The organism is Mobiluncus sp., assembly GCF_034180645.1.
Lineage (GTDB): Bacteria > Actinomycetota > Actinomycetes > Actinomycetales > Actinomycetaceae > Mobiluncus.
Window position 1 is genome coordinate 1 of the sequence record NZ_JAXFNY010000021.1, and the last position, 57,671, is coordinate 57,671.

Sequence of the window (57,671 nt, forward strand, 5' to 3'; positions counted from 1 at the left end):
AGCCAGAAAAACCTGACAAACACGGTCCTCATCAAATCAGAAAACCGCAAAAACACAAACAAAAGCACCCAAAAAAGGGCACCAAAAAACGCGTAAACAAAAAACAAAACGCTATCGAGATCAAAACCAACAAACCCACTCGCGCGAAGTCCCCCTCGCACCGGGGAACCCGATTTCAGAGCACAGAAATCCCTCAGCGGTTCATTCCGTAGCTTTGCCATCAGGCCCGATTTGCTACCCTACCGACTTAGTCAGTCGCAAGAGCAACGGATATATAACTTAGTAGGTTTCCTACACGGTGTCAAATCGAAGTTAAACATCCGGGGTTTCCCCCAGTTTTCAACTGTTTACGACACCGCTTCCCGACGCAAGGCATCCTTCAGTTTTATGCGTTCACCGGTGGCCAAGATTCCCCTGCGGTACAGCCGCGCTCCCAGCCATACCAAAACCGGCAAAATCGCCAAGTTTATCAACATAGAGAGCCAGGGCTCCCACCACTCCACGGTGGAGGAGGCAAGCTGACGTGCCGGCATCGCGTAGCAGTTAAGGAACGGAATTAGCGAGACCACTTTGATGAACACGCTTCCGGGAGTGAGTACCGAGAAAATGGCGGCGTAGAACCCGCCCAACTGCAGCAAACTGAGCGGAAGCGTGGACTGGCCAACATCTTCTTGACGCGATGCCAGCGCTCCCGCCCCGGCGAATAGCACCATATAGGTCGCTAAGCCCAAGATAAACCACACCAGGTACCAGCCGGAGAAACTGGCCAGGTCAATTCGGATTCCGCTGGTCAGACCCGAAATTAACAAGGCCACCAGTCCGGCTGAGCCCATGATTACGATTTGCAGAGCTCCCAATAATGTGATGCCCAGAATCTTGCCGATGAGGAGCTGCTTAGGAGTCACCGTAGAAACCAAAATTTCCACTATTCGTGAGGACTTTTCTTCGACTACCCCGTTAGCCACCAGTTGTCCCGACGCCATGACGACAATAAATAGCAAGGTAATTAGCACCATGACCACCAGGTAAGCAGCGAAGTTAAAGTCATCCCCGCTAGCCTCGGACTCTGAGATGTCTCTCACCTCGACCTGCACCTGCTGCATTTTCTGACCGATTTCCTGGAAACTACCGCCCAGATTCCCGATATACGAGCTCAACATGACGCTTTGCGCGGTGGAGTTAATCATCAACATCACCGTAGGAGAAGCCGGCCCATCGCTGAACACCACCGGTTTGTCCGCAGTGCCGCCAATCCCCAGGCTAATCTCCTTGTTTTGTACCGCCTGTTCCAATTCCTGATCGTCGGCGTATCCCTTGACCTTATACATCGGCCCCATCGGGGAAGCCGTATTCAGAAAGGGATTCGTCTCGGGTTCAAAGGCCGGTGCGTAACTTTGAGTTTGGGTGGTCACGCCGATTTGTTCGGTGTCTGCCTCGGAGAGGTGAAAGAAATTTGCCAATCCCCCTGCAATTAACACCACCAGCACCACCACGATGGTAGAGATAATGGCAGATTTGGATTTCATTCGCACCGAGAACTCACGCCCGGCGATAATCATGATTTGTTTCATTCCTGCCCCTCTTTCACGCCCTCAGTCTCGGCGCCGACCGTCGCGGTTACCTCGGATTTTGGTTCATTTTCCTCCACGGCGTTACGGAAGATTTCCGCCAGAGAAGGAATCACGGGGACGAATTCGGTAACAGCCCCTGCTTCTACCGCTGCTTGCAGTATGGCGTGAGCCGTAGGGCTGTCAGAAAGAACCGGCACCAGCAAACCGCCAGGAATAAACTGTACCGACTGGTTTAATCTGCGAGTGGCCTCCACCCCCGCCGCCACGGCAGCTTCGTCGCCGCACAGCCTGACCACTGGAGTCCCGGCCTCACGCCGCAGCTTGTGAACCTCACCCGAGGCAACTATGGAACCGCCCGAAAGAATCGATACGTGCGTACACAGCGACTCCACCAGGGACAGCTGATGCGACGAGAAAATGACCGGCACCCCTTGTACCGCGTACTCCCGCAACACCCCACTCATGACATCAACTGCCAGCGGATCCAAGCCCGAAAACGGTTCGTCGAGAATCAACATCACCGGATTGTGAACCAGCGCCGCCGCTAGCTGCACGCGCTGCTGGTTGCCGAGGGAAAGTTTTTCCACGTTATCTTTCAGCCGCTCGGACACTCCTAAACGATCAACCCAGTTGCGCGTCGATTGGCGTGCGGTACTTCGATTCTGGCCGTGCAATCTGGCGAAATATTCCAGCTGCTCGCCAACTTTCATCTTTGGATACAGGCCGCGTTCCTCCGGCATGTATCCAATGGAGGCCCGGACCGGGGCATCGATAGGTCTGTCCCCAAAGGTTACCCGTCCCCGATTCGCGCCAGTGATGCCCATCACGATGCGCATGGTTGTGGTTTTCCCAGCTCCGTTCGCCCCCACGAAACCCATGACTTGACCAGGCTCCACGCTCATGGAAACACCTCGTAAAACGTCCCGCGTTTCAAAAGATTTGTACAAGCCCTCAATGCGCAGAGTTCTACTGTTTTGTTCCAAAATTTCCCCTCACACCAGATTGTCAAGCCAAAACCAGGATACAATAATCCCCCGGGCTTCCGGTTCCGTTTGTCAAGGTTTCACGATGCGACGTATAGGATAAAACCCATGTCATGGTGGGAAGCGCTAATCCTCGGTATCGTCGAGGGCATTACAGAATACTTACCGGTCTCTTCGACAGGACACCTCACGATTACTGAATACCTGATGGGTAAACAAATCGATGACATAGGGATGGTTGCTTTTACAGCGGTCATTCAAATCGGCGCCATCGCAGCGGCAGTACTGTATTTTTGGACCGACATTTGGCGCATCATCAAGGCTTGGGTGACAGGTTTGTTTCACAAGTCCGCCCGCCGCAATCCCGATTATCGCTTCGGTTGGGCCATCATCATTGGGTCTGTACCGATTGCCGTGGTGGGCTTGCTGTTTAAGGATTTTATCGAGACTGGCTTGCGTTCCATGTGGTTCGTAGCTGCCGGATTGGTGGTGTGGTCAGCAGTGTTGTTCGCTGCCGACCACTATGCGGCGCGCTTGGCGACAAAAACTCCAGCTCCCGACTCACCGCAAGCAACGAAAACGGACAATGAAACCACTGTTATTCAGGCGCTCCTCATTGGCCTAATGCAATGTGTCTCGCTCATTCCCGGAGTTTCGAGATCCGGAGCCACGATTTCTGCGGGCCTGTTCCTGGGCTTTGACCGGGTTTTGGCGACTCGTTTATCTTTCTTCCTGGGGATTCCGGCGTTGGTTGCCGCGGGAACTCTGGAAGGAGTGAGCAACTTCGACACTATTGGCGCGACTGTAGGTTGGGTACCCACCATTTTGGGGCTGGTCATGTCGTTTGTGATCGGGTACGTATCTATCGCCTGGTTACTGAAGTTTGTCTCGAAGCACAGTTTTAACTCCTTCATCATCTATCGTCTGTGCATTGGCGGGCTCATCGCAGTGCTGCTGATTTCCGGCATTATCCCGGCAAACTGATTTCAGGTATCGTGGAGTCCATGAAAACTGAACTGGGGTTGTTTATCTCTACATTCACCACATTGTTTGTAATCATCGATCCCTTTGGGAACCTCCCCGTGTTCATGTCTCTAACCAAAAATCTCCCCAAGAAACAGCGTCAAACCGTCGCTTGGCAGGCTAACCTGTTGGCGATTATCATCCTGTTCGTATTCGGGTTCTTTGGCTTTCAGCTGTTCGGCCTGTTGGGAATCAGTCCCGCAGCTTTACAGATTTCCGGCGGACTGCTGCTGTTGATTGTGGCTCTGCAACTGTTGACCGGTGCGGAGGGAACTGTCGGCGAAGAGGGGGGCTCGTTGAATATCGCCGCCGTTCCTTTGGGTACTCCCCTGTTGGCAGGACCGGGAGCAATAGTAGCTCTGATGGTGGCCATGGGACACGCCGGACAGCATCCCCTGTCCGTTATCGCGGTGACCGGTGGAACCCTCGCTGTGATGTTCACCTCGTGGCTCGCTATGCATTTTGCTACGCCTATCATCCGATTCCTAGGCGATTCTGGCGTCGCGGTGATGACGCGATTGGCGGGCATGCTGCTCGCCGCCATCGCGGTGGAGCTGATGATTAGCGGTGTCATTTCGGTAGTACAGGACGTAGCTAAAACCCTATAGAAATCGATAAGAAATAAATTATACCTAAATTTTGTATTCTATTTTTCTGACGAATACAGGCTCTTCCCGGATTAACTCCGCGCGCTCCTTACGAAATTGAACTAAGCTGAAGCGGCTATACATCGAGGCGACGCTTCGCGATTAGGCGAAACCGCGGCTTCGCCTAAATCCGAGGAGGAGAACAATGACGCAAGTAAAAGCCTACGCGATGGACGGGCCCGATCAGCCATTTCACCCGACAATCTTGAAACGCCGTGAGCCCGGCGCTACCGAGGTGTATTTCGAAGTGAAATATGCCGGGGTCTGTCACTCCGATATCCACACGGGCCGCGGCGAATGGGGGTCAGTCATCTATCCGCTTACGCCGGGCCATGAAATTGCGGGCATTGTTACTAAGATTGGAACGAACGTTACAAAGTTTAAAGTTGGCGATCGCGTCGGCGTGGGCTGCTTCGTGGATTCCTGCGGACACTGCGAGACTTGCCAAGCTGGCAGCGAACAGTTTTGTCGCAACGACGGGGGCACCATCTGGACTTATAACTGCGTGGGCCGTGATGGACTGCCCACGGCTGGAGGCTACTCGCAGGGAATCACCGTTGAACAAGACTATATTTGCCACATTCCGGATTCCATCCCCCTGGACAAAGCCGCTCCGATTATGTGTGCGGGTATCACCTTGTACTCCCCTCTGACTCGCTGGGGCGCAGGACCCGGCAAGAAGGTTGCTATCGTGGGAATGGGCGGCCTGGGCCACATGGGGGTCCAGATTTCTGCCGCTCTGGGGGCAGAGACTCACGTCATCTCGCGCACACGCGCCAAAGAGGCTGACGCGCTCCGGTTCGGAGCTGTAGAACTTCACCCAACTTCTGAGCCGGGCACCTGGGAGTCGATGGCAGGACAGTTTGATCTGGTTGTTTCCACGCTGAGCGATGGGGTGGAACTTGACGACCTGGTTGCTTGCGTGAAACCTGAGGGTGTGGTGGCAGTGGTCGGGCTGCCCGAGCACAGGCAAGAATTCTTGATGCGCAATATCGTCAATGATCAAAAGGTTATCACCGGTTCCAACATCGGTAGCATTGGCAAGACTCAGGAAGTACTGGATTTTTGTGCCGAGCATGACATCGCTCCCCAGATTGAAATCATCAGCGGGGACAAAATCAACGAGGCCTGGGATAACGTCGTGGATGCCAAGGTGCGCTACCGCTACGTGATTGATACCTCAACTTTCTGATTCACGCGAGTCTAAAAAGATTTTCCGCGTCACAAAATTCCACACCGCGACAACCAGGGTGGCAAGGATTTTTGTGATGAGAGGGTCGATGCAAAACACGACATCGCCGACGTAGAGCATGATTTCGTTGATGCCTAAGCCGATGACGGCACCTACGAAGAAGAGGATGATTTCACGTCGGCGAGTCATGTCGCTTTTGTGTCTGAAAACATAGCGCATGGATGCTGCGTAGTTAAAGGCCAGAGACACACAAAAAGAGATAACCGCCGAGATGAGGTAATGAATTCCTACGATTTTGTACAGAAAAGCAAAAAGTGCATAGTCGATAAAGAAAGCCAATAATCCGACAATCCCGAAACCGATAATCTGTTTGCACAGATGCCGCAGCTTCTTCCAGAGATGAGACGATTGCGGTGCTGTGGCCATTTCCGTGTGCTCGACTGTTGTTTACGACAAAAAATCGGAATCGGTTTCGTCCGATTCCGATTCCTATCGTGGAGCATAGGGGATTCGAACCCCTGACCTCAACATTGCGAACGTTGCGCGCTACCAACTGCGCCAATGCCCCGGTTCGTATAGATTGTAGCGGTTGGAGGGACTAACTTCCAATTTTCCCGGCCCTTTAGACAGGCCCGCAAAAATGCGCCGGAGATTGAACGAAAATGCGCTTTAGTCTCCGCTGGCGCGACGCCGCTCCAGGATGCTCTCCAAGTCCACCGGAGCCGCACTGACGTCTTCTGCGGCCAGAGCCTCACCGGCAGGCAGAATCTGGGCTGTCTGGGGACGCATGGGTACCGGGGCATATTGCCAATCGGCACGAAAATCTTGCTCCACCACTACCTGGCGGATTGCACCAGTCTTAAGCGTGTAGGACGGGGTCGGTAAATCAGCGGGATTCCACTTTGTGGTGGTTTCCTGCACAGTTTCAACAGGATTCTCAGCGCTTTCAATACCGGGCGCGGTCTCGGATTTGGCATTTTCGCTGCGGCGGTGGTCTGGCTTTTCTGCCGGAACCTGAGCTTCAGCATTGGTGTCATTTTTTACCGGACGTTCAATATCGGTGCGGCAGTCCGCTTCTTCGACCAGGCTCACCGCCGTGGCAGGGGCGGCTTCATTAGCTATCCGGACCGCTTGAGCCAGCGTACCGGACGCCGGTTTTCCTCCCGCTAGCGAAGCCGCAGCGACCTTGGCCCACTGCTTAGCTCCGCGCATCCCGACGGACTGCAAGGCCGCGCGCCCCGCGGGGCTTTGCGCCAAACGCTTTTCGAGAACTCGAATGGACTGCTGGAATTGACGATCCTGCTCGCGACCGCGCTTTGCCGCTATCGTTCCCCAGGAAATAGTCGCGGCGATGCCCAATATGGGCGCCACCAGCACCCACCACGCCAGGAAACCAGTGGCCGCAAGGGCGCTGACTATCGCCAAAGCTAGCACCATGCCACCCAACAATCCAGCACGACGACGGGCCGAAGTAACACGATTGGAAGCTGCGGCCGCACGGTCGGCTTTCACTTCTGTGTAGGCTCTCAAATCCTGAGCCATTTTAATGGGACGAGTCGCCGCACGTCCGAGTTTACCTTGGTTTTTATGCAGAGCTACCTCGACGGAGTGCGGTTGTTTAACCTGTTGGTCCAAGTCCAAAAGGCGCACCCCGTCCGAAAAACGATCATCATTTCGGGCTTGACCCATCAGACGTCGCGATTTGGCCACCTGCGGCAATAGCACCACGGTGACCACCAGTGTCAGGCCTAAAAGAATCCATGCAGAGATACCCACAAACCCAAAATAACGACCGGGCGGTACAAAAGGGTCACGCCACTCCGTACTCCCCTCGGAATACCACAGTTTGACCAGCGACGAAAACCTCAACAGTTAACAGGCGCCACACCGCTAACACCGTTCACACCGTTTCGCTAACTATTTTTAACTGGCAACTAGCCGCGCTAACGTGCCGTCTCTAACCTGGCCACCGTGCTGCCGGGATGCCATTCTTCCGTAGTAATCGCGAAAGAACTATGATCACGCCACGCCCCATCAATGTAGAGAAAACGCTGACGCAATCCTTCATAGCGCAGACCGAGCTTTTCTACGACCCGCAACGAGGGACTATTTTCCGGCCGAATATTGACTTCCAAACGATGCAGACCGTAAGAGGCAAAGCCCCAATCGATGACCATAGCAAGAGCCAGTGGAGTCAGACCCCGACCGGCGAAGCGAGAGTTAATCCAATAGCCCAGGGCGGCACTCATCTCAGCACCACGATGCACAGAGCTGAGAGAAATTTGACCAACTAGACGCCCCTCGGCAACGATTCCGAAATACATCCCCTGCCCCAAGCGCGCGGTGCGTGCAGCATCTTTCACGAACTCATCAATACTGACCGGGTGACCCAACCCCGGCGGTGCTCCAGCTTCCCAAGGTGCCAGCCATGCCCGGTCGCCCATTCGCAACTTCTCGATAGCGATGAAGTCGCGCCCCTTTAGCTGGCGCACTTCCAACCAATCGAAATCTGTCTGTAAACCTCGTTGTTTCAGGTTTTCTTCCCGGATAATAACCCGTCGGTACGCCCCCGGATAAACGGTTTCACCTCGCAAATTACGCATTTTGTAACGCTCATTCCAAAACCATGCAGTGTAAGGTTTGCTGCGGCTGGACTTCCGTAACGTCTTCCGGAACGACCGCGAACGCATTGGCCTGGGCCAAAGCCGCCAGGCGGGCCTGTGGATGCGACCCCAACACTTCTCCGCGGTAGTCTCCAGGTTTTCCAGTCAAAGCCACGGGGACGAACTCACGACGTTCCGCGGGAGAAACCCAACCTCGTGACATTTTGGCCGGCACGGAACTACGGTACAGATTCGACCAACCTGCCATCTTTCGCAAAGCCGGACGCACAAAGGTCTCAAAAGCAACTTGGGCAGCCACCGGATTACCCGGTAAACAATAAATCGGCACCTCGCCCAGCTTGCCCACCCCCAACTGGCGACCCGGAGCAATGGCCACATTGTCAAACCGTACCGAGCCTAAAGGCGTGAGCACGTCCTTTACGGTGTCTGCCGGGCCGTAAGACAAACCTCCCGTGGTAACAATCACATCGGCACGCACCAGCTGGTCTTCAATAGTCTCACGCAACTGCGAGCGCTCATCGGTGACCATAACCCGAAAAGTTTTCGCGTCAACTTCTTCGGCAGCCGCGGCCAAGCAATGACCATTCGCATCATTAACCTGACCCGGTTCACGATGGGCTCCCGGCTCTACAAGTTCATCACCAATGCTCAAAATCACGACCCGAACTCGGGGATGGACCCGCACCCGACTCCTGCCCAGAGCAGCCAATAAGGCTATTTTCTGCGCATCCAAACGTTGGCCGGCACGCAGTACCGTAGTACCGCTGGGGACATCAATATCGCTGGGAATGACCATAGTGGCGAATCCCGGAGAAACCGGCTGATTGATAGTGACTTGGGAAATTCCCATATCTGTAGACTCCACCGGCACAACAGCATCTGCCCCCGGTGGCAGCGGAGCCCCTGAGGCAATCCGGATGGCGCTGCCCGGAACCAATCGAGTCCACACGGTGTCACCCGCTTGAATATCTGCGGTGACGGGCAAGATTGTGGGAGCGTGAGCCACGTCCTGCGCCCGAACCGCGTAACCATCCCCACCAGCCAAGTCAGTTGCAGGTAGGCTGGATTCGGCAATAATATCCGCCGATAATACACAACCCACAGCATCTTCCAGGGGTACTGCCAGTTCCGGCAGAGGCTCGGCGGCCAGCAGGCACAGATTGAGGTGTTCCCCGACAGAACGCATCAGCAAGCGCCTGCCTTTCCGCCCTGACCCGCGGCGCTTTCTGTGGAAGTGGGGGCTACTCCCGGTCCGTCAGGCGAACCGACTAAGCCCCGCATATATTCTCGAAGATGAGCACCAAAATCAGGATTTTCCAGGGAAAGTTCCATTTGCGCCTGCAGGTATCCGGACAAATTTCCGGTATCGAAGTGGCGTCCGCGCGAAACAACCCCCCAGACGCCGCCGCCTTCCTTAACCGGAGTCTCAGCAAAGGCCGCCAGCGCATCCGTAAGCTGGATTTCATTGTTGCGTCCCGGCGGGGTTTGGGCCAAAATCTCAAAAATACGAGAATCCAAAACGTAGCGTCCCATCAAGGCATAAGGCGAACGGACCTGATCCGCTTCCGGTTTCTCAATAATGTCAGCAAGCTTGAACACTCCGTGCCCCGCTGCTGCTGCACCCAATTCGACCGGCTCAACCCGTGCGGAACTGTAAAGTTTCGCCTCGTCCGCACTGACTTCCATCAGCGCCACCACGCACCCTCCGGTCACCGCGTGCACGTCCAACATAGTCTGCAACAGAGGATCTTCCGGGTGATACAAATCATCCGGAAGCTGCACCACAAAAGGCTGTTCTCCCACGTAATCACGAGCCTGCAGGACGGCGTGGCCCAATCCTCGAGCCTGTTCTTGCATGACCAAATCAACCTGGGGCAAGGGTAAATCCTGGGGATTCGACTCGCAGTCGGCGTTGGCAAAAAAATCTCTCAGAGCTGGCTTTCGAGGGCTGGTCACCACGTGAAACTGCTCAATTCCACAGCGGAGGGCTTCCTCAATCACTGTCATGATTACCGGCCGATCCACCAAGGGAAACAACTCTTTGGGAACTGATTTCGTCAGAGGATACATCCGGGTTCCCTTCCCAGCGGCGGGGATGACGGAGCACCTAACTTCTAAACTCATGAATCAAGCCTAATCTATCCCGATGTAATAACAAGATAAATAAACGTAAATAAGGCACAATGTTAAGGTGCATGAGATGGAGCTAAACTTACCGGATTTACGTGGGCAAGAGCCCGAAGACGCTAAGCAACAGTTAAGGCAACTCATTCGCAGCGCTCGGGAGCGGCTCAGTGATAGCCAAGTTTCCCAGGCTGGTCAGGAAATTAGAGATCGAGTGCTGGAGTTCGCGACAGACTTTCACACAATTGCCTGCTACGTCTCAGTTAAGAAAGAGCCTCCAACCTTGGATTTAATCGAGGCGCTGTATCAGCAAGGCAAGCGGCTGTTGGTGCCAAAGCTGGGTTCGAAGCTCAACCGTGATTGGGCTTTTTATGCGGGTCGCGATGATTTGGCCAACCGCTCACCGAACCGGCCGATGGAACCCAGTGGGGACGCTCTCGATTCCTCTGCCTTAGCAGCTGTAGACCTGGTCATCACCCCTGCTCTAGCGGTTGATCGACAAGGAAATCGCTTGGGCCAGGGTGGAGGTTGGTATGACCGCGCTCTGCCCTATGTTCAGAAACGGACCCCTATCTATGCGCTGTGCTACGCCCATGAGTTGCAGCGGGAACTGATTCTTCCCACGGACCAGTACGATATTCCGGTAACCGGGGTATTGACGCCCTCTTGCTGCTTCAAGTTGGAAGGCTCCGAGTTTCAAAAGTCGGGAATTTTGCCCGCTTAATTCCCTTCCATCGGCCCTTTGTCCTGCTGTTTTACTCGATTACAGAGGGTTTTCCACAAGGGTGGTAAAAATGGGGTTTTCCACAGGTAGATAGCCCCGATAGTGGCGCGCTGTCCGCCATCTTCCTAGCGTGGACTCATGAGCATGAATCGTTTTTGGAATTGGCGTTACCCCCTAGCCGCGGGTCTGGCTATCATGGCTGTGTTCGTTGTGGTGACGCTCTTTTTACCTGAGAAAGCTGGAGCCTCCGTGGTGGTGGTCAAACACGAAATCTGTGCGGGTTGTGAAATTACCGCAAAGGACGTGAGGCTTTCCACCCTGGCTCCTTCCGCTGTCCCCCAGGACCACTTTCAAAAAGCTGACCGTGTCATCGGGAAAACCGCGGCGGTGAACTTGAGTTCCGGGACCGTGCTGCAGCCTGCATTGCTGGTGGAAAACGCGGTGGAGGACCTGCGGACAGGAGAAGTCGCCTTCGCCATCGAAGTCAGCGACCCTGCGGTAGCAGGGTTCTCCAAGACCGGGCAACCGGTTGAAATTTGGTGTTCCGGGGGGAGCGTGGATGGGGAACTATTAGCTTCCAATGCACGGGTTGTCGGGGTAAAGGCCGTCTCCGAGAGTTTTCTGGGCACCGGGAACTCCGCCGCTATCGCTTACCTGGCGGCTCCCGAGGACGAAGCTCGTCGAGTCGTCGCCGCCAAAACAGACTACGACCTGAGTTTCGTAGTTCGGAGATAGTAAATCCCTGCTTACAGTTTCCCGAAATGCGGGGGAATGTCGGCTTTCAGCCGTTTGTCGTTGGTTTCGTCAATTTCATCTGGCGTTTCCGGAGGCGCCTCGAGGCTTCCGCCGCCGGGAACGGCAAAGGGGTTGTCTTTGCCCTCGTCTTGCCGGGAGATATAGGTGGCCCTACGGTGACGGCGAATTCGCTGGCGTTCCCGTCTCGGTTCGGGCTGAGCCTTTTGAGTGGCAAAAATGTCGCGTGGAGTAGGTTTGTTCTGTTCCATCGTTCTCCTCACAAGGCAGCGTTGCGCCGCCGTACCACGTGGCGCAGCACGGCATCGACTTGGGCACCACGGCGCGATAACTCTAAGGTCTCCCGCAGTTCCTGCACCTGCTGGTCCTCGCTGCGTGCCACCCCGTCGGATTGAATCCACTCCAGCAACTCGTCCAACTGGTCATCTCCATAAGCTGCCAGGGGCAACCCTTTAGCGACCGGGGGACGCGGGCTGCGAGTTGCGCCGACTACGCGAAGGTACGGGGCAACGGGACTTTCCGCAAAGGCCTCACCTTCAGGGGCAGTCTTGACGGAGCCCTCAGCACGAGTTTCCTCAGGTTCCTGCACCGCAGTGGCTGTCGATGAAGACATTTCTGTACCATTCAGTACAGGATTTGGACTATTCGGTTCTTCTGTAACTTCAATTTGAGGAGCCGCGATGAGAGGAACCGAAAGGGCATCTTTTCGGCTAGCCAAAGTCGTTTCCACCGCGTGACGAACTTTTGCCGCCTGTGCCGCCGGGTTGGCAAAAACTTCCATGGTGTAACAGGTAATGACTGTCCAACCGGCCGCTTCCAGGCGGGCAGGCCACAGCCTTTCCCGCCTGCGCAAGGAAGGTTCTCTCACGTAAGTATCGTCATCGGTCAGCACCGCCACCAGCAGTTCACTGGGTAGCTCGGCGGATCCGATGGCCAGGGGAATCTGAATACCGTCTTTCAATCCGAAACGAGGAACCACCGTCAGTCCCGCTCGCCACAGACGCTCCGCTAAATCCACCAGGAGACGATCCGGCTCCGATTCGAAAGATTCCGGAGTAGTTAAAGCCCGCTCCATGCCTTCGGGGTTGTCAGCGGAGTCCAGCAAATCCACCAGCATTCGAGCCCCCGGCTCGCTAAGTTTGGACGTATCGACTTCATTGGCTCTAAACGCGCTGACAATTTCGAGCCTTTGGCGCACGACTTCCAGACAGCTAACCACGTGCGCGACCCCGGAAGGACCGGAAACCGGACCAAAGTTCAACTGGACCCGTCCGTGCGGCGTCTTGGACATACCCAAACTCATAATGACCACGTCACGGCGCAGCCCGCCAGCCGTGGCAGAATCGACCACCACGAAAGGTTCCCTCCCGCTCTGGAAGAAATCCTGAGCCTGCGGCACTTTTGCCAAGGCATCGTTCAGGGCGGAACGAATCCGCGCGACGGCCCCGGGATTCAAGCAGACTACCGCCAGGGACTGAGAGGCCCGATTCAGGGCGTGATCCAAAATCAACTCCACCACGCGGGAAATTTCGACCCGAGAGATGACCGGCGACCCATCCCGCGCCAAAGGAGACTCTGAACCGGTTACCACGTGGAGTTTCACCAAAGAAGCCGGACGTGGGGACGGCACAGGCGCCACGGACTCACCGTAACCGTGACTGGCCAGGAACAACGCAACCTGCTCGGAAAGCTCACCCAAATCCGAACGCAGAGAAACGACCGGCAAAACCTTCGCTGCGACCTGGGTAAATCCAGTCCACCCTCGCCGAGAATCACCGAGTACTACCAGCTGCTTGGCTCGCGCAATGAGCGGAATCACTTGAGACAAGCTCATAAAATCCAGATGATCCAGCACCAGGACTTCAATTGTGGAATTTCCATAAATCTGGGCCAGCAGGTAGGGCGAAAGTGCCCAGACCGGGCACCGCTGACGGATGAGCGGGGCAAAACTTTGGAAGTCGGACAGCGCCCCCATATCGCCAATCTCTAACACAGATTGCAAAGCCGCGGTGGCGGGAGCCTGCCCCTGGCGCGCTTGGTTCGCTAGCTCATGCATGGCTCGCGCCACGGGGTAAGGTAGCGATTCGATTTGTGCCAAATCTAGGGAACGTAAGGTATCCGCCAACTCGTGCATGGCGGCCCCGTCAATACCGGCCAAGACCGGGTCGCTATGCATAATTTTTAGCAAAATGGCAGACCACCAGGCCAAATCCAGCTCTGCCAGAGCTAACTCAGCGGGTACTCGCCGGGCCCGCAAATCATCGAGAAGCGGACCCAACCCGGACTCTTTCAATTCCTTTAACAGCTGTACCTGCAGGGGCAGGCGTAAGGCCTGGTCAGTAGTTTCATCGAGGGACTTTACTAAATTCAAAAGGTCGGCCAGCGGCACTTCCTCTGGTTTCGTCCCTTCCGGAGTGGTGACTTGGCTAAGGATGGGGGCAACTGCCGCAACTTCGGCGAAAATTTGCGCCGAAAGCTCCTGTACCGCCTCGAATTCTTGCGGAATGCGGGGCCAGGCGCCTGGCAATGCATGACGGCGCCACAGGTCACGAAAACTTTGGACGCGCACCAGTTCATCGTGTAAATCCTGAGGCGTGATTCCCGGACGCAGAGCATCTTTGGCCTGCTTCACCAGATTGCGCTTATCCTTACCCTTAATCGGTAGGGAGCGTTCTTGTCGCCATTTGCGGCTGGCTGTAGCTATGACCATGTCCGCGGCCGAATGCTCAAAAATTTCGGGTTGGAAAATATCCAGAGATTGCGCCACCCCGGTCAGCATTCCCAGCTGTTCTTTCCAGGCGTTTAGGGTCGAGGGGAGGACCAGCCCGGTTTCTTCGCTGACCCGTTCTAATTCCTGATGCAGCCTTCCCAGGCGACCGTCTGCCAGCGCATGAATTTTTTCGATGGCATCCTGGGCATCTGATTCGGTGGACAGTACCACCCCTTTCCAGGGGGATTCTTGCAAGTCTGGTTCAAGCAGACCGGCATCTTGGGCTCGGGTCAACAGTTCACGAGCCCGTTCGCGTCCTTCTTTGCTGGAGTGTTCGTCATCGGCAAGTTCCAGTTTGACTTTTGTGCGCGGCCCCGGCTGCGCGCTGGTTAAATCTGCGAGAGCCTGCAGTGCTGCATAGGCGGAAACCCCCCACGGTTCACGCACCACGTGCAAACGTTGCGTATAAGCACTGAGTTTGTCTCGAGTTTGGCGCAGCCTCTCGTGTGCATCGCCCAATTCCGTAACCGGTACGGGCGGTTGCGGATACGCGGTGTCCCCGCTCAGCAATTGGTCTCGTAGAGCGCTGCGCCACTCACTAGCTCCGGTCAGGTCCAACACGAAACTGCCCAATCCGGCCTTTTGCAAACCTTCCACCGTCGTCTTACCAATCCGGCGCACTCCCGGTACGTAGCAAACGTGTTTCCCGCTAGCTCCGCAATCAGCCAAAATGGCCTGTACAGTAGATGAACCGGGAGCACCTGGAGGAACCTCAACAAAAATGGAACGTCCGCTGGCAATCAGCTCCACAACTCGAGCTTGGCTTACGTCCAAGTCGCCGATACCGCGTTCCAAATCCGGATCACGATCCGCCGGACTGGTCTCGGGCAGCGGCTCTAAGAGCTCTGCAGCTGCCGATTTGTCTCCCGCAAAGGCTCTGACCAGCGGATTTTCACCAGCGACCGGGAGGATGGTGTCCCAGTCTGAGCTGAGCACCGCACTGGAGACCCCTAGATTGGCAACAAGCAGGTTTTCCTTGAGGTCAAACCCCGGGATGAAGTCCTGTCCCGCCCGGCGAATCGCTTCGAGAGCCGGGGTGACGTTCAATCGGCCATCCTCTAAGCTCGAAGCGATTATGGCTTCGGGATTGCAGTCGATATGGCGATCCTTAAACGCTTTCACCAAGACCGGATTCATCACGACCGATCCGCCCATTTTCAATGTGTAGTCCCCGTCAACCGCTTCTAGTTCCAACGGACGCATCAGCACGGGCAGGTTAAATTGTTCCAGTTTGAAATGACTCAGTTCAGGGCGAGTCCCCCGTTCAGATTCTTTAAACGGCGGTAGTTGAGTCCAGTTGGCTACCCCAATCACCAGATTAGTGGGGTACAGCCCACAGCGGGACACTGAAGATTTCTTTTCCGCGTCGAGCTTCCTCATCACCGCTCGGGCGGCGCCCAAGGCAGCGCTATCGCGCAGCAAAGAAGATAACTTTGTCAGCCGGCCGCCATAGAGCTGGGCTACGCCTGCGGGATGCGCCCCGGTTAAATCAAGAAGGTTCTCCAGGGAGTCGATGTCACGTATCCCCTGGGCTCCCGGTGAGGCTGAGGCTTCGCCGGCCCATAGTGCCAGACGCTCTTGGACCGGGTCTACCTCTACAGACTGTAAAACCTCGGTGGCAGCATCATTCTGGTCAGAGGAATCGGGGTCGGAATTTTCCGCGCTCCCCCCAGGGTTTTGTACCAGCTGTTCCAAATCTTCTTCCACATATCCACGATATGTGAAATATGGCACAATTCCGCGATGGCGCGCCAAAAAGAGGCGAATCTAGGGAAGGAAATGCAGAACTTGCAGTCATGATTACCCCACGGTTTCCAGCTGCCCCAATAAACGCTGAATCACGGTTCCCAGCACTGCAATCAAGTCCTCGCGGCTCATGGAGGCGAGAGGCTCCAGCTTGACCACGTAACGGGACAGCAGAACCCCCAGCATCGCGCTCATCATCAGCTCGATGGGCAAATCCAGATCCGTCCCGATATATTCCCTGATGCTGGCCATAATCTGGTTTTCCACATAGTTCGCAAAGGTCTGTTGGGTAGCCGAATCTTGCAGCAACAGGTTAAACAGCGTCTCCAAAGTTCCCGCGGTAGCGGCTTGTTCCCAAGTATTCAGGATAGTAGCAGCCAAACGGTGTCCGGTTTCTTCCGGAGGACCATCCGTCAATGCCGCTGTCATCAACTGTTTGGGGTCTCCTGGCAAAGCCAATGATTCCCGCAGCAGCTGAGCTTTGGAACGAAAGTAATACGCGATGAGGGCCGGGTCGACTCCAGCACGACGGGCAATTTCGCGGTAGGTAGCGTGTTTATAGTCCAGCTCGGTAAATGCCTCGTTGGCTGCAGCAAGGATTCTTTCTCGGGTTTCTCCTCGCGGTCCCGTGGGTCCTCTTCGAGATGAGTTAGCATTCTTACCCATTTTAGCAAGCCTTACGTTACGTAATTATTTTTTCGAGTTTCAATAGTAATTCTCCAGGCTCTCCGGCTGCTTTCCCGGCAAGCCCAAGGATTCTGTGTTCTATATTATTCTAATTTCAACACGTTAAAATTTCTCAGTTTTCTGGATAAGTTCCTAGCAAGCACGGCAAGCAAATGAATTGAGGCCAATCGTATGAGTGTTACCCCCGCGAACATCATCCGCCTCGGAGTTGATGTGGGCTCCACCACTGTCAAAGCGGTGGCCCTCAACGCGCAAGGGCAAAAAGTCTTTGCCGACTATCGCCGTCACAAGGCCGATGTTCGTCGCGAACTCACTCAGCTTTTGGAAGATGTCCTCACCGATTTGGGCGACGTTACTGTGCAAACCGCAGTCACCGGCTCGGGCGGTCTACAGGTTGCTAACTCGATGCGGGTTCCTTTCGTCCAGGAAGTCATTGCTGAAACCGAAGCTGTGCGTAAACATAGTCCTCACACTGACGTCATCATCGAACTGGGCGGGGAGGACGCGAAACTGACCTACCTGCATCCGACTCCCGAACAACGAATGAACGGGTCTTGTGCGGGCGGGACCGGAGCTTTCATCGACCAAATGGCAACCCTGCTGGACACCGATGCCGAGGGGATGAACAGGCTTGCGGCACAATCACAAACGATTTACCCCATCGCTTCACGCTGCGGTGTTTTTGCCAAATCCGACATTCAACCGTTGCTGAACCAAGGCGCCGCTCACGCGGACATTGCGGCCTCTGTATTTATGGCAGTAGCTACGCAAACTATTGCGGGCCTCGCCAACGGCCGCCCTCTCCGCGGCAACGTCATGTTCCTGGGCGGCCCGCTGCACTTCCTGCCGGAACTGCGCCAGGCTTATGAAAAACTGCTTCCCAAAGTGGAAAACTTTTACGCACCCCCCGACGCGCAACTCTTTGTGGCCCTGGGCAGCGCCCTGCTGGCCGACGGAGGGCGTGCGGGCGGTAAAGCCGCCACCCCGGAGAGCCTGGAAGTCCTGATTGAACGCCTGAAACAGGCCGAAGTCGTCCACGAGTCCACTCGGATGCGCCCGCTGTTTAACAACGACGCGGAACTCAACGAGTTTCGTCAGCGTCACCAGCGCGATTGTATCCAGTCTCTGGACCCGACGGAAGCAAAAGGACGCTTATGGCTGGGGATTGACGCCGGCTCCACCACTATCAAAGCAGTGGTCATCGACGAGTCTGATCGCATTGTTTTCTCCCATTACGCCACGAATGAAGGCAATCCTCTCCGGGCAGCCATCGACATTGTCCGCCGGATTCGCCAGGAGCTTCCGGCAGGCACCACTATCGGGCGGGCTTGTTCTACCGGCTACGGCGAAGGCCTGATAAAGGCAGGACTGACCCTGGACGAAGGGGTCGTGGAAACTATGGCTCACTACCGGGCGGCAAACCGTATCGCTCCGGGGGTGACTTCGGTGGTGGACATCGGCGGCCAGGACATGAAATTCATCAAGATTAAGGACGGTAGCGTCGACTCGATTTCGGTCAACGAAGCATGTTCTTCCGGTTGTGGTTCGTTCCTACAAACGTTTGCCGCCACAATGAGCACCACGGTGCAGGAGTTTGCCGCTGCCGCGGTGCAGAGCCCCGATCCGATAGACCTGGGTACCCGGTGTACCGTGTTCATGAATTCCTCGGTCAAGCAAGCCCAGAAGGAAGGCGCTGATACCGGGGCTATTGCCGCGGGTCTGTCGTATTCGGTGGTGCGCAATGCCCTGTATAAAGTCATCAAACTCAAGGACCCCTCAGATTTGGGAGACAAGGTCGTGGTACAGGGAGGTACTTTCCTGAACGATGCCGTCTTGCGGGCTTTCGAGTTACTGACGAAACGCGAGGTGATTCGGCCCAATATCGCCGGTCTGATGGGAGCCTACGGGGCGGCCTTGAGTGCCAAAATGCACGACGACTCCACCACGCAGTCCACGTTAGCCAGCTTGGCGGATTTGGACGCTTTCGATGTCGAAACTAGCCACAAAACCTGCAACTTTTGCCAAAACCACTGCCAGGTAACGATTTCTACCTTTGCTAACGGCTCTCGCCACGTCACCGGCAACCGTTGCGAACGCGGCGCTAGCTTGGAAAAACGGCCTCAAAAGTCCCAGATTCCAAACCTTTATGACTGGAAATACCGCCGGTTGTTCGCTTACCGTCGTCTGACTGAGGACAAAGCCACTCGCGGGGATATCGGCATTCCTCGGGTCTTGGGGATGTATGAGGATTACCCACTGTGGTTCACAATTTTGAGCCAACTCGGTTTTCGCGTCATGATTTCGGGGCGGTCCTCCCACGAACTGTTTGAACAGGGAATGGAATCAATCCCCTCAGAAAATATCTGCTATCCGGCGAAACTGGCTCACGGACATATCGAGCAACTGCTGGAAAAAGGGGTAAAAACGATTTTCTACCCCTGCGTGAATTACAACATGCCCCGCAATCCGAAAGCGGATAATAACTACAACTGTCCGGTCGTCGCCACCTATCCCGAGGCGCTGCGTCACAACCTAGAAAGCCTCGACGCCCCCGGAGTGCGTTTCATCTCGCCGTTCTTAAACATGGCAGACCCGGATTTTGTGGCGAAACGTCTGACTGAAGTCTTTGCTGACTGGAACGTCACTATCGAGGAGGCCACCGCTGCGGTTCACGCCGGTTATGCCGAGGACGCGCGGGTCAAAAACGAGATTCGCGAGCAGGGTCGTCTGGCTCTGGAATGGATGCGCACACACGGCAAGCGCGGTGTGGTTTTGGCGGGTCGTCCCTACCACTTGGATCCGGAAATCAATCACGGGATTCCTGAGGCGATTATCAGCTTGGGCATGGCTGTGCTGACCGAGGACTCTATCGCTGACGGACGTCTGGAACGCCCCCTGCGGGTGCGTGATCAGTGGACTTACCACTCTCGCTTGTACGAGGCAGCCGCACGAGTCGCCGCGGAACCAGACTTGGAGCTGGTGCAGCTAACCTCCTTTGGCTGTGGTCTCGACGCCGTCACGGCAGAGCAGGTGCAAGAAATCCTGGAAGGCCAAAACGATATCTTTACCCAGCTAAAGATTGACGAGGTCTCGAACTTGGGGGCGGCAACCATTCGGCTGCGTTCCCTAGCCGCGGCCTCCATAGAGCGCGAGGAGCGCACCAAACGTAAGGAAAGCACCATCAACGTCGCCGGCCTGACCGGCAGCGCTAACGTTGACAACACGGGCAGTGTCAACGTAAGTTTCCTGCCCAGCACCTCGATTGAGACTGCTCAAAACGATCACAAGACCGCTGGTGAGGCTCTCACGTCGGCGACAGTGGCTACTTTCCCGGCCAGCCCCACCCGCCCGGAGGGGGTACCCAGCCCCCTATCCTCGGTCTTTGCTGCCGGCAAGAACCCTGCGGGCCATGTCTACGAGGCACATCCCTTCACGAAAGAGATGCGAGACGCGGGCTACACCATTTTGGTGCCGCAAATGGCCACCATCCAATTCCGTATCGCGGAGCCGATCCTGAAACGCAAAGGGTACAACATTCGGCTACTGGAAAATGTCGATGCTCAAACCATGGAGACCGGGCTGAAATACATCAATAATGATGCCTGCTACCCCTCGCTGGTGGTGCTGGGCCAACTCATTGACGAATTCGTCTCCGGACGGGCCGATCCGAATAGAACTGCCGTAGCCATGAGCCAGACTGGCGGTATGTGCCGGGCGACGAACTATGCTTCGCTGTTGCGCAAGGGACTGCGAGATGCCGGATATCCGCAGGTTCCGGTCATTGCCATGTCCTTGCAGGGGCTGGAGGAAAATCCCGGATTTACGTTTACGATTCCGATTTATCATCGAATTATTCAAGCCTTGGTCATCGGCGACGCCATTCAAAAGATGCTGCTGCGGGTACGGCCTTACGAGGCGGCTCCCGGTTCCGCGATGGCTCTCTATGAGCGCTGGAACGAGTTGTGGCGCGAATGGTTTGCTTCTGGCGGGAAACGGGTCGGCGGTTTTGGGCGCGTCAGCTACGCCAAGCTCACCAAGATATGCGTGCGCGAGTTCGATGCCCTCCCACTGCGGAATATCCCTCGCAAACCGCGGGTCGGGATTGTCGGAGAGATTCTGGTCAAGTTCCACCCCTACGCCAACAATCACGCGGTACAAACCATCGAGGATGAAGGCTGTGAAGCGGTCCTTCCTGGCCTGCTGCAGTTCTTTGAATACTCGCTGGCGGACGGGAAATGGGACTGGGAAAACCTGGGGATGAATCCGAAATCCCGGTTTACGAAACCGCTGGCACTGTGGGTTTTACGCCAATATACCGCAACGGTGAACAAAGCGATGTCCGCCACCAATGGCAAATTCCTGCCCGGTCGCAACATCATGGATATGTATGAGCGTTCCAAAGATATTGCGTCTATGGGTAACCAAGCTGGTGAAGGCTGGTATTTGGTTTCTGAAATGGTGGACATGATTGAAGATGGCTGCCCGAATATCATTTGCGTGCAGCCCTTCGCCTGCCTGCCTAACCACATTGTTGGCAAAGGTATGTTCCGGCCTCTGCGTAACCGTTATCCCCAGGCAAATATTGTCGGAATCGACTATGACCCCGGGGCTTCGGCCGTAAACCAGCTGAATCGGATTAAGCTCATGATTTCGACCGCAAAGATTAATGAGGGGCGCGATTTGGACTTCAGCAAGTTGGAGACGGATCTGCCCGAATTATCAACGGCTGAATCCGCCGCAGCGTGCTGTCCCGGCCCAGACGAACCGGCACTGCTGGGGATGCCGACCTTGCCCAGCCAAAAATAAACGAAAGCGCCCCCGAGCCGATTCGAACGGCCGACCTACCGCTTAGGAGGCGGTTGCTCTATCCACTGAGCTACGAGGGCAGCGTTACCAAGTCTACTGTGTTTTCAGCGTGATTTTAAACCTGACTGACAGAAGACCGACTGCGATAAAAGTGAGAGTGGAGCCGGAATACCGACTCCACTCGACTAAGTTATAAAGTTACTGGCCGATGCGCACGTATTCAGGGTTGCCGTAAACCTGTTGCACCCTCACGGATTCGCCAGGGCGCGGGGAGTGAACCATCTTGCCTTCGCCGAGGTACACGCCAACGTGGCCGCCATAGTAGACGATGTCGCCCGCTTGGGCTTCCCCAGCGGAAACATGCTTACCCGAGGCGCCTTGACCCCACGAAGTGCGGGGCAGGGCAATCCCGGCCTGGTTGTAGACGTACCCGACGAAACCGGAGCAATCAAAACCATTGGGAGAGGTTCCGCCATAAACGTAGGGCACGCCCTGGTAACGCAGGGCAATGTCCGCGATAGAACCGCCGGCAATATTGGCCGGGATGGAAATGGGAGCGGCCGAAACTGCGGCGCGACCGACGTTGCGATTAGCGGTGCCGTGATTGTTATTAGCACGCTGAGCCTGAGTCTGCGCTTGCTGCTGCTGTTGCTGAGCCGGTACCTCGACTTGGCCTTCGGTCCACGCCACGTTCTCCGGGGCGGTTACCACCGGGTTGGCGGCAACGGCTAGGTGTGCCTGCGCGACGGCATCGCCCACCTGGGCGGAAACCGGTACTTTAGCCTGGGAAGGGGTGTCTGCACCTTCTGGAGCAGCGATGGCCGAGCCGGCCCAAACGGTGCCCAACGCCAAACCGGCGGAGGCCGCGGCTACAAACCCTTTCTTTCCATCGATATTTTTCAAAGAATCTAAAGATGTAACGGGCTTTGTTGCGGCGCGATGCCGAGCCCGCGAAGTGGTGTTAGCCAACCTTGTCCCTTTCCTTGAAGGCCTGATTTCAAGTTCAGGTTCCGGACGGTTCAACCCGTCCTAAGAACGTGTTCCTAACACTACACCAAAGAAATTCAAATGTCACATTTGGATAACAATTCCCCGTGATTTTGACAAGACTTGGACAATTTTTGCCTATAGCTTTATGAAAAAATGCTTAAAAAGGTCGCGGGGAATTGCTACCGCCGGCAGGTCATTTTCGCTGGATTTCCCTGTTTTCTCAATGAAAAGTGCGGCAATCTCGGCATCGTCGTCAAACCTGAGTGTAACCTTAGAGCCAGGTAACAATTTGGCTTCACTTAATTTCTTAAGAACCCCCTCACAGGCCTGTACCGGCTCTCCGATTCTTCCAATCTGGACAGTTCCTCCGTCAGGGTGACGGCGCCAGTAAGAATCCAGGGTAGCTCCTTCAACGGCAGGGTCGAAGTTCTTATAGTTCTTGACCCGTCGGGGTATCGGATTACCGTAGGGATCTTGGTCGGGCATTTGCAGCAGTGCCAGCAGCAAGGATTCAACTTTTGCGCTCATGACATGTTCCCAACGGCAGGCTTCATCGTGAGCTTCGTCCCAGGGCAGACCAATAACATCGGTTAAGAGCCGTTCCGCCAGCCGATGTTTGCGAATGACTTCGGTAGCCTCGCGCAGTCCCTGTTCTGTCAACGTAATTTTCCGGTCGTCTTCCAAACTCAGCAGTCCGTCGCGCTCCATGCGAGAGATGGTCTGGCTGACCGTTGGCCCTGAATGGCCTAATCTCTCCACGATTCGGGCCCGCAACGGAGCCACTCCGTCTTCCATCATCTCGTAGATGACCTTGAGATACATTTCCGTGGTATCGACCAGTTCACTCATTCGCGTGGCTCTTTCTGCATCGTGACTTCTCAGCAACAATCAGGTTTTACTTTTACACCGCCAAGAACAACTCTAACTTATCAAAATTCTTAACTAGCGGGCACTTCTCCGGTCAGGTTCGTTCCTCCAGTCAGTTTTCCCGGTCCCCTTCCCTCTATTTTTCATAAGAGGCTTGGGGCTGGCATTCGCGGATTGTTCGGCCTGATGCGGGTGGTGGCATAATCGAAACGTGAGTGAATATGCGAGCCTAAAGATTCCCGCCAAACTTTTGCCGAACGACGGCCGTTTTGGCTGCGGCCCCACCCTGATTCGTCGTGAACAGTTGGATTGTTTGGGTCGTTCAACTCTCATGGGTACTTCCCACCGTCAACCCCCGGTAAAGGATTTGGTGGCCGACTGTATCTCTCGGATGCGTACCCTTTTTGAGGTTCCCGCTGATTACACGGTGGCTCTCGGCAACGGCGGAGCCACCACCTTTTGGGCTGCCGCCACCGCGTCTTTGGTTCGCCACCTTGCCGCCCATGCCGTCTTTGGTTCTTTCGGTGAAAAGTTTGCCAAAGAGACTTCGGGGGCGCCCTTCCTTGAGGAATCACTGATTACCAAGGCCGAGTTGGGAGACTCGACCCTCCCGCAGCTTAGTGAGCAGGCCGATGTTTACGCTTGGCCGCAGCAGGAAACTTCTACCGGGGCAATTGCGCCGGTGAAACGCCTGGGCCACGCGGATCAGCTGGTGTTGATTGACGCGACTTCCATCGCCGGTTCTGTACCGGTCGATTTAACCCAGGCTGATGCTTACTATTTTTCCCTGCAAAAGGCTCTGGGGTCAGATGGCGGACTATGGTTCGCTTTCCTCTCGCCCCAAGCAGTAGATCGTGCCGCTGAGATTGCCGACAAGCCCTCCGCGGGTCGCTGGATTCCCTCCATCTTGAACTTGAAAACTGCGGTGGCAAATTCCGTAAAGAACCAGACTTTGAATACGCCGGCCATCGCTACGTTGGAACTGCTGCACTCCCAACTGCAGTGGTTGGATAGCCTCGGCGGGCTTCAGGCGGCGCAACAGCGGGTTCGCGCCAGCTCGGATGCAATCTATACGTGGGCCGAATCGAAGCCGTTCGCTTCTCCCTTTGTCTCAGACCCCGCAAAGCGCTCCCCGGTCGTTTCTACTGTAGAGTTTGATGACTCTGTTGACACCGCGGCTCTGCTCCAGATTTTGCGCGCCAACGGCATCGTGGATGTCAGCCCTTACCGCGCGGTAGGACGCAACCAGTTGCGTATCGGAACTTTCCCCTCGACTGAGCCCTCCGACACGGCAGCGCTGCTGGCGTGCATCGACTACATCGTCGAACGCCTCTAGCCAGAAATAAATGTCAAAAGACCCGACCAACGTCTTGGCCGGGTCTTTTTTTGCTGCGGGATTCAGTTAGGCAAAGAGAGCCTGAATGGGTCCCAGGGCGAAGTAGATAACGAACAAGATACCTACCACCCACATCAACGGGTGAATCTCTTTGAACTTACCGCGCGCTAATTTCACGATGACGAAAGCAATGCAGCCAAAACCGATACCGGCGGTAATCGAGTACGAGAAAGGCATCATGGCGATAGACAGGAACGCCGGAATCGCGTTTTCCGCGTTCTTCCAATCTATGTCCGCCACCTGTGTCATCATCAAAAATCCCACAAAGACCAGGGCGGTTGACGCAGCTTCTGCCGGCACCAGTTCTACCAGCGGAGCAAAGAACATGGACAGCAGGAAACACACCCCGACCACGACCGAGGACAAACCGGTACGGGCTCCCGCGCCTACACCGGAGGTGGACTCCACGTAGGAGGTATTCGAGGAAACGCCGCCCAAGCCGCCGGCCATAGCAGCCAGAGAGTCAATGAGCAGAATCTGGAGGGTACGCGGCGGGTTGCCTTTCTCATCGAGCAAACCGCCGGCAGCACCGACACCGACCATCGTGCCCATGGTGTCAAAGAAGTCCGCCAGCATCAGGGAGAAAATCAGCAGCAACACGGAAATTACCGGGAGCTTCGTGAATGCCCCAAAGAAGTCAATCTGACCGAAGGTGGCAAAATCAGGAAGTTGGACGGGCGAGCCCTCCAGAGCGGGAACATTCTTGGTCCAGCCAGTCTCGTTGACGACCTTGCCAGTCTCATCAGTCATCAGCGGAATCTTGAAGATCGCTTGGAGAATGACAGCGAGAACGGAAGAGGCCACAATCCCGATGAGGATGGCCGCCTGGACCTTGCGAACGTAGAGAACCAAAATGACCACAAAACCAATGAGGAACACGACCATCGGCCAGCCGGCGAAGGATCCTCCGATACCGAGCTGAACCGGAGTGCCTCCCGGACGGACTACCCCCGCATTGATGAGGCCGACCAGCGTAATAAATAAGCCAATACCAACAGAGATAGCGACTTTCAGCTGGCTGGGTACGGCATTAAAGACGGCTTCGCGGAAACCTGTGACCACCAGCAGCGTGATGGCGACGCCCTCCCAAAAGACGAGTCCCATCGCTTCGCCGTAGGACAGTCCGAAAGGACCAAGCACCAGGGTAAATGACACCATCGCATTCAGCCCCATGCCAGCCGCCAGCGCTAGGGGGAAGTTTGCTACCAACCCCATCAGGATAGTCATCAAGCCGCCGACCAGGGCCGTTCCAGCAGCGATAGAAGCAGGGGTGACATTTTCAGCTCCACCGGCGCTGGCTGCCGCAATCAGGATGGAGGGGTTGACAACCAAGATGTAAGCCATCGCAAAGAAGGTCACCAGGCCGCCGCGGATTTCTTGCCTTACGGAAGATTTACGCTTGGAGAGTTCGAAAAAACCATCAAGTCCTCCGCTGGTGCGCGGGGAACCACTGGTGGTTTTCTTACCGGATTTGTTTGCAGTTTTCGTTGTATTATTGCTCACCGTTTAACGCTAGTCTTTTCCGTGACGATAAACCAAAACTCAACGTCACAGGCTTATGCGTCCGAGGCTTGTCCCGAGATGGTAATCTCATCCGGATTGAGTTCCTGCAAGGATTTGTCGTCCAAAAAGGTTCTCCCCACCGGCAGCGTACTCGGTGTCAGGTCCGCATCGGTTTCTGAGTGCGCCCCACAAGTGTGATCCATCGCCACCACATGTCCGTCGTCGGGACTCCAGGCGTTGGTACACAAACCAAACTCCAGCCGCAGCGAACCACTGATTTTCCACAGGTAACCGCAGGTAGAGCAGGGATTCTCCGGCGGGTTACCGTGACGATCCAGTTCGGTGCGGGAATGCACGTCACGCAGCCAGCGTTTCACCGCCGCATTGCGGCCCTCACGATTCAGGACCCGTTTGCGCCCCAGTCCCAGTTCCCACAGGGCCAGCTGGTCGGCGTCCTCGCCGGTCGCTTCATATCCTTGGTCGAGGTTCGGGTCGTCAGGATCGTAGGGGGTCTGGTCCTTGCGCCCCAGGTCGCCGGGCTCTAACCGCTGTGACCACGGTACCCACGGGGGCGCCAACAAGGCGCCTTCAGCGGGCAGCAGGTCGGTTTCACACACCGTCCCAATCCGTCCATGCGGAACTCGGGTCAGGCTGACGGCCCACACCCAGCCTTTGTATCCCGGTTTCAGGCACTCGAAAAAGTGCGTCACCAACCGTTGTCCGGTGGCTTCCACCCGCAGGTGGTTCCCTACTTCTGTGTCTTTAGTAATGGATTTTAAGGCGTCGCGGGCCAGGTCGGACTGTTTAGCCAGTACTGAGTCGGGTTCCGATGTTCCGGCTGGCTGAGTAGTTTGTGTTTGTTTTCGAGCCATCAAAAGCTCCTTCGTGTCACTTCTTGGTCTGGTTCATTCTGGAGATGCTCACGCTTCGAAAGACTGCGCCACAATTTTCAGCATCTTGGCAATCTGTTTGCCATTTTCGGGATACTTTCCCCGTCGCAGACTTCCCGAAGCATCATCAAGAATCCTGATGAGATCCTCTACGATAGGAACCATATCGGCAGCTTTTTTGCGTTGCGCTTTGGCGACGGAAGGAAGTTTTTCTACCACGGTCACGTTCATGGCTTGGCGTCCGCGTTTACCATCGACCACCGAGTATTCGACCTTGGTACCGGGATGGAGATCCACCACGTTCTCAGGCAGGGCCGAGGCATGCAGGAACACCTCTTCACCATCGGCTCCGGCTACAAACCCGAAGCCTTTGACAGCGTCGTACCATTTCACTTTCCCGCTCGGCACATGTCCTCCTCTGTAAATCTTGGTTCACTTACCGCTCAAATCTAACGATTTCGGCAAATATCTCAACCCAACCAGTCTAACTGCAAGCCCCAGCTGAGATAAAGTTATAGGTGACGTTTGTTCTGTTCGGAAGAAAGTAGCAAAGTTACTGTGTTCTCAAGAATTCGTTTCATAGCGGTAGGTTTTGTTTTACTGATGGCGGGGTTCGTTCCAGCGAACTTCGCTCAGGCTTCTCCTGTTATTCAACCCGCAGCAGATCCCCTGGATATCTCCAGCAACCAGATTTACGACCCCGACAACAAACTGGGTGATGACGGCATCTACCAGGTGAAAAGTTCCATTGAAGCCGCCAAGAATTTCAACATGTCGGTCTACATCGCCATCGTCCCCGATTTTGGTGAGCTCTCTCCCCGTGAATGGAACGAAAAAACGATGCAACTGTCGCATTTGGAAGCCAATTCTTATCTGCTTTCAATTGCCTACAACCCCAATGAGGACGGCGCGGGCGAGATTGCGGCCTCTTCCACCGCTGGTTCAGCTATCAACAGCGCCCAAGCGGGCGACCGGGCTATGCAGGTTTTGCCTTACCAGTTGAGTAACGGCGAATACGCTTCAGGCGTGAGTTCTTTCGTCCAGCAGTTAATGGATCTGGCCATGTCCGCGAGCTCTGGTGCGGCGGCTCCCGCGGATAACACCGATGTGTCAGGACGCTCCACCAATAACTGGTTTATCCTCATGCTCATTTTGGCGATGCTGGTGGCGGTGGCTCTGGCTATCGCGATTTATCGGCGGAATTCCTACAACACCGCAGCAAAGCCTAAAGATACCGTGGACTTCGACGCCGTTGAGAGCGCCGATCGCGACAGCGAATTTGAAAGCAGCGAGGTGCTTACCCCCGGAACTGCGGCAGGAACCATACCTCCAACTAATGCCGAGCAACCCTTCGTCACCCCCGATGTTGTCGAGGCTGCCCCACAGACAGTTCCGGCAGATGTCTACGCTGCGGCTCCACCGGTGGAACAGATTCAGCCGGAAGCACCGGTCTATCCAGAGCCAGAAATGCTCTTTGATGAGGCCGCCGCCGCGGAAAGCGAAGCTAACTTTGAACGTGGACTCAAGGCTTTGAAAGACTTGAACGAGTCCATTTTTGCAGCTACCGAAGATTTGCACGCTTCCGTTGAAGCCTTTGGAGAAGTGGAAACCCGTAACTTCGCCGCTACCCTGGAATTCTCTCGAGAACAAGCCAATGCTTTGTTGAACTGGCTGGCGGGAGCGGATTTAGTCAGCTCCGAGGAAGCCGGACAAGTCGAGGATTCAGCTCGGCAGGTGAAGCAGGCTCTATCCGCTGAGGTACTTGCATTCACGAAACGTCGCCATAATCCTGACCAGGTCGGGGCTTCCCTGAATCGGTTGGCAGCTTCCTGGAACCGCGCACGGAAGTCTCTGGCTCAAGTTGAAACCGTGGAGAAACAGCTGGAAATCGACTATCCGCAAGCGAATTTGGGTCATGCCAGCGCGAACCTCAGTCAATCAAAGCGGTTGTTAAAGGCGGCCTACAAAGGCATCTTGTCCGGGCAAAAGTGCCTGAAGGAGGGCGATGCCAAGACTGCAATCCGCTACACCCGCGGTTCTGAACGAGCTGTCACCCAGACCGAATTCGCTTTGGAACACATCACGAAACTCAGCGAATTCTTATCCGAAACCACAGAACACCTTTCCATCATGTTGGAAACGCTGGATGAGAACGTGCAAACCATCCGGACTTACGACCCCGATGCAAATGTCCAAGAAATCGCCATCACGGTACGAACTATGGAAAAAGCTCGCCAGGCTCTGGCTGGACAGGGAGATCCAATCGAGGCTTTGAGCAAACTCTGCGGGCTACAAGCCAACCTGTTCAATGTTTATGGCACTTCGGTTCTGGCGCAAGAATTGGCTCAGCTGCAAGCGCAATTCCCGCAGCGTCTGGCGTGGGAGCAACAGCACCTGGAACTGCTGCGCACGAATATCATGCTGCGCCGCAAGAGCATTGACCCGCAAATCGAGCTGGAATTGTCTCGCTGCGAGCAACTTATCGCCCAGGCGCGAGAGAAGCTCCCGCAAGAACCGCTCATCGGGATGACGATGCTCTCTACCAGCGCAGAAATGTTGATTCAGCTGGGCAGCGGGATTCCAGCGGCTTTCCCTACCCCGGCTAAATAGTTAGACCATTGTTTTGACCCGGTTGCGCGAGAACTGTTTTTCGGAAAAGTATCCGACTGACGCCACGGTTAAAAAAGTTGTAAACTGCTGAGGCGTTTTGAAAATTTCGGGATTTCTGTGGGAAGTCTCGGCTGTTCAATTTGTGAAAATTTAAAGAAAACACCATAAGCAAAGAAAAACTCAATGAAACTGCAAATTCCTGAAGAAAAAACGACTTACCTTCTGGTCGATGGGGAAAACATCGATGCTACCTTGGGGTTGAGCGTGTTGGGACGCCGCCCTGACCCTGACGAACGCCCCCGCTGGGATCGGGTTCGCGACTACGTTTCGGAAACTTTTCCCGGCCAGACCAAAGGGCTGTTCTTTTTGAACGCATCGGCCCATATGCCCATGACTTTTGTCCAAGCCTTGTTAGCGATGGATTATCAGCCGATTCCCCTCACCTCTGAGGGGGATGAAAAGGTCGTTGACGTTGGTATTCAGCGCACCTTAGAGGCCATCGACAAACAAGAATACGGAAATGTGGTATTAGTTTCTCACGATGGGGATTTTGAGCCTCAACTGCGCAGTTTACTGCGCAACGACCACGATGTTACGGTGGTGGGATTTGAAGAATTCCTCTCTGGCGAGTTACGTGTCCTTGAGGAGAGCGGTCTGAAAATCGTGGATTTGGAGCGTGAAATTCACGCTTTCAACGCGCCGCTGCCCCGTATCGGAGCGATTCAGCTAGACGAATTTGTCCCGGAACATTTTATTTAATCGCCGCTAGACGTTCTTGACGCAAACGCTGCAGCCCTGGGATTTCCGGTACTGCCAGCGGAAGGGTCGCCCCCATAGCGCGTGCTAGCAACAAATCCGCCAGCTGCGGGTTTCGCGCTAAACACGGTCCGTGCATATAGGTCGCAATGATAGATCCCTGCACGCACCCCTCCACCGCTTTTCCGTCCTCTGTGGCACGGTAACCATCAGGAATCTCCCGACTAACTTCACGCCCCTGCTGTACTCCGGCTTGTGCGCTGACCCCGTCAGCCAACCCGGGAGCCACCCCGGGCTGACCGTTGCCGACCCCATAGGTCACAAAGCCCAACGGTAGCGCGTCCCGACCTAAGAGGGTTGCACCCCCGTGGTTTTCAAAACCGGTCAGGGGCTCGGTCAACTCACGCTCCAACTGTAAACCGTTCGCGGAACTGACCAATTCTCCAATAGCCCGAGCCCCTTGCGGCAAGGTCACCACGTCGAGCAGCTCCGCCCCTTCGGTGCGTTTGCCTTCCGCGTCCGTATACCAGGTTCCCAAGACCTGGAAAGCGGCACATATGGCCAGCACGGGCTTCCCATTTTGTACCGCGCGTTCCAATCCGCGGTCCGTCAGTAAGCGACGCGAGGCAATGGTTTGAGCGATATCTTCTCCGCCCCCCAAAGTGTAAATATCTAAAGTTTCCGGAATTGCGTCAGTGCAGCTCACGTGGATTATTTCAGATTGGTAACCCAATAATTTCGCTCGCTGCGCCAGTACCACCGCGTTACCACCGTCCCCGTAGGTGCCCAAGACCTCGGGCATTAGCACCCCGATACGTAATGTTGATTCACTCACCGCAACCACCCCTGTGCTGCAAATTCGGCCCGTGCGTCACGGAAACATGTGTAATTCAACAACATATCGACCTCGCCCGGGTCAGCCATCTCGATAGCTTCCAAAACCGTCGGAGCCCAGCGTGTCTCAATGCCCGCATAGTTCAAACGTACCTGCAAGTCTGCGCCGCGTTCGCCGGTGGCCACCACATTTTTCCCGCTCAGAGCCTCGAAGTTTACGTCCCACAACCAGCTCAGGTCGGTCCCATCGGCGATTTGGCCATTAACTCCCACAATGATTCCAGCCTGCGGATTGAGCATCGTCAAGGATTCCATCCACCCGGCCGGGTTCTTTGCCAGCAGCATCCGAATGTGGCGTCCTTGCACGCTAAAACTCGCGTAGCGACCCGCCACATCCCTCACTCTGGCGATACCTGCGGCAGCATCTTGCGCCTCAACTCCCAGCAACCTCGCCGCGACGAAAGCCTGCAGGGCGTTACCGCGGTTGGCTCTACCAGGGAGCCGCACCGTCGCGGTCGTTTCCTGCCCGCTGCTGGTATCTACCAGCCGCACGGGGTCACCGGCTTGGAAACTCTCGGCTTTCCAAATCCACTTCGGGTCGGGCCGGGCGAAATCTGACTGAGTCGGGAGCCTGTCCCAAGGTACTTCATGAGCCAACAATTCCTCGACCGGAACCGAGCGCCACAATACTTCCTGATCCAGACCGGAAGCCAATTCACCAGGTTCGTCAGTCGGCGTATCCGGTTTGTCAGGGGAATAAATTATCGCTCCGCCGGTTCGAGGTGCCGTCAGCGAGTCCCCACTCCAGCCTTTACCCGCCGCAATCCATACCGGGTGCGCACTATCCCAGGCTGCCGAGGTCATCAGGGGGTCGTCCACATTGGCTACCACGTAGGCCTGCGGATTTTCATCGACTGCGGCGCGAATACGCTTTTCAATAACCGCAATTTCCCCGACCCGATCCAGCTGGTCACGCGAGAGATTCAACAGCACTATGACCCGCGGACAGGTCGCTTTTGCGACACGTTCCAAGTGCATTTCATCAATTTCTAAAATCGCTACTCTAGCGTGCAAATTCGACATCAACGCCGTGACGACGCCGGGAGGCATATTGTCCCCGCCACGGTTTGAGGCTACAGCTAAGCCACCCCCGAAGACCGCTTCACTGAGCATCCGCGTAGTCGTGGTTTTCCCGTTAGTGCCCGTGACGAGGGCGATAAGTCGGTGTTCCGCCAAATGCTCCAGAATCTGGGGCTGCAGCCGCAGCGCCACCCGACCCCCAATCATGCCTCCGCTGCCGCGTCCGGTCAGACGGGAGACCCGGGCGGCGGCATTGCCTACCGCAATGGCGAAGCGGTCACGCCACCCAAGTCGGGGCTGAGAGATGAGGGGATTGGGGGCAGGCATATTGCCGGCTGTAGAATCAATCACAAGGAAAGTCTAGCGAAAAAACTTCTTCGCGCTCTTACTACAGCTTCATGAAATGTAAACGTTAGCATGGAATATGCTGAAAATACCGTCAATCAGTATGCTATGTAATAAAATGATTCTGAGCAAGTTTTTCCGCTGTCCCCAAGGAGAAAGCAATGAAGCAAATCGTCATTCTCGGTGGCGGCACGGCCGGTTCGATTGTGTCCAACCGACTGTACCGACAGTTGCCAAAGAACGAGTACCAAATCACGGTGGTGGATCGCGACAACAACCACCACTACCAACCTGGGTATCTTTTTGTTCCCTTTGGGATGTACAAACCTCGTACCGTGGTAAAGAAGCGGTCCAGGTTCTTGCCCTCCGGGGTGCGTTTCGTGATGGACAACATAAAGAAGGTCGACCCCGTTGCGAAAACCGTGGAATTGGAAAAGGAAACCATCCCCTACCACTATCTGATAATCGCCACCGGGTGCACCATTCGTCCCGACCAAGTACCGGGAATGAGCGACCCGAAGGTTTGGCGCAAGAGCGTTTTTGACTTCTATACCCTCTCGGGCGCCGGACGTTTGCACCAGGCTCTTAAGAACTTCGAGCGCGGCCGCCTGGTGGTGCATATTTCCGAGATGCCCATCAAGTGTCCCGTCGCACCCCTGGAGTTTACCCTCCTGGCAGACTGGTACCTGTTCATGCGTCGGCGCCGCTACGACGTTGACATTACCTTCGTCACCCCGCTCGACGGCGCATTTACAAAGCCGGTAGCGAAAGCGGAACTCGGGGACTTGTTACGCAAGCGAGACATCGAGATAGAAACCGACTTCAACGTTGAGAGAATAAATCCCGACAGTAAAACCCTGGTGGGATATGACGGTCGCGAAATCCCCTTTGACCTGCTGGTGACCACTCCACCAATAATGGGTCAACAGTATGTCGCAGATTCCGGTCTGGGCGATGAGAGCAACTATATTCCCATCGACAAGCACACCCTGCAGTCCGACGAGTATCCCGATATTTTTGTCCTTGGCGATGCCGGAAATCTGCCAACGTCAAAGGCGGGCGCGGTGATTCATTTCCAGTCCGAATCATTCATACCGAACTTTATTAACTACCTAAAAGGGCGCCCGATGACCGAGTCTTTCGATGGACACGCCAACTGCTTTATCGAGTCAGGGTTTCACAAGGCGTTGCTGTTGGACTTTAACTACGATGTGCAGCCCGTCACCGGCAGGTTCCCCCTGCCGTGTGTCGGCCCACTGCGCCTACTCGGCGAATCACGCCTAAACCACCTCGGGAAACTCGCGTTCTATGCATTGTATTGGGGTTTTCTGGCTCGCGGGTTGCCGCTGCCGTTCCCCCGCGATATGTCCAAGGCGGGTAAGGACTTCCGCAAGTGGGGGTTGCAGCCTGACGGGGTGACGCCTATTCCTGCTGGGAAATCCGCTCCCGTCGAACCCGAACCGGAGATTAAGATACCAATCGTCCGCGTTATTGGCTCCGCACCCCTAGCCGCCGAAACGACGGCTAGACCAGGCAATATGCCGGCCAACACCACCAAGGGCGACCTCATTCCCGTATTACACGAAGTTAACGGCAAGCCTATAGATGTGACCGACGAGGGTTTCATGACGCAAAAGAATCAGTGGAATGAAGAGGTCGCCGAGGCGCTCGCCAAGGCACTGCACATTGAGCTAGACGATCAGGCATGGTCTGTGATTCGCTTCGTGCGTCAAGACTTCGAGGAACGTTCGGTGTCCCCGACTCTGGGTCGCATCTCCAAGGCTGGCGGCTTCGACGTCAAGTCCTTGTTCGCCATCTTCGGCACCAAACCGGCCAAGAAACTCGCCTATATAGCGGGGGCACCCAAGCCGGTCGGATGCGTCTAAGCCCGCAAGCAATCTAGCAACCTATTCCAGACTTTTACAAGGAGAGAGAATCATGACACCAGCAGCAGAGGAATCGCAGTCCCAACCCCACAACGGCGAGTCCGCCCTCGAAAACGAAAGCGCGCCCGATGAAAATGTCACCTACGTGCACCGTAAGATGGCTTTCATCTGCTCGAAGGGGAATCTCGACATGGCCTACCCGGCGCTGATTATGGCGCACGCCGCACTCAACCAGGGTATCCACGTAGACATCTTCTTTACTTTCTGGGGACTCGATATCATCAATAAACGCACCATGGACGACCTCAAGTTCACCATGCAGGCGAACACCGCCATGCATATGCCCGCCCTGGATAAAATCCGTCCGGGCTGGGGGAACGCCTATATGCCGCCTTCTCTCGGGGTACTTCCCGGCATGACAAACTTTGCCACTTGGTACATGAAACGCGAGATTGACAAGATTGAGATTCCGCCGATACGAGACCTCCTGGAACAGGTCGCGGAAATGGGCGCGGATATGTGGGCCTGCAAGATGACGGCAGACATGATGCAGCTCAAGCCGCGCATGTTGCACAAAGCGGTGAAAGGCATCATTGACGCCGGTACCTTCATCGAACTGTCTGAAGGGTCGCAGATTATCTTCATCTAAGTTTCGCCTTCCCGGGTAGGTTCCCCCGTCACCAGTGCGGTAAAGTGGCTTGGTACCCTTTGTTCTGAGAGGTGGGCTATGCCAAAGATATGCGTAATAGGAGCGTCGGCGATGGGCACGGCACTCTGCCGGCCCCTCGTAGACACGGGCTGGGATGTAGCCATGTGGGGAACCGAATACGACGATGCCGTCCTGGATACTTACGCTCTGGGGCAAACTCACCCGGCGATTCACGTGCCTCTGGCCCCCCAGGTTAAGACCTATCGCGCTAAGCACCTCGACGCGGCGGTGAAAGGCGCGGAAGTCCTAGCCGTTTGTGTCGCTGCCGTGGGTTTACCTGACATCACCAGACGCCTGGCGCCCTACTTCAGTCGCGTAAGGGCGGTCTGGGTGCTGACGAAAGGCTTTATTAAGGACGAGGCGGATCAGGTTTATTTGCTGGCTGAGGCGATGGCAAAGATTGCCGCCGAAAACGGAGCCGAGCTGCCAACCTTGGTGTCCATAGGAGGGCCAGTTATTGCCCGCCAATGCGCGCTGAGCGAACCCACCGCAACAGTGTATGCCTGTCAAGATTTAGGAGCCGCGGTTTACTATGCCCGCGCGGTACGCACTGATTACTATCGTGCTTTTCCTACTGAGGACACGACCGGGGTTGAAGTCCTGGCTCCTTTGAAAAACAGCTACGCCATTGCTTTGGGCGTGACCGAGGGTATTCAGGAGTCAACCGGATCTCCGCAATCTAACTTGCGTGCCGCGGTGTTCGCCCAGGCAATTCGCGAAATGTCTCTGGTTTGCGAGGCTTTGGGAGGGCGCCAGGAATCTGCCATTGGTCTGGCTGGTGTGGGCGACCTGGAAGTAACCGGCATTTCGGGGCGCAATAAGTTCTTTGGAATGCGGCTGGGACGCGGCGAGCATCCGGCCGAAGCCGAAACCCAGATGAAGGCCGCGGGACATACGGTCGAAGGGGTGTACTCCACACCCTTGGCGGTAAAACTCATTGAACAGCGCTGCCCGCAGCTATTGGACGAGCTGCCTTTGCTGCGCGCCGTGGACGAAGCGATTAGTGGCGAGGTGGACATTCGCAAGATTCTGGTCTCGGCGGCACTGCCCGCCTACCCCGCGGATATTTTCGCGACCCAGCAACAAAGCAGTTGGAACTCAGACTGGAACCCTGTCGACACCGGCCGTTTGTGGGGACTGGCTAAGCTGGTCAACCGCTTTAAAAATAGGTTGAGCCAGGAGTGAGACCCTCAACAGTACACACCACGGCACAATTCTCGTTAGAATTCTTAACGAATTCGAAGGTGAAATCCTGAGGCGGTGAGACTTGGCATGAAAAACGTGGTGATTATTGGTGGGGGAACAGGCGGCACAGTCACAGCAAACTCACTGGTGCGCCGCTTGGACAGCAAAGAGTATCGAATCACCGTCATCGACTATTCCGCCCGGCATTACTACCAGCCCGGTTTTGTCTCGCTGACTATGGGAAAAGTCCCTAACCCGCTGCTGTGGCGATGGCGGCGGCGAACTTTTCTACCCGGTATCCGATTCCTTCAGGATAAAGTCATCGCGGTGGATTCGGACGCAAAAACGGTTACCACTCAGACCAAAGTGATTTCCTACGATTACCTGGTTTTGGCGACGGGATGTGAGTGCCGTCCCGAGCTAATCGAGGGAATGACAAGGGGAACTGTCCTGAACACGGGGATTTATTCTTTCTATACCCTGGCTTGGGCGCGGCGCTTGCGCCGGGCACTGCAGGCCTTCGACCACGGCCGTCTGGTAGTGCATATCTCTGAATTTCCTATCCGCTGCCCGGTTGCTCCGATTGAGTTCGCCCTGAAAGCCGATCACTATTTCTTTGAACACAGGGTTCGCGACGATATCGAAATCATGATTGTCACCCCGCAATCCCAGGTTTTTGAGCAGCCCGTAGCCGCTCGGAATCTTTCTAACCTCTTGCGCCTGCGCGACATCGAGGTTAAGCCTGATTTCGTGGTGCGCCACATCGATGCCGAAGAAAAACGGATGTACTCCTACGATGGGAAGGTCGTTGATTACGACATGCTGGTGACCGTTCCCCCTATGCGCGGCCAGCAGTTCATCGTGGATTCCGGACTGGGCGATGAGATGGGATTCATTCATCCCGATCTGGAAACCCTGCAGCATCGAGAATACCCGGATATTTTTGTCCTTGGCGACACTGCCGATTTGCCGACTTCCAAATCAGGCTCCGCAAGTATATACCAATCTAGGGTATTAGTTTCTAACTTGCTTGATTACATGGCCGGCAGACCGATGGTTCGCCATTATGACGGTCACGCCATGTGCATTGTCGACACGGGTTACCATCAGGCCACCGTGATTGATCGTTCTTACACAGTACCCGCAGTGACTGGAAAATGGATTTTTCCCTATTTGGGCCCCCTGTCCCTGCTAAAGCAGAGTCGCAGAAACCACCTCACAAAGCGGTTCATGTTCGTGTTCTACAGCGTGCTCATGGTGGGTCCGCGTATTTTCGATAGAATTTCACATATACAGCTTTTGGGTAAGGAATTTAGTCGGTGGAATCTGCGGCCTGACGGCACGACTCCGCTCAGTACCCCGGATCTCTCTCAAGACTCCGCAGGTTTTATCGCACCCACTTGGAAACGTCGGCCCAATGCTTGTCTGGCAGCGTCAGCTTCAACGAAACTTTTGGAAATTCCCGTTCTCCACGAAGCCGGTGGGGCGCATATTGACGTGGACTCGGAGGGGTTCATGACCAAGCCGCGTCAGTGGACCCGCGAAATCGGGGCTGACCTGGCTCGCGCAATTAACTTAGAGATGACGCCCCGGCACTGGGAAGTCATCGAATTCGCCCGAGAAAGTTTTGCAAAATACCAAGTCAGCCCCACGCTGAGACGTCTCGAAATGGCGGGAGACTTCCCGATTTCTGAACTGTTCGAGCTTTTCCCGTTTAAGCCGGGGAAACTCATCGCCTACGTGGCCGGAATTCCGAAACCAGTAGGCTGTATCTAGGTTCCGAAGGAGAGTGAAGTTATGGAGAAATCCACCGCTGATTTTTTTGACCAGGATTTTTGGCGTGTCTCGGAACCTCTGCTGCACGTGGACCAGCGCAAGATGGCCTTTATCTGTTCCAAAGGCAACCTTGATATGGCTTATCCGGTGTTGGTTATGTCAATCGCGGCACTCACAGAAAAGGTCGATGTTAACATTTTCTTTACTTTCTGGGGTCTGGATATCGTCACGAAACGCACCATGGACTCTCTAAAGTTCACTATGCAGGGAAACACGGCCCTGCACCTTCCCCTTTTGGAAAAAATCCGCCCTGGTTGGGGCAAACGCTATATACCTCCCAGCCTGGGAAATCTGCCTGGAGCTACGCACCTGGCCACCTGGTACATGAATAAAATGATGGAAAAGAACGGCATTCCCCCTGTGCGTGATTTGTTGGAACAGATTGTTGAAATGGGCGGTCATCTGTGGGGATGCAAAATGACCGTGGACCTCATGAAACTACGCCAGAATATGATGTATAAAGGGGTTTCAGGAATTATCACCGCTCCTGAATTCATCAAGAAATCGGAAGGTGCCCAAATTATTTTCATCTAATCGCATCTCCTCAGCACGCTCGCTGGTACCGGGATGGTCTCTCGCTACGCTTGCCTAAGGGTGAAAGATAACCGGATCTGGGGGGAGGTTTTCGGGTCTCCAGGTAACCGTGGCTTGTTTCAGGATTTCTTTCGTGGGACAGGTCAACAGTTCAGTCGCGTCAGTTTTCGCTGCCGACCACCCCAACGTTTCCAAGGCTCTCAAGAGAATCTGTTGGTCAGACCACCCCAGGGCGTTCAGCTCGGGACGGGTCACCGATTTATCTCGCTTGGCCAGGCGCTGCCCCTGCGCATTCATGACCAGCGGCACATGAGCATAACTGGCTGGGCGGCCTCCCAAAGTTTCGGTGAGCCAGGCCTGCACCGGAGCGCTGGAGGCCAAATCAGCCCCCCGCACAATCTGATCCACGCCTTGATTCATGTCGTCCACCACCACGACCAGCTGATAAGCCCAATCCCCATCGGTACGCCGCAGCACGAAGTCGTGGAGCAGACCGGTCAGCGGTCCCAACAGTGAATCGTGTACCGTATGTTCAACTCCTTGCGGGGCTCGCAGTCGCAAGGCCGGTTTGCGGCCTTGCGCTGCCAGGGCGGCTCGTTTTTCCACCCGCTCTGAATCACTCAAATCCCGGCAGATTCCGGGATAAATCCCGGGTTTCCCATGCGGCGCGCTGGCAGCGGCTGCGATGTCTGCCCGCGAACAGTAGCATTCGTATACCAGACCATTTTGTACCAACTGTTCCAAAGCGGCTTGGTACAGCTCGTGGCGTTGCGACTGGTAAACAACCTCTCCATCGCTCTGCATGCCCAAAGCCGTCAGGTCCTCCAGGGCTTGGGCGGCAAAACCGGGACGGGAACGTCCGGTATCGATGTCTTCTATTCGTACCAAGAACTCGCGCCCGTTGGATTTAGCAAACAGGTAGGCTGCCACCGCGGTACGCAGATTCCCGAAATGCATGACTCCCGACGGGCTGGGAGCAAACCGGCCGAAGCCGCTTCGACTCACTCTACACCCGCTTGACCAGCGGGAACGTGATAGTTTCGCGGATTCCTGCTCCGGTCAAAGTCATCAGCAGACGGTCCAGGCCCATTCCCATACCGCCGGCGGGAGGCATTCCCTGTTCCATTGAAATGAGGAAGTCCTCGTCCACTTCCATAGCTTCCGGATCTCCGTTGGCAGCATCTAAAGCCTGCTGTTCAAAGCGTGCCCGCTGTACCACCGGGTCGTTCAACTCGGAATATCCGGTGGCAACTTCAAAGCCGCGAATCATCAAATCCCACTTTTGCACCTGGCCGGGCTTATCAGGATGCGTCTTGACCAGGGGCGAAGTGTCCTCGGGGAAATCACAAACAAAAGTCGGCTGCCACAATTTGTCGCCAACCAGTTCTTCCCACAGGACTTCCACGATTTTCCCGGAGGTATAGTAGGGTTCCAACTCGATGTCGAGCCGATCCGCCAAAGTGACCAAGGCATCCTTCGGGGTACGCACCGTAACTTCCTGGCCCAGCGCCTCAGAGAGGGAACCATAGAGGTCAATCCACTTCCATTCCCCGGATAAATCGAACTGAGTACCATCGTTCAAGGTCACGACTTCGGAACCAAACACGTCCCGGGCGCAGCGTTGAATCATCTCCCGAGTCAGGTCCGCAATCTGATGGTAGTCCCCGTAAGCGCAATACACCTCTATCATGGTGAATTCCGGGGAGTGCGAAGAATCGGCGCCTTCGTTACGGAAGTTCCGGTTGATTTCAAAAACCTTGTCTATTCCGCCAATCAGGCAGCGCTTCAGGAACAGCTCCGGGGCGATACGCAGGTAGAGCTCCGTGTCGTAGGCGTTCATGTGAGTCACAAAAGGACGGGCGGCAGCCCCGCCGTGCAAGTTTTGCAGCATGGGGGTTTCTACCTCGAGATAGTCATGCTCGTCCAGGTAGCGGCGCAGCGTTTGCACCACGCGGGAGCGATTGCGCACCATGTCGCGAGCGGCGGGGCGCATAATCATATCCAGGTCGCGCCGACGAACCCGCATGTCCTCACTCAACGAGACTTCTTCGCCAGCTTCATTAACGTATGACTTCGGCAAGGGGCGCAGCGCTTTACAAGTCAGCTGCCAAGAGTCCACGAAAATGGACAGTTCTCCGCGTTTGGAACTGATGACCCGGCCGTGGACAAACAGGTGATCGCCCAGGTCAACCTCTGCCTTGTAGGCGGACATCGATTCCGAGCCGACTTCCCGTTCACTAACCATAATCTGAATGGTGGAACCGTTACCCTCTTGCAAAGTGGCGAAAGCCAGCTTGCCGCTGGAACGCATCAGACGAACCCGCCCGGCCAAGCCGACATAATCTTCGGTTTCTTCCCCCGCCTGCAGATTCGGGTACTTCTGACGAACTTCAGAAATGGTTGCGGAAATATCCACGTGTACCGGGTAGGGAGTCCTGCCTTTGGCCAGCATCTTGGCGCGTTTTTCCGCACGGATTCGGATCTGTTCAGGAGCCTCGGCCGCATACGTCTCATCGTCGTTCGCCATCGGCTCTGGGTTTACTTTCTCAGTTTTGTTTTCGTTTTCAGCCACCGTCCTAGTTTAGACCATTACCAGGGAGTGTTGTTCCGCAAGGGTTTTGCCCCCGTCAACCGGGTCCCCGACAGGCTTGCGGCGGGTAAAATAATTCCAGGAGGTTCATCACGTCGTTTAGGGGATTCAATGCAACTTTCCGCTGCTGACAAATTGACTGTTTCCGCTCGACTCAGTGAGGCTAAGCAATCATTGGATGAGGTTATTGGTCTGCTGGATACTGATGCGGACGCGAGTGTAGTGATTTCTAAGCTGAACGAGTCATCGCGGCGCTTAGACAGAGCCTCTTTCGCTCTGATGGTCTCCAGCTTGCAGGGCACAGCCGAAGCCAGTGAACCGGAACGCGCGGCAAACATCAAGCACCTGGAGCAGCTCTTCTTGGACATCGAGTAAACGCGAGAAGCGTTCAAAATACCAAATGGCGGTGTGACTGGAGTTAATTAACCGGATGGTTGTTCGCGTCTACGTGCACCACGCGAGGAGTCAGGTTCCGGGCTGTTTCGTCATCAACAGTGGCGTAAGCGATGATGATGACCAGGTCGCCGGGAACCACCAGGCGAGCAGCGGGACCGTTCATCTGAATCGTGCCAGAACCACGGGTACCGGCAATCGTGTAGGTGGTCAGGCGCGAGCCGTTATTGACATCGACTACATCAACCTGTTCCCCTGGCAGGATGTCGGCACGCTGCAGCAAATCCGCGTCAATAGTGATGGATCCGACATAGTTAATGTCCGCATCAGTCACGGTAGCGCGATGAATCTTGCCGCTCATCATGGTTCGCATCCGCATATTTTCCCCTCAACAGGTTTCCCGATTTGCTCCTCAGGGAGTGATTCCCCAGGGGTCTTTCACAGGGTAGTCCGAAAGATAGTACGGCCGCAACATTTCCCCACACGCAAGGCTCACCCCGAAAGGCGCGGCAGGACCCTTGTGACCTCTACAGTTGCACGTCCATATTGTCTATCAGCCGCGTGGAACCGACTTTCGCTGCCAGCGCCAAGATGGCGCTGCCGTGATAATCGCCAGTAATCGGCACAAACCCCACCGGGTTCACCAGGGCAACATAATCTACGTCTATCCCCGGCACTGACTCGAGGCGCGCACGCACCTTGGCCGCCAAATCGCCCGCACCGAGCTGGGAAGCGTTTTCCCGCCCCCACTTCAGAGCCTGGGAAAGGTTGAGAGCCGTGTCGCGTTCCTCGGGAGACAGGTAGCGGTTGCGCGAGCTCAAGGCCAGACCATCGGGTTCCCTGCGGATTTCCACCGGCAAAATCGTCAGCGGGAAGTCCAGGTCGGTAACCATCTGGGAGACAATGGCGAGCTGTTGGGCATCTTTCTTGCCGAAAGCAGCCACATCGGGACGGGTCAAGTGGAACATCTTGCCCACCACCAGCAGCACTCCGGCAAAGTGCGTAGGGCGAGTTTTACCTTCCAGGATTGTGGCGGCACTACCGGGGTCGAAACGTACCAAAGCCTCACCAGAGGGATACATCACCTCAGGGGTAGGCGCGAACAGCGCGTCAGCCCCGACCGCCTGGAGCTTGGCGGCGTCCCCCGCCAAGTCGCGTGGATAGGTATCATAATCCTCACCGGGAGCGAACTGGGTAGGGTTGACGAACACCGTCACCAGCACCGTGTCTGCCTGGGCTTTCGCGGCGCGCACTAAATCTAAATGCCCCTCATGCAGGGCTCCCATCGTCATAACCAGACCAAGTCTGCCCTTGACTCCGTTGCGCCAGGTCGCTAACTCTGCTCTGGTTTTCAACAACTCCACAGTCTTAATCCTCTCTGAGATTGTCTGTTTGGTGTTCTTCGATACTCGCACAAGCCTCCAGGTTAGAGGTTACTCGCTCCAGCCAGGCGGCAGGGGGTTCTTTCTCACGCGCCATGTCCGCGTGCGAGACTTGCAGTTCCCACAGACTCTGCGCGGAGGCGGTAGGCAGATGGTACACCGTGGTTGGCACGACCCCCGGCACCAAGTGCAGTTTGACGTTTGCCATCCCTAAAGCCCGTTGTGCCGGTCCTTGCCGCAGAGCTACGGATTGCATCCGGCAATGCGGCACGAAGGACACGCGGCGGGTGATTCTGCCGTCACGAATCATCACCATCGTCGTGGTCAGCACGGCAGCTTTCCGATTCCACGTAATCCAGTCAAACCAGCGGGCTTTCGGCGAAGCGGTAAAAATACCGGGCGCTGGCCCGGAACCATACATCATGACTTCCAAGAGGTTTGTACCGGCTGTTCCAATTTCGGCGCCGTTGAGGTCGGTGACCGCGCCGAGGTCTTGTTCCATCATCCACAATGCTTGTAGTGCCTGAGTTCGGGTTCCTACCGGCAGCATCACATGGGAGCTGGTCTTGCTCTTATTGTTGCCGTTTCCTTCAGAGGCGCCCTGATAGCCGGCCATAGTTAACTCGACTCGCCACCAGTCCTTGCCCCGCCACAGCAGGGGCTGCTTCAAGACTACGGCGTGGACTCGCCCGGGAGGAATGGTTTGGGAATCATGGGTCGTCAGTCCGTGGCGCAGGCGGATTCCGTCAACAGAGGCCGCCGCGGTAAAGTTCCAACCTTCGTTAACTTTTTGCATCACCGCCGCAATTGTGGCGATAACACCACCGATAACACCCAATATTGCTTGCGGAGCAATCAACAAGGCCGCTGCAAAACTGTCTGCATCGCCACTGAGGTAAATAGCTATCGCGGGCATCAACCCCAGCACCAACAGTAGGGGGATGAGTAGCACCGCGAACCAGGTAGAAATGGAACGCAGAATGGAACCTACCAACATATCGGTTGTCACTTCGTAAAGTGTTGTCTCAGGGGCTTCTCCGCTGGCGGCGGGTAAGGCTCCCACCAGTCCGAACTCACCTATCCCGATAACTTTTGTACCATTCGTTAAAGAATTAGCAGCATCCGTCGCGGGGCCGGTTGGGGTTTTTTGACCGGACGCCTTTGATAAGACTTCAGCCCGCAACGCTTGAGCCTGGGAGGCTTTCAGATACATGATGTCAATCTGAGAACCCCTGGCTCCCGCAGAATCCACGTGCAACTTCGCCAAACCGAACAGACGCGGCACTAACGGAGCGATGACGTCTACCGCCTGAATCCGGCTTAGCCGCATATGACGTTCTTTTTTAAAAATGATTCCGTGGCGAAACAAAACCGCTTCATCAGTCAGCGCATAAGCGGTAAATCTCCAGCTCAGATAGGCAAAAAGCAACAGCAACAGAAGTAGCGCCGCGACTGCCAGCATGGAAAAAAACAGCACCGGCAGAACCTTTCCTATCGACTGAATCGCAGCCATCTCCTTAGAAAGGTCACGTATCAAGTCGAGCTGCGAATAAATGATTGCCGCTAACGCCACCAGGATTCCCCACATCTGGGTCAGTGGTGTCAAGGGGTGCACTTTGCGCCAAACCGGAGGTTGCGCGGCAACGCTGGTGAGGCCAGAACTGCCGAGACTCCCCTCCGGCAAGCCCTGCGAAGGTAAGGCCGCCGGAGATTCTTTGGGCGTCCCTTCCGGGGGTTCCCAGCCAGGATTAATTGGTTGTGTCATCTGTCATTCCCCGCCGTGTTCACAATCCCGCTCGCAAGGATTCACCGCGCGCAGTGAGAATTTTACGTAGGCGATCCGCCTCGTCTCGATCCAGTCCGGGAATGCTCGCCGCTGATTCCATCGAAGCGGTCTTCATACTGACCTGGGCGATGCCGAAAATCCTGTCGATAGGCCCCTGCTGCACATCAACGAACTGCATCCGCCCGTAGGGAATGGCCCACATTTTCTTAAACATGATGCCGCGACGCAAAAACAGATCCCGCTCAGACTCGGCGTAGCCCCACGCCTTGACCTGGCGCGGAATTAACCACAGCTGCCACACCAATAGACCAATCGGTACAATTTCTAGGAGCCAAAACCACGACACCCCTTGTGTAAACATCATTGCCCCCGCAAATACCCCGAGAGCCAGGGCGAGAGCCACAGTCCACGCCAACAACCCCAAAATCCGCACCGTGATGAGCTTCATGGAAATCGGCTTAAACGTCACACCCTCAGGATTAAACAATTCACCACTCATAGGGACATCCTATCTAGGCACACGGGGATTAATCGAGGCAGAATCTGCACTTAGTCCAAAATTTTACTAAGCTGGTCGAACTGGGTGGGGCTCAAATTTCCGCGTAGCCTCAGACGTTGTGCCGCGGCTCGTGCCAGGGCACGGTAGGAGTCGGGGACGTCAGCCAAATCGTCAAAAGGCAGTGCCGGATCCAAGTCGTCTTTGTCAAGGACAGGGCCTTCCTGTAGCGCCTTGAGGTGTAGGGCGACGGTTTGAGAGTCTCCGCGCACCACCGGTCCGGACAACCCCGCTTCTCCCTCCTGTAAAGCTCTGTCAAAAGCGGCCTTAAACAACGGCTCGGCATAGGCTGCCGGGTCGTCCAAACCCGCCATTCGCAGTGCTCGCAAGGCTTGGGATACCACAATCACCAGGTGATTTGCCCCGTGCGCTAACGCTGCGTGGTACAGGGGACGTGCCGAATCAGGCAACACATGCGGTATCCCACCGAGGTCCAAAACTAAGGCTTGAGCCACAGCCAGCAATGCCCGCGGCGCATTGACTGCCCAATGAGTCCCCTGTAAACGCTGCAGGTCCAGGGACGTACCGGAAAACGTCTGCGCCGGATGCAAAGCCAGTGGAATAACTCCCGCTGCGGCGGCAGGCTGCAAAACATCCAATCCGTGAGCTCCGGAAACGTGAGCGACCAGCTGACCCGCTCGAAACGCTTGAGCCTTCGCTAATTCCGTAACTAGAGGGGCGATTTCTTGATCTCGCACGGTAAACACCACGAGGTCGCACTCGGGCACCAGCTGTGCTGGCGACACCACCGCGACACCGGGGAGGATGGCGTCCACCCGTTCTTGGGAAGTTTGCGAACGCGCGGAAACCCCCACTAAAGTGTGTCCTGCCTGCGTGAACGCTGCGGCCAGAATTGGTCCGACCGCCCCCATACCGATAACCCCCACCCGCAGAGCCGGGCTGGGACTCCCACCAATTTCAGACATGTCACTATCGTAAACCACCCGCACCACGGGGGACACGGCGCGGGTCCGCGCTGCCCGAACCAGCTTTTCCCCACCCAGCTGCTGACCGGGGACTCGTGAATTCAGAGAATCTCAGGAGTGTTCGATGGGAAATCCGCTTCAAGCTGCACCCAGAACTGCCTTTTGCAGTTAAGATGTATGTAAGGAGTGCCGTGCCTCCTAACTTGCGCGGCAATTTGAACATTTTGTTTAACGAGGATGGTTATGGAACCTGCAGTGAGCGAAGCACGACTTTTGGTCGTGGATGACGAACCTAATATTCGCGATCTCCTGGCGTCTTCCCTGCGTTTTGCGGGATACGATGTCTTGAGCGCCGGGGATGGTACCGAGGCCTTGCGCCTGGCCACGACGGAGAAACCGGATTTGGTCATCTTGGATGTCATGTTGCCGGATATGGACGGCTTTACCGTGACCCGTAAGCTGCGGGCTTCCGGCATCGATATGCCAATTCTGTTCCTGACCGCCAAGGACGACATGCGCGACAAGGTCGAGGGCCTGCAGGCTGGCGGCGACGATTACGTCACCAAGCCGTTTGGCCTGGAAGAAGTCGTGGCTCGCATCAACGCTATCCTGCGCCGCACGAAGCACTCCGCAGTAGAACAGCCGCTGCTGCGCGTGGCTGATTTGGAGCTGGACGACAACCTCTACGAAGTGCATCGCGGCGGTCGCCTCATCGACCTCTCCCCCACCGAATTCAAACTGCTGCGTTACCTCATGGTCAACGAAGGGCGGGTGGTCTCAAAGACGCAAATCCTCGATCACGTGTGGGAATACGATTGGGAAGGCGATGCCGCCATCGTTGAATCCTACATTTCTTACCTGCGTCGCAAACTTGACGCCCCGGACGAGAACGGCAAGATACCGCCTTCGCTCATCCAGACGCGTCGCGGGGTCGGCTACTTGTTGCGTGACCCCAACGAGTAAGTACTGGAGGTTTACCGCCACAGCGAAAGGTGAGAGCCTCTGCCGGTAGTAAACCAATTCCCCGCCACCTGGTGGAACGTGTCGGACTTTCGAAAAAGCACCCGAGTCAGATGAGGAGTGGCAAGTGCGTGGAATAGGGAAACTGTGGATCTCCCTGGCCTTGGCCACGCGGCTGACGATTATTTTTGCAGTCGCCTTGGTGACAGCGCTGTCGTTGGCTGGAACCGTAACGGTGCTGTCGCTTTCGTCGTACCTGACCAGTCAGCAGGACGCGCAGCTTTCCGCTGCCGCCAGGGTTATGGGTCCCAACGCCGCCAATCTCTCGGACACAACGGTGTTTTCCAACAATATGCCCAGCGATTACTACATCTACGTGCAGTTCGCGGGCTCTATGCACCGACCGGACCGCGAATTTATTACCCCGGCAACAAAGAGTAAGTCGGGCATTCCGCAGCGTCAATACTTGCCGAAAAAAGCCGATATTCCCACCATCAGCAATGCGTCTTCGCTGGTCATGCCCGGAACTACAGTCCCTTCGACCAAATCGGGTCAAAAGTGGCGGGTTCTGTCGATTTTGCTGACTTCGCAGGGCAAAGTCGCCGGGGCTGCGACTGTCGGTTTGTCGATGACACCGCAGCGCAATATGCTCCAGGCCATCATTTTCACCATCTCAATCTCGACTCTGATTATCGCCATTGTCGGCACTTTGATGACAAACTACCTGGTAGGGAGGGCTTTCCGGCCTCTGCATGAGATTGAGGTGGTCGCGAACAAGATTGCGGCCGGGGATTTGACGCAACGTGTTAAGAAGGCTCCTACCACCACCGAGGTGGGTTCCTTGGCGAACTCTATGAACGTGATGCTTTCTAACCTGGAACAGGCTTTCTCAGCGGTGGAGCTGTCCGAACGCAAGATGCGGCGTTTCGTCTCTGACGCGTCCCACGAGCTGCGTACTCCCACCGCCGCGATTCGCGGTTATGCGGAACTGTCGCGCATGGGTGGAGTGGGCCCGGAGCGTCAGGCGGAGGTCATGGCGCGTATCGAGTCCGAGGCCACCCGCATGGGCAATATGGTTCAGGACTTGCTGACATTGGCGCGATTGGATGAACACCGTCCGATGACTTTCGAGCGCACCGATATTACCGCTTTGGCGCGGAACTCTCTGTCGGATATGGCCGTGCTGGATCCGGAACGCGACATGCAGCTGCTGAACATGGAAGATGAGACGTTGGAGGAAGTCTACAGTGTCTATGCAACTGTGGATGCGGAAAAGATTTCCCAGGTCATCACCAATTTGCTGACTAACGTGCGGCAGCACACTCCGGCCAATACCCCCGTCGAGGTGGTGGTGGGTTACCACATGTGGCCTGATGAAACCGGAGCTCCCCTTAAGAATGCCGCGGCTTCAAAGATTCCCGCGTTCCAGCGCTGTGCCGTCCTGGAGATTCGTGACCACGGTCCGGGTGTAGCTCCCGAGGATGCCAAAAAGGTTTTTGAACGTTTCTATCGTTCCGATACGTCACGAGTGCGCACCACGGGCGGTACCGGGCTAGGTTTGGCAATCGTCTCGGGTATCGTTTCGGCTCACAACGGTACGGTGGCTATGCTCCAGACTCCCGGCGGTGGCGCCACGGTAAGGATTAAGCTACCGTGCCAGGCCTCGCACGTGGATTCTCAGGGTGAGAACCAGAGCAGTCCAGCCGCAAAGTTCGCTGCGGCCTCAGCCGCTATCAACAAGGCTTCCAACACCAAGGAAAATTCCCGGCAGACCCCAGCCCCCGCTCGTAAAGCACCAGCCAGCGCCCCGAAGCCGCAGGGCATGCCTGTCGTAAGACCGGTGCCTCCGATGGTGCGACCTGCCGTGCCAACCCCGATGGGACAGCCAACTCCTCCCGTGGCGCCTTCCCCTCGGCCTCCCGCAAAACCGGTCCCCAAGCCGACGAAGGTTCTCCCGCCTCCGCCCCCGCCGCGTTCCGCTTAGGTCTGTGAGTTCTTCTCGACACCAAAGGTGGGGCTTCAAGCTACGGTTTTTACCGTCTGGAGCATCGGTTTTAGGCGAAAGTCGTTACTACCGGGATAAACAGGTATACTTGGTAGGTTGCTTTGGGTTTCCCAAGCTGGCAGAGGATGATGTATATGGCCGAGATGATACCGGCTTGGTTATTGTCGGGTTTTGCCCGTTCTGTTGCCGCTGAAGGCGGTACAGCTCCACGAGACGTAGCCCGATCCGTAGGCACCGAGTTGGCGCAGCGGTGGATGGCTCCGGAGCGCCATTTTCATAACCTGGAATATCTGAAAACCACCCTGGAAAACGTTGATACTCTCAGCGAACAAGCTCGGGACGTGGATGCTATCCGTTTGGCCGTGTGGTATCACGGTGCGATTTTTGATGTTTCCGAAGCGGCGGTGGAGCGTGGGGAAGCGGGACTGAACGTGCTGGGTTCCGCCGATTATGCTGCTGATTCTCTAGCTGAGCTAGGCGTTAGTGAGCCGCAGATTGAAAAAATTACTAATCTCATCCGGGGTTTGTACCGCCATCAGGCGATTGACGACATCGATGCCCAGGTGCTTTCCGATGCGGATTTATGTATATTGGCGGCGGATCCTCAGGAGTACATAGAGTACTTGCGAGCTATTCGCCGCGAATACGCCGCCTATGACGAGGCTTGTTTCATTTCCGCCCGTTCCAAAGTCATCGGCAGTTTGCTGAACCGCCCGCAACTGTTTTGGACGCACGGGGCTGCATCGTGGGAGGAACAAGCCCGCGAAAACCTCCGAGCCGAATTGGAACGTCTGGAAAAAACCGGTACTGCCGGGTTGGACATCGCTGGTGCCGGGGTTGACCCCACGGTCCAGACCGGCGCGATTCCCGCTGCGACAGCGACATCGGAACTGCCACCCACTCCGCGGGAAGGCACCCCGAAAGTTGCTGTCACCAACCCCGAAACCGGGGACTTGTCTGGATCTTCCCCGAGGGATGGGGATACAGAGGAGACGGATGAACCGGACGAGGTCAACCCTTATGCGCCTCCGGATGAAGCGGATTTGGGTTCGACCCTTGAGAACGTAGCTGAAGCCATGGATACGATGGTCATGAAAGCGCTAAAACCCGCTGAAGTTGACTCTAAAAATATCTCTGAAGTGCAGGAATAGGGTTTTCCACAGGACGCACGATTTCGGGGTTTTCCACAGGTAGATTTTTTGTGACTGGGTAGCTCGCGCGTATTGCCTTAGTTTGAAAGTGCGAAAACCCAAGTTTGGTTTTCCCTCACTTTAGAAGTGTTTCAAACGAAAGGAATCACCATGCAATTTCAAGTTGATAGCGATGCCGTAGCTGCCGCCGGCGCCCAAACTCGCGCCTGTGCAGAGGAAGTCAGTGCCCAAGTTTCAGCGATGATGGCGAATCTGACTGCCTTGCAGGAATCTTGGACCGGTGCCGCCTCCGGAGCTTTCGCGGCTCTCGCGGCTCAATGGCGCGCCACCCAAGCCACCGTGGAGGATAACCTTCGCCAGATTGGTTTGCAGCTCGACACGGCCTCCGCGAATTATGCCGAAGCAGAATCGAATGCCGCGGCGTTATTTGCGGGAGCATAAAGGATTTCGGTTCAAATCCCAGACCACCAAATCAAAGAACTGAGAGATCCCGTTGGGAGTCTCTCAGTTCTTAACGATTTATGTAGTTTGCGAGAGGGCTTTACCGCAGGTTAGCGATGCAGGCCCAAGTTGATTTTCTTTCCGGTCACGATTGAAATCACGACCGCAGCCGCAACCCCGGCCCCCACGCACAGCAGCATGATAAAGACAAAGGAAACCACGCCAGGAACCGAGTCAATCGGGGAGGACACGAAGGCTTGCGGGGCGTTCGCATTAATCGCCGAGATAGAAGTCTTGGCTTTTTCGGGTGATTGAGGAGCCACATTGGCGTGAATCTGAGGTTCCGCATTAGCTACGGATGCCGGAGCCTGAGGGTACATGACTTCAGGACCAGCCGGAACATCGACATCGTTGCTGCCCGCGTTCAGTTCCGCGGTGGAAGGAGCCGCGGGGGCAGGAGCTACGGGATTGACCGCTACATCGGAGGCACCGGAGGGCATCGAATCCAAATTCACGTGCCCCATGACCGTACCGGCCGAATCTCCGGATGCGTCCGGGGAAGGCAAAGTATCTGCGTAAGCTGCCGGACCAAAAGCCAATCCCAGTGCCAACGCCGCTGCTGTAATCAAAAACTTTTTCATCGCGTCCTGCCTCAGTTTCAAATTCCTATGTCCAGGGTTTTCCCAGTTCCTCACCACACGATTTTCCCAGGTTCCAAACCGAGGAATCCTTGCGGCTGTTACTTAACATTGTAACCTCTAAAACATTTATCGGGAACCCCTCAGGTTTCATTAGGATTCTTTTCGGAATTTTTGTGCAATTCTCAAGGTTTTTTCCGGTAGTTTTCCAAACCTTTGTAGCAACATTCTCACCTTTGCGCTCTCGTTGGCAGCCCCGAACTGACCCAACCGAGATGGATTCAAGGACCGAAGAACCATAAAAACCCACCGGGGCGACCCCCTGAGAACAGGGAATCGCCCCGATGAAAATTATGAAACTCGAACGGTTCAGTACCGCTTTAGTACATGCCGCCCATGTCGTCGCCAGCCGGAGCCGGTGCCGGAGCCGGAGGCTCGGGCTTGTCAGCCACCACCGCTTCGGTGGTCAGGAACAGACCCGCGATAGAGGCCGCGTTCTGCAGCGCGGAACGAGTCACCTTCACCGGGTCAGCCACCTTGGCTTCCAGCAGATCTTCGTACTCGCCGGTGGCAGCATTCAGACCCTGACCCTTGGGCAGGTGACGAACCTTCTCAGCCACAACCCCGCCTTCTAGGCCAGCGTTATCCGCAATCTGCTTCAGCGGGGATTCCACTGCCACCCGCACGATGGCGGCGCCGGTCGCTTCGTCGCCTTCCAGTTTCAAATCCTTGAAAGCCTCCGCGGCAGCCTGAATCAGCGCCACGCCGCCGCCGGGAACCAAGCCTTCTTCCTTCGCAGCCTTCGCATTGCGCACAGCATCCTCGATGCGGTGCTTGCGTTCTTTCAGCTCCACCTCGGTAGCGGCACCGGACTTGATGACGGCCACGCCGCCGGCCAACTTCGCCAAGCGTTCCTGGAGCTTCTCACGGTCGTAGTCGGAATCGGTCTTTTCGATTTCCTGGCGAATCTGGCGAATGCGAGCCTCCAGAGCGTCCTTGTCGCCAGCGCCGTCCACGATAGTGGTGTCGTCCTTGGTGACAACAACCTTGCGGGCGGTACCCAGCACTTCCAGACCCACGTTCTCCAGCTTCAGACCGAGGTCCTCGCTGACGACCTGGGCGCCGGTCAGGATAGCCATATCCTGGAGCATAGCCTTACGGCGATCGCCGAAACCGGGAGCCTTGACCGCGACAACCTTCAGCGAGCCGCGGATACGGTTCAGCACCAGGGTAGCCAGCGCTTCGCCCTCGATGTCCTCGGCGATAATGGCCACCGGTTTACCGGCCTGCATAACCTTTTCCAGCAGCGGCACCAAGTCCTTGATGGAGGAAATCTTGGTGTCCACCAGCAGGACGTAGGTGTCCTCCAGAGCGGCTTCCTGACGGTCCGCATCGGTTACAAAGTAAGGGGAAATGTAGCCACGATCGAAACGCATACCCTCGGTGACCTCAAGATTCAGGCCGAAAGTGTTGGATTCTTCCACAGTGATGACGCCCTCTTGGCCGACCTTTTCCATGGCCTCGGCAATCATTTCGCCGATGGTTTCGTCAGCGGCCGAAATCGAAGCAGTCGCAGCGATTTGTTCCTTGGTCTTAACTTCCACCGCGTCGGCGAGCAAACGAGCCACCACCGCGTCCACGGCCTTCTCGATACCGTGGCGCAACGCAATCGGGTTCGCGCCCGCAGCCACGTTGCGCAGACCTTCCTTCACGATAGCCTGAGCCAAAACGGTCGCCGTAGTGGTACCGTCACCAGCCACGTCGTCAGTCTTCTTGGCGACTTCCTTGACCAGTTCGGCGCCAATCTTTTCGTAGGGGTCAGCCAGGTCGATTTCCTTAGCGATAGACACGCCGTCATTAGTAATGGTCGGGGCGCCCCACTTCTTTTCCAACACCACGTTGCGGCCCTTGGGTCCCAAGGTTACCTTGACGGTGTCAGCCAACAAATCCAGTCCGCGTTCCATGCCGCGACGGGCTTCTTCTGCAAAGGCAATCATTTTTGCCATTTATTACAACCTCCGCTTTTATAAGGTTCATGTGCGGCGAATGCCCGCGACGGACGGCTGGGGTTGTGGCGGTTCACGTCTCCGCGCGACCTGCAGCCTCATTCACCAACTTGTCACTCTGACATTGAGAGTGCTAACTCAATCTTGGCACTCTAACCCCTCGAGTGCAAGTTTTAAACTTCCGCGTCCGCGGCGCAAAGCTGTGCAAAAATGACTGACCCGGCTGGCTTTAGAGTCTGCCGACCAGCACGACCTGAATCGTCTCCAGGCCGTCTTTGGGCACAATCATGTCGATATTCAAAACCCGCTGCACCTCGCGCGCTTCTGCTTCCCGATCAGACGGGTAATAGATAGTGTTCACCGCGGGTTTAGTGCCCTGGAAGTTTTCAGCAGACACCTTTGTAAAGCCATCCGCTGCGATTTTGTCCTTGGTTTTTGCGGCCAGTCCGTTGATTCCCGAAGCATTCAAGACGCTCACGGTAATAGTCTTATCAGCCGTACGCGGCTCGGTCGTTTTTTCAGCGGCGGGCGGGGTGGTTTGGGTCGGTTCCTCACTGGGCGCGACACTTTCTGTGGGTTCTTCGCTGGGTTTGCCGGTCTCAGCAGGGCTCGGAGTCGCCACGGTATTCGGGGTTTGACTCATCTGGGGCTTAGTCGCCGCATCGTTGGCGGTTGAGGGGTGCGACCCAATCAGGAGCAGCATGGCCCAAGCCAGCAAGGGTGCGGCAATAATCACGATGACAAAGGGCAGAAAACCGTGCCACCAGGGCTGACCAGGTCGGTGCGCGCCCTGGGGCAAGTTTTTCCCAATCCGGTCGAATTCATCCTCGGGGTATCGTGCTTCATCCACGTGTCCAGCTTACGGATTGCATCAGTTTTCGGGCTGTTCCCACGCCGTTAACCCAACGGAAAAGTTACGCAAACGCGTCCATAACCGGCCGCTCACGGCAGGCGCCAATCCACCGGCTGGCCGCCCTGGGCCACCAACAATTCATTGGCTCGTGAAAAGGGACGGGAACCAAAGAATCCTCGTGACGCTGAGAGCGGGGAGGGATGAACCGATTCGAGGCACGGTACGCGGGGCATAAACTCTTTGGTCTTGCGCGCATCGGCACCCCACAAAATCGCGACCAGCGGCAGCCCTTGCGCAGCGTGATGTTTAGCGAGTTCCCGGATTGCGAACTCGGTAATAGCCTCCCAGCCTCGGCCTCGGTGGGAGGCAGGTTTCCCCGGCTGTACGGTCAAAGCTCGGTTTAGCAGCATGACTCCCTGATTTGCCCAGGGCCGCAAGTCGCCCGAAGTCGGCAGGGGCAGGCCTAAATCTTGGTGCAGTTCCTTAAAAATGTTAACCAGCGAACGCGGAATTTCTGTACCGGACATTACAGAAAATGATAGTCCCATGGCGTGACCCGGGGTAGGATAGGGGTCTTGGCCCACAATCAGGACCTTCACCTGCGCCAAAGGGTACTGAAAGGCGTGAAATACATTCTCTCCAGCCGGGAAATATCCCCGTCCCGCCGCCAGCTCAGCACGCAGGAAATCTCCCATGGCGTGAATCTGATCCTCGACCGGAGCCATAGTTTGCGCCCAGTCCGGGGACATTATCCGTTCCAGTCCGCCTCGGTTCTCCCCTGTATTCATGGCCACTCCCTACATGTCCAGAGCCAAATCGAGAATGGGAGCGCTGTGCGTGAGGGCTCCCACAGAGATATAGTCCACCCCGCAGGCGGCGGTCGCTGCCGCGTCACTCAGTGTCAAACCCCCGCTGGCCTCGGTTTTCACTCCGTGCGGGGAGGCGATTGTCACCGCTTTGGTCATGATTTCCGGGCTCATATTATCCAGCAAAATCAGCCCAACCCCGAGATCCGTTGCCTCCCGAACCTGTTCCAAAGTGTCGCATTCAACTTCCAGGGGAATTTGAGGGGCGTGTGCCCGTACCGCTTGCACCGCGGCCGCCAGGGAACCGGCTGCGGCAATGTGGTTGTCTTTGATGAGCGCCGCGTCCCCCAACCCCATTCGGTGATTTTCTCCGCCGCCGCAGCGCACCGCGTACTTTTGCAGCACGCGCATGCCGGGAATCGTTTTGCGCGTGTCACGTACCCGTGTTTTTGTACCTTTCGTTCCACTATCGCTGGAGGCGGCAGCAATTGCATCCACGTAAGCCGCCACCGCACTCGCCACACCGCTGAGCTGACTGGCCAGGTTCAACAGAGTCCTCTCGGCGGTTAGCATGGTCCTGGCGCCGGCAGTTATCTCTAAAATGACATCTCCTGGCTCAACCCGTTCCCCATCTTGGCGTCGCATCGTAACCCGCGGTGTGGGGGCGCCGGTCTTTTGCGCCAGCACGAAAGGCACCGCGGCAGCGATGGGAATCCCCGCCAGGCAACCCGGCGCACGGGCGACCATCCGGGCTTGCACAGTGAGATTGTCATCAAAAATGGCATCCGTGGTAACGTCTGGCCCGTAAGCTAGATCTTCGTCCAAAGTCGCCTCAATAAAGTCCGCGACCTGGCGCGAATCCAACCTCGCAGCCGCTAAAGCGCTGGTTATTTCTGGTGGTAACATCGGTTTCTCTCTCCTTTTTCACGTCTGGTTCGTGCCGTAGGCTCACACCGGAGTCTCTCTGACTTCCAGGGAGGTTCCGTCTGAACCCAGCTGCACGTCCAGGTGCCGGCGCCATTCCTCGCGGCGGTGCGGGAAATCTGTTCTCCGGTGGGTGCCGCGGGATTCTTCTCTGGCCAAGGCCGGTGCCACTAGGGCTCGGGCTACCAGCGTGGCGTGGGGGGACAGTTTCTCCAGTTCAGTCTGAGCCCGCTGCAAGCCGGCGCGATCGCGCAACACATAGACGTCGCGGCTCATGATTTCCTGGATTTTTTCCAGTACCGTGGGCGCAATGACCACCGGCCGGGGAATCGTTGCGGGTTTCGCCACCGGGCGGCGCCGCAGCTGCGGCAGGTCCACTTCCGCCAGCTGCTTGGCGACTAAACTGCCCATGACCAGGGCTTCCGTCAGGGAGTTCGAGGCCAGACGGTTCGCGCCTTGCACCCCGGTACACGCCACTTCCCCAATGGCATAGAGCCCCGCCACGTTCGTTTGACCGCTCATGGTGGCCGCGATTCCGCCGCAATAGTAGTGGGCTCCGGGGCGGACTGGAATAGGCTCGGTAATGGGGTCTACCCCGCGGCTGGAAACCAGCTCATAGATGGTGGGAAACATTTCTTTCCATTTCTGAGCCCCGAAACTGGTGGCATCCAAGTAGAGGTGATCCAAACCGTTAGCCACCATGTATTCCTGTTCCGCCGCCGAAACCACGTCACGCGGCGCTAGGTCCTCTTGTGGGTGAACCCCGCGCATGACCCGGTTGCCCTGCCCGTCCACCAGGAAAGCGCCCTCCCCGCGCACCGCTTCGGACACGAGTACCCCCCGGTCGCCCTTAACTTTAACGGGCGGTACAAAAATGGTGGGGTGGAACTGCATGAATTCGAGGTCGCGGCCGATGGCTCCGGCGCGCAGGGCTGCTGCCAAACCGACTCCGTTGACGACTTCGGGGTTTGTGGTCGCGTTCCACAGCTGTCCGATTCCGCCGGTGGCGAGGATGACCGCAAAAGCTGAAACGACCCCGAATCCGCGGCGGGAATCTCGTACCGTGGCGCCGCAAGCGCGGCCTTCTGCATCGACCAGGACATCGCACAACTCGCAGTCCTCCAGGACTTTCAGTTCACCTTGCCCGCCGGTGTTCCAGGTCGCGCCGTCCATAGCGGCGACA

50 protein-coding genes and 2 tRNA genes (1 of these 52 running past the window's edge) are annotated in these 57,671 nt (G+C 56.1%); 20 read left to right on the top strand and 32 right to left on the bottom strand.

The genetic code is table 11. The features are described 5' to 3' along the window. On the top strand, positions 1-212 hold a 212-nt coding region (locus SPI05_RS08075), incomplete at its 5' end, for a hypothetical protein (RefSeq protein WP_321077615.1). 135 nt (positions 213-347) lie between these two features. Here SPI05_RS08075 and SPI05_RS08080 read toward each other — a convergent pair. Then, positions 348-1,571, bottom strand: a complete 1,224-nt coding sequence (locus SPI05_RS08080; protein WP_321077616.1) for an ABC transporter permease — start codon at positions 1,569-1,571, stop codon at positions 348-350. Continuing rightward, positions 1,568-2,554, bottom strand: a complete 987-nt coding sequence (locus SPI05_RS08085; RefSeq protein WP_414601981.1) for an ABC transporter ATP-binding protein — start codon at positions 2,552-2,554, stop codon at positions 1,568-1,570. The genes SPI05_RS08080 and SPI05_RS08085 overlap by 4 nt, the downstream gene beginning before the upstream one ends. A 108-nt stretch (positions 2,555-2,662) precedes the next feature. Between SPI05_RS08085 and SPI05_RS08090 the strand changes: the two genes are divergently transcribed. From SPI05_RS08090 to SPI05_RS08100, 3 genes are all read left to right on the top strand, one after another. Next, a complete protein-coding gene (locus SPI05_RS08090; RefSeq protein WP_321077618.1) occupies positions 2,663-3,538 on the top strand; it encodes an undecaprenyl-diphosphate phosphatase in 876 nt (291 codons plus the stop codon). A gap of 20 nt (positions 3,539-3,558) precedes the next feature. Then, entirely contained in the window at positions 3,559-4,185 is a 627-nt protein-coding gene (locus SPI05_RS08095) for a MarC family protein (protein ID WP_321077619.1), read from the top strand. Between the two features lie 184 nt (positions 4,186-4,369). Beyond that, positions 4,370-5,416, top strand: a complete 1,047-nt coding sequence (locus tag SPI05_RS08100) for an NAD(P)-dependent alcohol dehydrogenase (protein ID WP_321077620.1) — start codon at positions 4,370-4,372, stop codon at positions 5,414-5,416. Here the strand turns inward: SPI05_RS08100 and SPI05_RS08105 are convergent. From SPI05_RS08105 to SPI05_RS08130, 6 genes are all read right to left on the bottom strand, one after another. Then, positions 5,405-5,842, bottom strand: a complete 438-nt coding sequence (locus SPI05_RS08105; RefSeq protein ID WP_321077621.1) for a GtrA family protein — start codon at positions 5,840-5,842, stop codon at positions 5,405-5,407. The genes SPI05_RS08100 and SPI05_RS08105 overlap by 12 nt on opposite strands. Before the next feature lie 69 nt (positions 5,843-5,911). After that, positions 5,912-5,984, bottom strand: a tRNA-Ala gene (locus SPI05_RS08110). A 101-nt stretch (positions 5,985-6,085) separates the two neighbouring features. Next, entirely contained in the window at positions 6,086-7,105 is a 1,020-nt protein-coding gene (locus SPI05_RS08115) for a hypothetical protein (RefSeq protein WP_414601986.1), read from the bottom strand. Between the two features lie 254 nt (positions 7,106-7,359). Continuing rightward, the gene (locus SPI05_RS08120) at positions 7,360-8,019 is read right to left on the bottom strand and encodes a GNAT family protein (protein ID WP_321077623.1); all 660 of its coding nucleotides are present in this window, start codon (positions 8,017-8,019) and stop codon (positions 7,360-7,362) included. A gap of 10 nt (positions 8,020-8,029) precedes the next feature. Beyond that, on the bottom strand, positions 8,030-9,226 hold the full coding sequence (gene glp / locus SPI05_RS08125; protein WP_282922679.1) for a gephyrin-like molybdotransferase Glp: 1,197 nt from the start codon (positions 9,224-9,226) through the stop codon (positions 8,030-8,032). After that, positions 9,226-10,164 carry a UTP--glucose-1-phosphate uridylyltransferase gene (locus tag SPI05_RS08130; protein ID WP_321077624.1) on the bottom strand — a complete coding sequence of 313 codons (939 nt, stop codon included), beginning with the start codon at positions 10,162-10,164 and terminating at the stop codon, positions 9,226-9,228. The genes glp and SPI05_RS08130 overlap by 1 nt, the downstream gene beginning before the upstream one ends. 76 nt (positions 10,165-10,240) lie before the next feature. Here SPI05_RS08130 and SPI05_RS08135 point away from each other — a divergent pair, with 76 nt between their 5' ends. Together SPI05_RS08135 and SPI05_RS08140 are read left to right on the top strand one after the other, a co-directional pair. Further along, the gene (locus SPI05_RS08135; RefSeq protein WP_321077625.1) at positions 10,241-10,888 is read left to right on the top strand and encodes a 5-formyltetrahydrofolate cyclo-ligase; all 648 of its coding nucleotides are present in this window, start codon (positions 10,241-10,243) and stop codon (positions 10,886-10,888) included. A 138-nt stretch (positions 10,889-11,026) separates the two neighbouring features. Beyond that, positions 11,027-11,623 (top strand): SAF domain-containing protein, encoded by a 597-nt coding sequence (locus SPI05_RS08140; RefSeq protein WP_321077626.1) that lies wholly within the window; start codon positions 11,027-11,029, stop codon positions 11,621-11,623. 11 nt (positions 11,624-11,634) lie between these two features. Here the strand turns inward: SPI05_RS08140 and SPI05_RS08145 are convergent, their stop codons facing one another. The 3 genes from SPI05_RS08145 to SPI05_RS08155 form a co-directional block, all read right to left on the bottom strand. Continuing rightward, positions 11,635-11,892: a hypothetical protein gene (locus SPI05_RS08145; RefSeq protein ID WP_321077627.1), complete on the bottom strand. Its 258-nt coding sequence runs from the start codon at positions 11,890-11,892 to the stop codon at positions 11,635-11,637. A gap of 8 nt (positions 11,893-11,900) precedes the next feature. Beyond that, positions 11,901-16,118, bottom strand: coding sequence for a DNA helicase (locus SPI05_RS08150; protein WP_321077628.1), 4,218 nt, complete (start codon positions 16,116-16,118; stop codon positions 11,901-11,903). Positions 16,119-16,211: 93 nt separating this feature from the next. Continuing rightward, complete coding sequence (locus SPI05_RS08155) at positions 16,212-16,823, bottom strand: TetR family transcriptional regulator (protein WP_321077629.1); 612 nt, start codon at positions 16,821-16,823, stop codon at positions 16,212-16,214. Positions 16,824-17,015: 192 nt separating this feature from the next. Between SPI05_RS08155 and SPI05_RS08160 the strand changes: the two genes are divergently transcribed. Beyond that, entirely contained in the window at positions 17,016-21,650 is a 4,635-nt protein-coding gene (locus tag SPI05_RS08160) for an acyl-CoA dehydratase activase-related protein (RefSeq protein ID WP_321077630.1), read from the top strand. 7 nt (positions 21,651-21,657) lie between these two features. On the opposite strand, the gene SPI05_RS08165 is transcribed toward SPI05_RS08160, so the two are convergent. The 3 genes from SPI05_RS08165 to SPI05_RS08175 all read right to left on the bottom strand — a co-directional run bounded on the left by SPI05_RS08165 (position 21,658) and on the right by SPI05_RS08175 (position 23,489). Next, positions 21,658-21,730, bottom strand: a tRNA-Arg gene (locus SPI05_RS08165). 118 nt (positions 21,731-21,848) lie between these two features. Continuing rightward, positions 21,849-22,619 (bottom strand): C40 family peptidase, encoded by a 771-nt coding sequence (locus SPI05_RS08170; RefSeq protein ID WP_321077631.1) that lies wholly within the window; start codon positions 22,617-22,619, stop codon positions 21,849-21,851. 156 nt (positions 22,620-22,775) lie between these two features. Continuing rightward, complete coding sequence (locus tag SPI05_RS08175) at positions 22,776-23,489, bottom strand: metal-dependent transcriptional regulator (RefSeq protein WP_321077632.1); 714 nt, start codon at positions 23,487-23,489, stop codon at positions 22,776-22,778. Positions 23,490-23,718: 229 nt separating this feature from the next. Here SPI05_RS08175 and serC point away from each other — a divergent pair, with 229 nt between their 5' ends. After that, entirely contained in the window at positions 23,719-24,843 is a 1,125-nt protein-coding gene (serC, locus tag SPI05_RS08180) for a phosphoserine transaminase (protein WP_321077633.1), read from the top strand. A 66-nt stretch (positions 24,844-24,909) separates the two neighbouring features. Here the strand turns inward: serC and SPI05_RS08185 are convergent, their stop codons facing one another. Genes SPI05_RS08185 through SPI05_RS08195 form a run of 3 tightly spaced genes read right to left on the bottom strand, consistent with a single transcriptional unit; the run spans position 24,910 to position 27,704 of the window. Further along, positions 24,910-26,406, bottom strand: coding sequence for an NCS2 family permease (locus SPI05_RS08185; protein WP_321077634.1), 1,497 nt, complete (start codon positions 26,404-26,406; stop codon positions 24,910-24,912). A 53-nt stretch (positions 26,407-26,459) separates the two neighbouring features. Beyond that, on the bottom strand, positions 26,460-27,278 hold the full coding sequence (locus tag SPI05_RS08190) for a DUF3027 domain-containing protein (RefSeq protein WP_321077635.1): 819 nt from the start codon (positions 27,276-27,278) through the stop codon (positions 26,460-26,462). Between the two features lie 48 nt (positions 27,279-27,326). Continuing rightward, entirely contained in the window at positions 27,327-27,704 is a 378-nt protein-coding gene (locus tag SPI05_RS08195; protein WP_004008511.1) for a cold-shock protein, read from the bottom strand. 195 nt (positions 27,705-27,899) lie between these two features. On the opposite strand from SPI05_RS08195, the gene SPI05_RS08200 reads away from it, so the two are divergent. Further along, a complete protein-coding gene (locus tag SPI05_RS08200; protein WP_321077636.1) occupies positions 27,900-29,906 on the top strand; it encodes a TPM domain-containing protein in 2,007 nt (668 codons plus the stop codon). A gap of 183 nt (positions 29,907-30,089) precedes the next feature. Then, positions 30,090-30,665 (top strand): NYN domain-containing protein, encoded by a 576-nt coding sequence (locus SPI05_RS08205; protein ID WP_321077637.1) that lies wholly within the window; start codon positions 30,090-30,092, stop codon positions 30,663-30,665. On the opposite strand, the gene SPI05_RS08210 is transcribed toward SPI05_RS08205, so the two are convergent. Both SPI05_RS08210 and SPI05_RS08215 read right to left on the bottom strand, forming a co-directional pair. Then, entirely contained in the window at positions 30,658-31,497 is an 840-nt protein-coding gene (locus SPI05_RS08210) for a glutamine amidotransferase (RefSeq protein ID WP_321077638.1), read from the bottom strand. The two genes, SPI05_RS08205 and SPI05_RS08210, sit on opposite strands and share 8 nt — an antisense overlap. Continuing rightward, entirely contained in the window at positions 31,494-32,903 is a 1,410-nt protein-coding gene (locus SPI05_RS08215) for a MurT ligase domain-containing protein (protein WP_414601987.1), read from the bottom strand. The genes SPI05_RS08210 and SPI05_RS08215 overlap by 4 nt, the downstream gene beginning before the upstream one ends. Positions 32,904-33,082: 179 nt before the next feature. Here SPI05_RS08215 and SPI05_RS08220 point away from each other — a divergent pair, with 179 nt between their 5' ends. The 5 genes from SPI05_RS08220 to SPI05_RS08240 all read left to right on the top strand — a co-directional run bounded on the left by SPI05_RS08220 (position 33,083) and on the right by SPI05_RS08240 (position 39,071). Next, complete coding sequence (locus SPI05_RS08220) at positions 33,083-34,807, top strand: TusE/DsrC/DsvC family sulfur relay protein (protein ID WP_321077640.1); 1,725 nt, start codon at positions 33,083-33,085, stop codon at positions 34,805-34,807. A 52-nt stretch (positions 34,808-34,859) separates the two neighbouring features. After that, entirely contained in the window at positions 34,860-35,456 is a 597-nt protein-coding gene (locus tag SPI05_RS08225; RefSeq protein WP_321077641.1) for a DsrE/DsrF/DrsH-like family protein, read from the top strand. 111 nt (positions 35,457-35,567) lie between these two features. Then, on the top strand, positions 35,568-36,701 hold the full coding sequence (locus SPI05_RS08230; RefSeq protein WP_414601982.1) for an NAD(P)H-dependent glycerol-3-phosphate dehydrogenase: 1,134 nt from the start codon (positions 35,568-35,570) through the stop codon (positions 36,699-36,701). Positions 36,702-36,788: 87 nt separating this feature from the next. Further along, on the top strand, positions 36,789-38,477 hold the full coding sequence (locus tag SPI05_RS08235) for a TusE/DsrC/DsvC family sulfur relay protein (RefSeq protein WP_321077643.1): 1,689 nt from the start codon (positions 36,789-36,791) through the stop codon (positions 38,475-38,477). Positions 38,478-38,498: 21 nt separating this feature from the next. Then, positions 38,499-39,071, top strand: coding sequence for a DsrE/DsrF/DrsH-like family protein (locus SPI05_RS08240; protein WP_321077644.1), 573 nt, complete (start codon positions 38,499-38,501; stop codon positions 39,069-39,071). A 54-nt stretch (positions 39,072-39,125) separates the two neighbouring features. Here SPI05_RS08240 and gluQRS read toward each other — a convergent pair whose 3' ends face one another. Both gluQRS and lysS read right to left on the bottom strand, forming a co-directional pair. After that, the gene (gene gluQRS, locus SPI05_RS08245) at positions 39,126-40,076 is read right to left on the bottom strand and encodes a tRNA glutamyl-Q(34) synthetase GluQRS (RefSeq protein ID WP_321077645.1); all 951 of its coding nucleotides are present in this window, start codon (positions 40,074-40,076) and stop codon (positions 39,126-39,128) included. Between the two features lies 1 nt (position 40,077). Next, positions 40,078-41,643, bottom strand: a complete 1,566-nt coding sequence (lysS, locus tag SPI05_RS08250) for a lysine--tRNA ligase (RefSeq protein WP_414601983.1) — start codon at positions 41,641-41,643, stop codon at positions 40,078-40,080. Between the two features lie 129 nt (positions 41,644-41,772). Between lysS and SPI05_RS08255 the strand changes: the two genes are divergently transcribed. Further along, positions 41,773-42,036: a hypothetical protein gene (locus tag SPI05_RS08255; protein ID WP_321077646.1), complete on the top strand. Its 264-nt coding sequence runs from the start codon at positions 41,773-41,775 to the stop codon at positions 42,034-42,036. 43 nt (positions 42,037-42,079) lie between these two features. Here the strand turns inward: SPI05_RS08255 and panD are convergent, their stop codons facing one another. The 5 genes from panD to SPI05_RS08280 form a co-directional block, all read right to left on the bottom strand. Next, entirely contained in the window at positions 42,080-42,433 is a 354-nt protein-coding gene (panD, locus tag SPI05_RS08260) for an aspartate 1-decarboxylase (protein WP_282922260.1), read from the bottom strand. Between the two features lie 148 nt (positions 42,434-42,581). Next, positions 42,582-43,418, bottom strand: a complete 837-nt coding sequence (gene panC / locus SPI05_RS08265; protein WP_321077647.1) for a pantoate--beta-alanine ligase — start codon at positions 43,416-43,418, stop codon at positions 42,582-42,584. A gap of 4 nt (positions 43,419-43,422) precedes the next feature. Next, the gene (locus SPI05_RS08270; RefSeq protein WP_414601984.1) at positions 43,423-45,201 is read right to left on the bottom strand and encodes a PH domain-containing protein; all 1,779 of its coding nucleotides are present in this window, start codon (positions 45,199-45,201) and stop codon (positions 43,423-43,425) included. A gap of 19 nt (positions 45,202-45,220) precedes the next feature. Then, positions 45,221-45,721: a PH domain-containing protein gene (locus SPI05_RS08275; protein ID WP_321077648.1), complete on the bottom strand. Its 501-nt coding sequence runs from the start codon at positions 45,719-45,721 to the stop codon at positions 45,221-45,223. A gap of 50 nt (positions 45,722-45,771) precedes the next feature. Beyond that, positions 45,772-46,704, bottom strand: a complete 933-nt coding sequence (locus tag SPI05_RS08280) for a Rossmann-like and DUF2520 domain-containing protein (RefSeq protein ID WP_321077649.1) — start codon at positions 46,702-46,704, stop codon at positions 45,772-45,774. Between the two features lie 237 nt (positions 46,705-46,941). Here SPI05_RS08280 and SPI05_RS08285 point away from each other — a divergent pair, with 237 nt between their 5' ends. From SPI05_RS08285 to SPI05_RS08300, 4 genes are all read left to right on the top strand, one after another. Next, entirely contained in the window at positions 46,942-47,667 is a 726-nt protein-coding gene (locus SPI05_RS08285) for a response regulator transcription factor (RefSeq protein ID WP_297589296.1), read from the top strand. Between the two features lie 124 nt (positions 47,668-47,791). Further along, entirely contained in the window at positions 47,792-49,648 is a 1,857-nt protein-coding gene (locus SPI05_RS08290; protein WP_321077650.1) for a HAMP domain-containing sensor histidine kinase, read from the top strand. 155 nt (positions 49,649-49,803) lie between these two features. After that, positions 49,804-50,820 (top strand): hypothetical protein, encoded by a 1,017-nt coding sequence (locus SPI05_RS08295; protein WP_321077651.1) that lies wholly within the window; start codon positions 49,804-49,806, stop codon positions 50,818-50,820. Positions 50,821-50,970: 150 nt separating this feature from the next. Then, positions 50,971-51,261 (top strand): WXG100 family type VII secretion target, encoded by a 291-nt coding sequence (locus tag SPI05_RS08300; RefSeq protein ID WP_282922270.1) that lies wholly within the window; start codon positions 50,971-50,973, stop codon positions 51,259-51,261. Positions 51,262-51,371: 110 nt separating this feature from the next. Here SPI05_RS08300 and SPI05_RS08305 read toward each other — a convergent pair whose 3' ends face one another. The 6 genes from SPI05_RS08305 to nadB form a co-directional block, all read right to left on the bottom strand. Beyond that, entirely contained in the window at positions 51,372-51,902 is a 531-nt protein-coding gene (locus SPI05_RS08305) for a fibronectin-binding protein (protein ID WP_321077652.1), read from the bottom strand. A gap of 377 nt (positions 51,903-52,279) precedes the next feature. Next, positions 52,280-53,905, bottom strand: a complete 1,626-nt coding sequence (gene groL, locus SPI05_RS08310) for a chaperonin GroEL (RefSeq protein WP_321077653.1) — start codon at positions 53,903-53,905, stop codon at positions 52,280-52,282. 229 nt (positions 53,906-54,134) lie between these two features. Then, on the bottom strand, positions 54,135-54,755 hold the full coding sequence (locus SPI05_RS08315; protein WP_321077654.1) for a LytR C-terminal domain-containing protein: 621 nt from the start codon (positions 54,753-54,755) through the stop codon (positions 54,135-54,137). A gap of 92 nt (positions 54,756-54,847) precedes the next feature. Next, entirely contained in the window at positions 54,848-55,546 is a 699-nt protein-coding gene (locus SPI05_RS08320) for a uracil-DNA glycosylase (RefSeq protein WP_321077655.1), read from the bottom strand. A 9-nt stretch (positions 55,547-55,555) separates the two neighbouring features. Continuing rightward, the gene (gene nadC / locus SPI05_RS08325; RefSeq protein ID WP_321077656.1) at positions 55,556-56,470 is read right to left on the bottom strand and encodes a carboxylating nicotinate-nucleotide diphosphorylase; all 915 of its coding nucleotides are present in this window, start codon (positions 56,468-56,470) and stop codon (positions 55,556-55,558) included. A gap of 42 nt (positions 56,471-56,512) precedes the next feature. Beyond that, positions 56,513-57,671, bottom strand: the 3' portion of a protein-coding gene (gene nadB / locus SPI05_RS08330) for an L-aspartate oxidase (RefSeq protein ID WP_321077657.1). It continues 434 nt past the right edge of the window; 1,159 of the gene's 1,593 nt are visible here — the last part of the coding sequence; its start codon lies beyond the right edge, outside the window; the stop codon is at positions 56,513-56,515.

Bases quoted from the DNA above. Each gene is read 5' to 3' on its own strand.
- panD (WP_282922260.1), bottom strand. From the start codon at position 42,433: ATGCGGATGCGAACCATGATGAGCGGCAAGATTCATCGCGCTACCGTG.
- SPI05_RS08155 (WP_321077629.1), bottom strand. From the start codon at position 16,823: ATGGGTAAGAATGCTAACTCATCTCGAAGAGGACCCACGGGACCGCGA.
- SPI05_RS08295 (WP_321077651.1), top strand. From the start codon at position 49,804: ATGGCCGAGATGATACCGGCTTGGTTATTGTCGGGTTTTGCCCGTTCT.
- SPI05_RS08200 (WP_321077636.1), top strand. From the start codon at position 27,900: ATGGCGGGGTTCGTTCCAGCGAACTTCGCTCAGGCTTCTCCTGTTATT.
- SPI05_RS08305 (WP_321077652.1), bottom strand. From the start codon at position 51,902: ATGAAAAAGTTTTTGATTACAGCAGCGGCGTTGGCACTGGGATTGGCT.
- SPI05_RS08140 (WP_321077626.1), top strand. From the start codon at position 11,027: ATGAGCATGAATCGTTTTTGGAATTGGCGTTACCCCCTAGCCGCGGGT.
- SPI05_RS08320 (WP_321077655.1), bottom strand. From the start codon at position 55,546: ATGAATACAGGGGAGAACCGAGGCGGACTGGAACGGATAATGTCCCCG.
- glp (WP_282922679.1), bottom strand. From the start codon at position 9,226: ATGCGTTCTGTCGGGGAACACCTCAATCTGTGCCTGCTGGCCGCCGAG.
- SPI05_RS08190 (WP_321077635.1), bottom strand. From the start codon at position 27,278: ATGGCTCGAAAACAAACACAAACTACTCAGCCAGCCGGAACATCGGAA.
- SPI05_RS08100 (WP_321077620.1), top strand. From the start codon at position 4,370: ATGACGCAAGTAAAAGCCTACGCGATGGACGGGCCCGATCAGCCATTT.
- SPI05_RS08275 (WP_321077648.1), bottom strand. From the start codon at position 45,721: ATGAGTGGTGAATTGTTTAATCCTGAGGGTGTGACGTTTAAGCCGATT.
- SPI05_RS08175 (WP_321077632.1), bottom strand. From the start codon at position 23,489: ATGAGTGAACTGGTCGATACCACGGAAATGTATCTCAAGGTCATCTAC.
- SPI05_RS08220 (WP_321077640.1), top strand. From the start codon at position 33,083: ATGAAGCAAATCGTCATTCTCGGTGGCGGCACGGCCGGTTCGATTGTG.
- nadC (WP_321077656.1), bottom strand. From the start codon at position 56,470: ATGTTACCACCAGAAATAACCAGCGCTTTAGCGGCTGCGAGGTTGGAT.
- SPI05_RS08080 (WP_321077616.1), bottom strand. From the start codon at position 1,571: ATGAAACAAATCATGATTATCGCCGGGCGTGAGTTCTCGGTGCGAATG.
- SPI05_RS08215 (WP_414601987.1), bottom strand. From the start codon at position 32,903: ATGCCTGCCCCCAATCCCCTCATCTCTCAGCCCCGACTTGGGTGGCGT.
- SPI05_RS08255 (WP_321077646.1), top strand. From the start codon at position 41,773: ATGCAACTTTCCGCTGCTGACAAATTGACTGTTTCCGCTCGACTCAGT.
- SPI05_RS08095 (WP_321077619.1), top strand. From the start codon at position 3,559: ATGAAAACTGAACTGGGGTTGTTTATCTCTACATTCACCACATTGTTT.
- SPI05_RS08120 (WP_321077623.1), bottom strand. From the start codon at position 8,019: ATGCGTAATTTGCGAGGTGAAACCGTTTATCCGGGGGCGTACCGACGG.
- SPI05_RS08235 (WP_321077643.1), top strand. From the start codon at position 36,789: ATGAAAAACGTGGTGATTATTGGTGGGGGAACAGGCGGCACAGTCACA.
- SPI05_RS08230 (WP_414601982.1), top strand. From the start codon at position 35,568: ATGGGCACGGCACTCTGCCGGCCCCTCGTAGACACGGGCTGGGATGTA.
- SPI05_RS08205 (WP_321077637.1), top strand. From the start codon at position 30,090: ATGAAACTGCAAATTCCTGAAGAAAAAACGACTTACCTTCTGGTCGAT.
- SPI05_RS08270 (WP_414601984.1), bottom strand. From the start codon at position 45,201: ATGACACAACCAATTAATCCTGGCTGGGAACCCCCGGAAGGGACGCCC.
- SPI05_RS08240 (WP_321077644.1), top strand. From the start codon at position 38,499: ATGGAGAAATCCACCGCTGATTTTTTTGACCAGGATTTTTGGCGTGTC.
- SPI05_RS08160 (WP_321077630.1), top strand. From the start codon at position 17,016: ATGAGTGTTACCCCCGCGAACATCATCCGCCTCGGAGTTGATGTGGGC.
- SPI05_RS08225 (WP_321077641.1), top strand. From the start codon at position 34,860: ATGACACCAGCAGCAGAGGAATCGCAGTCCCAACCCCACAACGGCGAG.
- SPI05_RS08130 (WP_321077624.1), bottom strand. From the start codon at position 10,164: ATGAGTTTAGAAGTTAGGTGCTCCGTCATCCCCGCCGCTGGGAAGGGA.
- SPI05_RS08105 (WP_321077621.1), bottom strand. From the start codon at position 5,842: ATGGCCACAGCACCGCAATCGTCTCATCTCTGGAAGAAGCTGCGGCAT.
- SPI05_RS08300 (WP_282922270.1), top strand. From the start codon at position 50,971: ATGCAATTTCAAGTTGATAGCGATGCCGTAGCTGCCGCCGGCGCCCAA.
- SPI05_RS08280 (WP_321077649.1), bottom strand. From the start codon at position 46,704: ATGTCTGAAATTGGTGGGAGTCCCAGCCCGGCTCTGCGGGTGGGGGTT.
- SPI05_RS08285 (WP_297589296.1), top strand. From the start codon at position 46,942: ATGGTTATGGAACCTGCAGTGAGCGAAGCACGACTTTTGGTCGTGGAT.
- SPI05_RS08145 (WP_321077627.1), bottom strand. From the start codon at position 11,892: ATGGAACAGAACAAACCTACTCCACGCGACATTTTTGCCACTCAAAAG.
- groL (WP_321077653.1), bottom strand. From the start codon at position 53,905: ATGGCAAAAATGATTGCCTTTGCAGAAGAAGCCCGTCGCGGCATGGAA.
- SPI05_RS08115 (WP_414601986.1), bottom strand. From the start codon at position 7,105: ATGGGTCAAGCCCGAAATGATGATCGTTTTTCGGACGGGGTGCGCCTT.
- SPI05_RS08135 (WP_321077625.1), top strand. From the start codon at position 10,241: ATGGAGCTAAACTTACCGGATTTACGTGGGCAAGAGCCCGAAGACGCT.
- SPI05_RS08090 (WP_321077618.1), top strand. From the start codon at position 2,663: ATGTCATGGTGGGAAGCGCTAATCCTCGGTATCGTCGAGGGCATTACA.